Here is a 57,671-nt window from a genome sequence, read left to right as displayed (position 1 = left end):
TGCCATGGTACGTAAGACCATGAACCCAAGACTAAAGAACCAGACATATATAAATTAGTAAATTATGGAACAACGATATGAAATTGGATGTTATTGTGAGTAAAATGTCGTAACTAAATCGAAAGACCTACTTATCATGTCTAACCAAGTCGTCGTGCGACCTTGATTGTAACATTCGTCCTATGTATCTTCATGCCGAAAGGCATACTGACGCGGTCGGAAAATTGAGAAGTAAGATGGATTCTAGGAATAATATTCCAACGCTTATGATGAGATCATCGAATCAGCGAACGTAACGCTCTGCTGAGTCTCGATAAAGGCAAAGCCGGTGAAAATCGGTGACGCAAAGCTACAGGGGCTAAGACGCGCAAGCGTTATTGCCAGCCAGCTGCCGAAAGATGAAGGGGAGCTTCTTTTTTGACCCTCCTTTCGGGAAAAGGTGGGTTTTTTCACATTCCTGGGGGGTGATCCTGTCGAATGAAGCTGTTCATTGAAGAGAGCGGACAACTGCTGGGACATCAGGTCGTCAAGGCATATTCATTCCTAAGGCGACTAAGAGGGCTGATGTTCACAGCTGCGCTGTCGGAGGGACACGGCTTACACATTCGACCGTGCCGATCGGTACATTCTTTCTTTATGAAGTATTCGATTGACGTGCTTCATCTAGACGAGACGAACCAAATCGTCGGCATCGAACACAGCTTGAAACCCGGAACGATCGGTAAGAACTTCCAGGGTACACGTTCGGTTGTTGAGCTTCCTGCAGGTACGCTGGAGCCGGCAGGGGTTCGGATCGGACAAACAGCAGTGCTAGAACACTCGTAACAACAAAACCAAAACCAAAAATATTAGGAGGAATTACAAATGGTAAACAAATTCAAAGCTCTTTTGAAAGATGAAAAAGGTCAAGGTATGACTGAATACGGTCTCGTTCTCGGTTTGATCGCAGTTGCTGTTGTTGGCGCATTGATCGCATTGCGCGGTTATATTGTGGAGCTATTTAAAGGTGTAGAAACTACGGTTAAGACCGGCGTCGATGGAATGAGCCCGACCGCATCCTGATCGTTTGCGCTTGCTGAGAGGGTCGTACGTTGATTCAACGTACGGCCTTCTTTCATCCCCAGTTTGAAAATGGAGGAACCCGTTGTGTTGGCAAATATGATTTTGCTAATTGTCCTAGCTATATCTGTCATAACGGACCTGAGAAGCCGAACGATCTATAACATTGTCATTTTTCCTGCGTTGGCAGCGGGATTCGTCATTCAAGCCGTGACTAATGGTTGGGCAGGATTGGGAGATGCTTTGTTAGGTTTTACCCTTGGATTGTCCATTCTAATCATCCTTATCTGCTGGGTGGGATGGGCGGCGGGGACGTTAAGCTGCTGGCATTGGTAGGCGCACTAAAAGGCGCCTGGTTTGTTTTCGCGGCATCGGTGTACATGGCGCTGATCGGCGGTGTAATCGCATTGGCGATTATCTTATTCAAAGATGGTATCCGCGAACGTATGCGTTTTATCGGATATATTCTATTTTGCTTACGATTCAGATTTAAACCGGATTTACGGGGTCACTGGACAGGCGGAGCTACCCATATGGTGTTGCGATCGCGGGCGGCGCTGCACTTTGTTTGTGTCTGAAAGGATGGGGAGCGGCATGATCAAAGAACAGAAGGGGCAGTCACTGGTTGAATTCGCGCTGCTGGTTCCGCTTCTGCTGCTTCTTATTTGCGGCATCTTCGATCTTGGGCGGTTGTTGTTTGCATACAGCAGCCTCAATATGACAACCCAGGAAGCGGTACGGCTAGGAGGCTTAGGTAGAAGTGATGCGGAGATCATGGCCTATGCCAAAAATCATGTGCGGGTCGGAGATTCTTCGGGCTTGAACGTAACGATCACACCATGGGAATGGGAACCGACGAGGAAACCCGGGCAGGACGTGACAGTTACAATAGCCTACTCCCTTCCGCTCATTACTCCGGTGATGAAGCAAATCATACCGGCCCCGGTTCTTTCAGCGAATTCTACCATCCGGATGGAATAGGAGGGGTTCATGATGCAGTTTGGACGAAAACTGATCCAAGAACAGCGGGGAAGTACGATCGTTCTTGTGGGGTTATCACTGCTGCTTCTGCTTACCGTGGCCGGTCTGGTCATTGACGGTGGCACGATGTATGCGGCCAAGAGCCATCTTCAGAAAACTGCGAACGCCGCGGCATTATCAGGAGCCCAAGAGTTGACCGGCAACGAATCGGACGTTCAGGCGATCGTCAATGATATTCTCACTCACCATGGGGAACAAGCAAGTTTGACGGGGACGGACATCAACATGAAGTCCACGGTTCGAGTTCATTTAAGCAAAAAAAATTCCGCTCGGGTTCGGCCGGCTGTTCGGCAAGAAAGACGTAACGGTGGCAGTGAAAGCCGCCGCCCGTATTCTGCCGATGAGTGCAGCGAAAGGAGCGGTACCTCTAGGCATCGACAGCAGGATTGCGCTTAATTATAACCAGCCCTACAGGTTGAAAGTCGATATGGAAGGCTCGGATACCGGCTTTTTCGGCATACTTGCGCTAGGCGGGCCTGGCGCCAAAACATACGAGCAGAATTTGAAGAACGGATATTCATATGAAATAAAAGTCGGCGATATCATCGAGACGGAAACCGGTAAGGTAGAGGGGAAGACACGGGATGGGGTCAATTTTCGAATCGATTCGGACCCCTATCCGGAGGGGGATTACAATCACCGTGATTCAACGCGTGTAATTCTGATACCCGTATACGAACCTTATGAGCAAACCTCGAACCAGATGAAGCGCATCAAGGTGGTTGGCTTCGCTTATTTCTACATTTTAGAGCCCATGTCACATCAAGATTCTGAGATTAACGGCTACTTCATTGAAAGAGCAGACACAGCATTTGCCTCACCGGGTACGCCCGACACAGGCGCTTACGCGATCAAACTGGTTGAATAGCCACTAACTATTTATCGTGAAAGGTGACATCGATGAGATCAAAGATCATTTTGGTTGCTGCATTGCTAATGGGGATTGTAACGACGGTCCTGTTCTTCAACTATATGAAACAATACAAGGAAGCTCCGGCTGCGACCGACATGGTGAAGGTAGTAGCCGTCAAGCAGGAAGTGAGAGAGAATACGAAGCTGTCAGCCGGAATGCTTCAGTTGGTTCAGGTTCCAACCACGAGTGCACATGCTCATGCCCTTACGGACCCGAAGCAAGCGGAAGGCAAAGTGTCGGCATCTGATTTGGCAGTCGGCGAGGTGCTGCTCTCCAACCATTTGAAAGACCAAAAAGAGGAGGCTCAGTTCGTCTCCAAGAAAGTGCGGGACGGTTATCGCGCGGTTTCGATCGGCTTGAACATCGTGCAGTCGGTATCGAACCTCATAGAGCCGGGAGATTATGTGGATGTTATTGTTTCAAAGCGGGATAAAGCGACTGAGACATTGAATTCCAGCATTCTTTTAGAAAATGTTCATGTGCTTGCAATCGGCAGGAGAATGGTAGAGGCCGATGTGGATACCCAATATGCGGAATATGCTCAAGTAACATTCGAACTGCAGCCTAGTGATGCCGTCAAGGCAATTAATGCGGATGAAGATTCGGAAAGCATTGTGAGCTTGATGCTGAAGAGCCGGATTGTACAAGACGCTAAGAAACAACAGTAACAGGGAATCGGCTACGGGAGGAACCAGCAATGAACCACGCGGAAATGATGAATGAAGGACAGCCGGGCGGAAAGCGAGGCGAAATGATCGTCGTCTGCAGCGCCAAGGGCGGTATAGGGCGAACCATCATGGCAGTCAATCTGGCTGTTGCACTCACCAAGAAAAACATTCAAATCAGCTTGCTCGACGGTAATTTTCAGTTCGGCGACATCGCGCTGGCCCTCGACCTGCATCCCACGTTCTCCATCAAGGATGTCGCCGAGGGTATTGAGGCGATGGACCGCTATACGCTTGCCAGCTTCCTCATTCATCATAACAGCGGGGTGAAGGTGCTTGCCGCACCGGAGAGGCCCGAATTCGCCGATTTGATCACGCCGGCTGTAATCGACCGTGTATGCGATTTGCTGCTGTCCCATCACGATTACCTTCTTGTCGATACGGGAGTCGGCTTGCAGGAGAAGACGCTGCAATTCATCGAAAAAGCCGACCAGATCTTCGTGCTGACGACGCTGGAGATGACGGCGATCAAAAGCACCAAGCTGATGCTGGAGACGCTGGATGTGCTGGGTTACCGGGATAAAGTGCAGCTGGTGATCAACCGGGCCACGATGGACAGTGTGATCAAGGCGACGGACGTGCCGGATATCTTGGGAGTAGAAACCAATATCTACATCCCGAACGATTTCCAACTTGCATCCCAGTCGCTTAATATCGGCATTCCGTTTGTGCTTAATCAGGCCAAGAGCGATATTGCGAAGGCGGTTTTCAAACGGCGGAGCAGCTTATCTCGCGAAGGGAAATTTCCCTGTTCCAGCCTAAGCAGGGCTCGTTCATCCAGCAGTTATTCCATAAAACATCGAAAAACATTACCTCGTTGTTCTGAGGAGGCCCGCATAATGAGTCTATTAAACAAAATCCAAGCCAAAACGGTTGAGGCCGAGTCGGAAGCTGCTGTTGACGGGCAGTCGGCGGAAGCCGTACAGCTGCCCAAAGCTCCGAAAAATGATTTGCTGACGACTTTCCGACAGATTCGCGGCACCGATCCGCGGCCTAAAGAAAATCCAGCGCAAATCTCTAAGCATCAGGAGCTTAAGAATAAGCTGCATAAGCAGATTCTCAATGAGATCAAGGATGAAGAAGTAGAATCCATTATCCCCAAGATCGATGCCATGGCTGTACAATTGATTATGGAGGACGAAACTTTGCGGGGCAAAGTCGACCGCAAAAAAGTGGTCGATGAGCTGATCCATGATCTGACCGGCTTCGGCCCGATTAATCCGCTGCTTCTGGATCCTGAAATCAGTGAAGTGATGGTCAACGGACCCAATCAAGTGTATGTCGAGCGGAGCGGAAGAATAGAGCTGTCCTATGTACAGTTCCGTGACGATGAGCATGTGATGCACATTATTGAGAAAATCGTGTCTCCGATCGGACGGCGCGTAGACGAAAGCAGTCCTATGGTGGATGCACGTCTGCCTGACGGATCGCGTGTGAACGTCATTATACCGCCGCTTTCCTTAATAGGACCAACGATCACAATCCGAAAATTTTCCAAGGATCCCTTTACGATCGAAAATTTGATTGAATTCGGAACGCTTACCCGCGATATGGCGATATTCCTGGAAGCATGCGTTAAGGCTCGCTTGAACATTTTCGTCAGCGGGGGTACGGGTTCCGGTAAGACAACGACGCTGAATGTGCTTTCCTCGTTCATCCCGAGCGACGAGCGCATCGTGACGATTGAAGACGCAGCAGAACTGCAGCTGGGACAAGACCATGTCGTCTCTCTGGAATCACGGCCGGCTAACATTGAAGGCAAAGGCGCCATAACGATCCGCGATCTCGTCCGTAACTCCTTGAGGATGCGGCCGGAGCGTATCGTCATCGGGGAGGTCCGAGGCGGCGAGGCGCTGGATATGCTTCAGGCGATGAATACAGGACATGACGGCTCGCTTGCGACAGGTCACTCCAACAGTCCCCGCGATATGATTGCGCGTCTCGAAACGATGGTGCTGATGGGCGGCATAGAACTGCCGATCAAAGCGATCAGGGAACAAATTTCAGGCGCTGTTGATATCATCATCCAGCAATCCAGGTTAAAGGACGGATCGCGTAGAATTACCAACATTACCGAAGTGCTGGGCATGGAGGGAGATGTGATCGTGCTTCAGGATATCTTTGCCTTCCGGCAGACAGGCGTGGATGAACTAGGGAAAATTACAGGCAAACTGGCACCTACAGGGGTTCGTCCCAAATTTTACGAGCGGTTGGAGACTTCGGGCATCCACATACCGGCATCCGTCTTCATCGAAGAGGAGTGAGGCCATGATCTGGATCATCATCGGCATGTTCGCTTTCAGCAGCTTTCTGTTATTTGTCGCGATTCTGCAGCTCTTATTCATGTCGAACAAGCGCATGAACAAACGTATGAAGCGTTTCCTGGAGTTGAACGACAAAAAGCAGCTGGGCCGAAAAAAGTTCAACCTGCTTGTTCAGCTTCAAACATACAAAAGCTCGGTTCGCGATCAGGTAATGAGGAAAAAGCGGGGCAAGCGGATCGAGACGATGCTCAGCATGGCCGGCGTGCCGCTTAAGCCCGAAGAATACGTGATGTTTCAGTGGTTGAGCACGGCCCTCAGCGCCGGTCTTCTATACTTGCTGTCGAATCAACCGTTGCTGCTGGCAGCAGGGGCAGTGATCGGTTTTATGCTTCCGGGCTGGTGGATCGGACGAAAGCGCCGGAAACGTGTCGCGGAGTTCAATGACAGCCTGCTCGATATGCTTACCACTATCATTGGCTCCTTACGCGCAGGTTTTAGCTTCACGCAAGCGCTCAAAACCGTTGTTGACGAGACGGACGGGCCGATTCACGATGAAGCGGAAATTGTGCTGAGAGAAATGCAGTATGGAAGCAGTATGGAGGACGCGCTTAACGATTGGAAGGATCGGATGCCAAGCGAGGATCTGGATCTGATGATCCAAGCGATTCTTATTCAGCGCCAAATCGGGGGTAACCTCGCGGTCATTCTTGAAACGATCGTTCAGACGATCCGCGACAGGAGCCGGATTCAGCGTCAAATCACCACGCTTACCGCACAAGGTCGTCTTTCGGGGATTGTTATTGGTGTACTGCCGTTTGTACTGGGTTTCATCCTCTATCTGATCGAGCCGACTTACATTGGCACCCTTTTTACGAATACAATCGGCATGATCTTGGTTGCAGCTGCTCTCATTTCAGGGATTATCGGATTTATCTTCATTCGTAAAATTACGACGATCGAGGTGTGACGGATGCTGTACGCCGCATTTTGCATGACGGTCACTCTGGCGATTTATTCGTTTTTTGTGCTCCGGGAAGAACGCCAAAAACTGCTTAAACGAAGACTGGCTCATATTACAGGCGCCGTTCAGGACAATGCTCTGGGATCGGAGTCGGATTTGGAGAAAGACCCCTCGCTACTCAGCAGATTGATGTTGCCGGTGTGGAGGGAGTTTCGCCGGGGTTTCAGCCGCACGCTGGAACAGCGCAAAGTAGCGAGAATTGAACTCAAGCTGCTGCAGGCCGGACAGCCGTTCGGCATGTCCCCTGTCGATTACCGCATCGCGCAGCTAACGCTGCTCATCTTGTTTCCTGGATTAGCTGCTGCCTATGGATACGTGCTGAAGACAGGCACCGGCGGGATGATACTGATGGGCTTGGTCGGACTGGTGATCGCGCTGGTACTTCCCGGATATTATTTGAAATTGAAGACGAAAAGCCGTAGCAAGCTGGCCCTGCGGGAGCTGCCTGATGTATTGGATCTCATGACCGTCAGCCTTGAAGCCGGACTTGGTTTCGATGCCGCTCTGAGCAAATTGATTTCTAAAAAAGAAGGTGTTCTGGCGGGGGAGTTCCGCCGCTGCCTTGAGGAAATCAGGCTTGGCAAGACAAGGCGCGAGGCGTTGACCGGGGTGAAAGAAAGACTGGATGTCGAAGAACTGAAGGTGCTGATCAGCAGTATTCTGCAAGCGGAGAAGCTGGGGATCGGAATGGTGCAAGTGCTTCGTGTCCAATCGCAGGAAGTTCGTGAGCAGCGCAAGCAGCGTGCCGAAGAGGAAGCCATGAAGGCGCCGATCAAGATGCTGTTTCCGTTGGTACTTTTCATTTTTCCAAGCTTGTTCATCGTCCTTCTCGGTCCTGCAATCATTCAGTTTATCCAAACCTTTTCCGGCATGGAATAAAGGCTGTAAGGGGAATCGACTCAACCAGAACAATGCACATAGCCCTCGTCCTTCCTTGCGGGAATTTCGAGGGCATTGTTATCTCTCCCACCCGTTATCGCCGCCCTGACTTTTTGATCTTACCGGTCAATTGCTCTAATGAACTTTCCAACTTGTCAATCTTTTCACCCATCGTGTCGAGCACATAGCGAAGCAGAATAAGGCATACCACAGCGGGAAATCCGACGTTCATAATCAAAGAAATCCAGTCCTTAATGGTCAGGTCCATTTCATTCACCTCCCTTCTAATCTCCCGTATACCAAATAAGTAATATAACAGAGGTTTTTACTACCTGCAGCGATGAGAAAATGAACAGAACACATGCTCTCATTGAGTTGTAAATAGGAAGCTTATTTTGCCCTACAATATACAACGATTATAGCAAGGGGGGTGATTCTATTGAATCCACAATCCATCATTGATCGTTATCGCAAGGAAATCTATCGTCTCGGCTGGAGGGTGCAGTACAAATCCAGAGTGACTCACAAGCGTGAAGTGCCGATCATCTCGGAATCCTTTAGCGTGACTGACTTCACAGCCCAGTCCGACAGCCAGCTTTTTACAAGACAATTAATTAACTCACTGCCTTCCGACATCGAAAAAACCATACTCTATGAGCTTTATATAAATGACCGAACCGAGGCTCAAGTTGCCCGGCAATTACAAATGAGCCAACAGGCGGTGAGCAAATGGAAGAGAAAAGCACTCCAATACCTCTCACAGACAGCGAATTTATAACTCTGCTTCATTCGGCCCGGCAAGGGGATCAAGAGGCCCTCCTCAAGCTAATCCGTTTCTTCCAAGAAGACGTCTCGCGGCTCATCCGTTTCATCCGCCTCCCCAAAGAAGACGCTGAACAAAGCATGATCACCGAGATGATCGAATTATTTAAAAAACGCGAATTATGAAATCCGGTTGTAAAAATAAGTGCGTAATTACCTTCTTAGTGGAGTGCAGTATACAGAGGGAGATGTGAAGAAGCTTGGGATCATTAAATAACCGATAAAAAAGGGACTCCGCTGCGTAGGAGCCCCTTTTTGATGATCTTATGTTAGAATTTGCTATAAGATCGGAGGGTGAGCAGATGATCCTGAATGAACAAATAAAAGCTTCGGAGGTGAAGCTGCAAGGAATCGGAGGAGAGGATCTGGGCGTCGTTTCACGTGATGAAGCGTTGGCAATGGCCCGCAAGCTGAAGGTGGATCTTATCTGTACCTCCCTGTTCAGCAGTCCGCCGCCGTGCAAGCTGATGGCACGAGGTTCCGCTAAACAGGAAGCGGCCAAGGAGAAGCAAGACGCACGGAAGAACGAGCAGCCGGCCAAGGTGAAGGAGATCAGGCTCTCCGCGAATATTGAAAATCACGATTACGAGACGAAGCAGCGCCAGGCTGAGAAACTGCTTGCCGCGGGAAGCGCGGTTCAGCTGGTAGTGCGAATTCAGGGCAAGGAAGGGCCGAAAGCCAAGGAGCTGCTGGAACGCCTGCTCAAGGACCTTGCCGCCAGCGGCAAGAAGGAAACGGGTGTTCAATTGAGCGGAAAACAGGCGGCCGTTAAGGTGATTCCTTGTTAAATCTTTCGGATCGCCTTGTTCATGAAGTCAGAGAAAATGCCGCGGGGATTGAAAGCGCAGGCAGTCTATCACCGGGGATTCTGGATTACATATATGAAGCAAAGTTGTTCAAGCTTTTTGTGCCTGAGGCATTGGAAGGACTGGGCGCCGGTCTCCCGGAAGCGCTGCGCGTATTTGACCAAGCGGCTTGGGTGGAGGGAAGCTTCGGCTGGCTGGTTACGATCGGAGCAGGCGGAGGCTTCTTTGCCGCCACACTGCCTTCGGAACAATCACGCAAGCTGTTCGGCGGGCGTAAGGCTGTCGTTGCAGGGAGCGGCCATGCCAACGGCATCGCAACACCGGTTGACGGAGGATATAGAGTAAGCGGTCAATGGAAGTACTGCAGCGGGTCGACATATGCCAGTATGTTTACCGCTAATTGCAAGATCGACAGGGGATTAGGCGGGGATGCGGAGATACGGTCATTCGTGTTTATGCCCGAGCAGGTTAAGATTATCCGCGATTGGAAATCATTCGGGCTTAAAGCGACCGACAGCCATTCCATTGCTGTGGAAGATGCTTATGTACCGGCCGAAAGGACTTTCGATATTTTTAGCACACCGCATTATGACGATCCGATTTTCCGCTACCCGTTTGTGCCGTTTGCCCAGACCTCCTTTGCAGCAGTATGCATTGGACTATGCCGTCATTTTCTGGAGGAAGCACGATCGTTTGCCGCCGCTCGGCAGGCCGATTGGGGAACAACTCAGCCAGCGCGGCTTACGGCGTTGACGAGAATGCTAGACGATAAAGAGCGGGCATATCAGCAGGCGGCCGAACGGTTTTATGACACAGTGGATCGAACATGGGCCGGACGCTGCAGCCGACAAGCGGCACGTGTGTCACTGGAGTGTGCGCACGCGATTTTTCCGCTGCTCGGAATGGCGGCTTTAATGGAAGATCACGTGCTGAACCGGATTTATCGCGATTTACACACAGTCACCCAGCATACGATGCTTTCTTCGGTAAACCCGTAAGAGCTTAATGCTGGGAATACAGGCGAATAAGAGAATAAGAGCAAAAGTACACTTATTTTTTGCTGTTTGCATGCGGAGAAACAAAATAAAAACGATTTACACTTATTTCATCTCAGTAAAGCGATTCGGCGGTATTTTAAGAGTAATAAGTGTACTTTTGCACCTATTTCGAGCAATAGACCAAATTCGGAGAAATTAGGTGTATTTTTGCACTTATTTCCATAAAACAGCAGCTATGGGCTGCGTGTGGAACAACAGACGGGGAGGAGTTACTTAAATGAATGGACAGACAATCGCCGACAAGTTGACAGCTTTAGGAATCGTATTGCCTGATGCAAGCGAGCCGGCGGGTAAGTATGCGAATTGCGTAAGAGTGAACGATTTATTGTTTGTCTCCGGGAAAGGACCGGCAGGGAAACCAAGAGGAAAACTCGGCAAAGATTTTACCGCTGAAGAAGGATACGAGTTCGCCCGGCAGGCCGGCATTGAAATTCTTGCTGTGCTTAAGTCTGCACTGGGATCATTGGACAAGATTCAAAGGGTCGTAAAGCTTCAGGGGTTCGTTAATTCGGAACCTCACTTCGATGAACATGCCAAAGTGCTGAACGGGTGTTCCGATCTGATGTTTGAGGTTTTCGGCGAAAAAGGCGTGCATGCACGTTCGGTTTTTGGTGCTGTTTCCGTCAGGGAGAATTTGCCGATCGTCATTGACTCGATATTTCAAGTCTACGAGTAAGGCGGTACGCTGTCTGGCATGCCTTTCCACATGAGTGAAGCGCGGAATCTCGGGTAAATCTCTTATAACATAAGTGTTTCCGGGTAATTAATTACTCAGGATGATGTTATCAGGGGGGAGATATCATGCAATGGAAAGGAAGAAGAGGCAGCTCGAACGTTGAGGACCGTAGAGGAATGGGCGGCGGCAGAGGTCTAGTCGGGGGCGGTATCGGCGGCATCATCATCGTACTGCTCGTTACTTTGCTTGGAGGTAATCCGGGAGACCTGTTGGATAGTATGACGGGTGCGGTCTCAAATCAGACAGTCCCTTACGAGGAATCGCAGCAGGAGCAGGAGCTGTCACAGTTTGTTTCCGTCGTTCTTGCAGATACAGAGGAAGTATGGACGGAAATCTTCAGGCAGCAAGGGTTGGAATACGAAAAGCCCACTCTCGTATTGTATAAAGGCAGCGTCCAATCCGCCTGCGGAGCAGCCGGTTCATCGGCGGGGCCGTTTTATTGTCCGGGTGACCGCAAGCTGTACATTGATTTAAGCTTCTACGAAGATCTGCAGCAAAAATTTAATGCGCCCGGGGACTTCGCCATGGCCTATGTAATCGCTCATGAAGTGGGGCACCATGTGCAGACCCTTCTGGGCACAACCGATAAGATCATGCCGCTTCGCCAAAAACTCAGTGAAACGGAATTTAATAAATATCTTGTCCGTTTTGAATTGCAGGCCGATTATCTGGCCGGTGTGTGGGCTCATCATGCTCAGGGAATGGGTGTGCTTGAAGAGGGTGATATCGGCGAAGCGTTGACCGCAGCAAGCGCTGTCGGTGATGACACCCTGCAAAAACAAGCCCAGGGGCATGTTGTGCCGGAAAGCTTCACGCACGGCACCTCCGAGCAGAGGAAGCGTTGGTTCGATAAAGGCTTTCAATCCGGAACGATTGAGGGTGGAGATACCTTCAGCACAAACAACCCGTAAGGTTATAAGAATCGAGCCTGTGTGTTTCGGGAACCTTACTCCGGTCGGAGGTGGGGAACCATTGGAAATGGAGACGATTAAACCTGATCTGTCGCCGGTGCCGATCTGGAGATGCGTGAACAAAGAATGCAAGGTATGGGTCCGCGAGGAGATGGCTTCCTCCGGTTCGCCGGAGTGTCCGATGTGCAAAGGGAGTATGATTCGAGGCGTTAAACATTTGCCGAAACTGATCAAGAAGCATAAAGCAGTACGCAAGAAAAATGAGGCCGATCAGTGGCTTCATTAATTCCGCTGGAGCCGTCCTCAATAGGACGGCTTTTTTGTCAAAACTTTTCCTTTTCGGTTACGTCTATCTTTTTAAAAGATCATGAAATGCCTTACGAATAGGGGGTTTCATCATGCGGTTAAACAGTAAGCCATTATTCTCTAAAACCCGGTTCTATACACTGTGGATTGTACTGTTTGCTCTAATTATGATCATGATATTCTCCCATTACTACGTGTTTCATGGCATGTCAGTAAATCCGGATGTTATTGTAATCAATACCTCAAAGCCGGAAAATGGCGGATTTGTTTTAAATGGTGACACGACATCCAGTGCGGCCGGCTTCAGCGGCTATTCGTACGAAGTGGACAACGGGAATTTATTGCTTAATGTCAGATATATTCCGCTTGCAAATCGTTGGCATCCGTTCGGAGATTTCCGTATTCAGCTGTCAAAGCAAGAGATGGCCGATGTAAGCCAGATCTATCTGTCTAGTGAGGACGGCCGTAAAAAGCTGGTTTGGACTAAAACAGCGTAGTAGTTAAAAACGAAAAGGCAGGCTGCTCAAGCAGCCTGCCTTTCTCAGTTACGCTAAACCTTCTCGATATCTACACGTGTGGAGAAGAAAGTTGCACCGCCGCCCATATCCGCCAAGCGCTGAGAGGTAAGGCTGTTCACGGACTGGATGCCCTCGCTGCCGTTTTCCCACCATAACCCTTGGCAGACCAACACTCCCGGCAATACATTATCGGCGACCTTAACCGTGATCCGGCATTCGCCGCGATCGTTCCAAATCCGTACCCGGTTCCCGTCCTCAAGCCCGCGCTCCGCTGCGTCGTCAGCATGCATATCCAGCACCGGCTGCTTTTCCAGCTTCTTTAACCGCTCCTGATTGCCGAACGTGGAATTGATGAAGCTGTGATTAGGACCCGTGACCAATAAGAAAGGCAGATCCTCTTTTTCACGAAGAGGAATATATTCAGGAACAGGGGGGAGACCCGCCCGTCTCATCGTCTCCGAATAGAACTCGATTTTACCGGAAGGTGTCGGAGTACGGTCCGGATACAAGGGCGGGCGCGCTGTGTTCAGCTTTAACCACCCGAATTCCTGCAGCTTCTCGTAAGTAATCCCTTCCAGATACGGGTTGTTGTAGTCCAACGCCTGCCGGATCATCTGCTCTTCCGTAATGTCGAACAGCTCCGATTCAAAGCCCATACGCAAGCCCAGCTCTTTAAAAAGAGTGAAGTTGGATTTGCATTCGCCCATCGGTTCGATGATCGGCTCGTGAAGCTGCATATATAAGTGCCAATAAGAAGCGAAAAGATCCGGATTCTCAAAATGGCTGGTTGCCGGAAGGACCAAGTCCGCATATCGGCAAGTGTCGGTGAGGAACAAATCATGCACAACCGTAAACAGATCGTCCCGCATCAGTCCTTGACGCACCTGATTCTGATCGGGCGCCACGACTGCAGGATTGCTGTTGTATACGAACAACATTTGCACCGCAGGCCGGGCAGACACGAGCGCTTCCCCAAGCCGGTTCATATTGATGGTCCGGACATCCCGATTCGGCAGCAAATCCGGACGCTCGAGCGCAAAGCTGTTCACTGAGCCGTACCAGCCGTTGCCCTTCAGCGCACCCCCGCCTTGTATACCCCACTGTCCCGTGAGAGCGGGCAGGCATGCGATGGCACGTACGGCCATTCCGCCGTTGTCATGGTGCTGCAGTCCGTTGCCGATGCGGATGAAGGAAGGAGAAGTGCTGCCATACAGACGTGCCAATGATACGATTTCCTCGGCCGGGATCCCGGTAATCCCGGACACGACCTCAGGCGGATATTCCTCCGCTTTGGCGATAAGCTCCTCATAACCCGTCGTATATTTCCCGATAAAGTCGCTGTCTGTCAAATTTTCTTTTATCAGTACATGTATAAGTCCGAGGGCGAGCGCGACATCCGTGCCTGGTTGAATAGCGATGAAGCGATCGGCCCATTTCGAAGTCCGGTTGCGATGTACGTCGATATGGATAATCGTTGCGCCTCTTTTGCGGGCTTCGTTCAGGTACATGACCTGGTGCATATTGGTGGACACGAGGTTGCAGCCCCAGATGAGAATGAGCTTGGAATGCACGGTATCCTCCGGATCGATGCCGGCGGATGCGCCCATCGTGTATTTAAAGCCTTGAGAGCCGGCGGCATTACAAATTGTTCTGTCCAGCCTGCTGGCTCCCAGCCGGTGGAAAAACCGGCGGTCCATTCCTTCGGCGTTCAGAATGCCCATATTTCCATAGAAACTGTACGGCAAAATCGCTTCCGCGCCTTGATCGCGTATGGTCCGGTGGAATCGGCTCGTAATCTCGTCTACGGCTTCATCCCAGCTGATGCGTTCGAATTGACCGCTTCCCTTAGGTCCCACTCTGCGCATCGGATACATGAGCCGGTCCGGATGATAGACCCGCTCGTTCAGATGCCGCACCTTGTTGCAGATAGCGCCCTGGGTAACCGGGTGATCCGGGTTGCCGTCAATGGAGACGATGCGATCATTGTCCATCGTGACATGTAAACTGCAAGTGTCGGGGCAATCGAAAGGACAGACCGACCGCACGACACGATTTCCTAATTGCTGCATGAATTTGCTCACACTCCATCTTGCAGAATCCGTAAAAACTTTGCTAATTAGAAGTATACATCATTGAGAAGAGATTGAGCACCCGGTAACGCTGGAATGACAACGCTTAAGAACGAGTGTCCCCTCCGCTACATACACTGTACGACTTACACTGTGCGAGAGGATGATCCCAAGTGGAAGTTCAATTGACTCCGCTGCATTGGGTGTATCTTGCGTTTATCGTCTTTATAATGGGACTGCTGATTCGGCGCCGTGACACCACCATGATCTGTATAGTGGGTATTTTTACGCTCGGCTTCATCGCGACGGAAAGCTTGAGCGGTTCGGTCTCAGGCATATTTAACAGCTTTATTTATGCGACAAAGGAACTGCTGGGCACGATTTTCATCATCTCAATTATCGTGGCAATGAGCAGGGTGTTAATTATTACGGGCGTTAATGAAATGATGGTTGCTCCTTTAATGAGGTTTCTAAGAACACCGGCATTGGCATTCTGGGGGATCGGCTTAATTATGCTGGTCACATCGTTGTTCTTCTGGCCTTCGCCGGGTGTCGCTCTGATCGGAGCCGTGCTGCTGCCGGTTGCTATTCGAGTCGGACTGCCTGCACTTGGGGCGGCTATGGCCATGAACCTGTTCGGCCATGGCATCGCGTTGTCCGGTGACTATATCATTCAAGGTGCGCCGAAGTTGACTGCAGACGCCGCGGGACTGCCCGTGTCGGAAGTGATGGCAGCCAGTGTGCCGCTTGTTGTAATCATGGGGCTGGTTACAACGGCTGCAGCTTATTGGATGATGCGAAGGGATATGAAAAATGGAACTTGGCGGGACGGCGAAATTGCGGGGGGCGCGGCGGGCAGCGCTGCAGAGCTTGGGGGTCCTTCCGCAGCTAAAGTAACCCTGCCGGACAGCGTTAAAAAATGGTTTGCGGCAGCGGTTTCACTGCTGTTTGCGGCGGATGTCGCTGCCATGTTTGCCCTGAATCTGCAGGGCGGCGATGCGACAGCCTTGGTCGGCGGTACTGCTCTTATTATTTTAATTGGAGGAGCTTTGCTCGCCCACCGTAACCGCGGCTTGGAAGAAACGACAACTTATTTAATTCAGGGATTGCAATTCGGCTTTCGTGTCTTCGGACCCGTCATCCCGATTGCCGCATTTTTCTACCTCGGCGATGCAGCGTTCGGTGAACTGTTCGGCGACCGGCTGCAGGAAGGATCACACGGTATTGTCAATGACCTTGGTGTAGCGCTGGCCGGCAGCGTTCCCCTTAACGAAGCTGTTGCCTCTATTACACTGACGGTAACGGGCGCCATAACAGGCTTGGACGGCTCAGGCTTTTCCGGCATATCTTTAGTCGGCTCTATCGCGCAGATGTTTTCCATAGCGATCGGCACTGGGATAGCTACACTTACTGCGCTAGGCCAAGTAGCGGCGATCTGGGTTGGCGGCGGAACATTGATTCCGTGGGCGCTGCTTCCTGCAGCAGCCATTTGCGGCGTCAGTCCGTTCGAGCTAGCCCGCCGCAATCTGAAACCGGTGCTCATCGGTCTCGCAGTTACGACGATCGCGGCGATGTTTCTCGTTTAAAAGTTTGAAGCATAAATTGCGCGGGTATACCATATAATAGATAGTGCCTCAATTCCGGTCACTCTTCAGGATCATTTTGGAAAGCTATTATCCTTACGCAGTCTGCTCTTGGAAACACGGGTTGCTCAAGACTTTCCGATTAAAACCAAGAAAAGCCTTTGGTGGGATTTGCTTTTTAGTTTGGAACCTGTTATGATGAAAACTATCGAAATCGTGACCTGAATTCACAAAATGGAAAGGGTTATTATTTTGGATCATAACCCTTTGCAAGTTGTGGATTTTTTATTCGTTCGAATAAAAAAGTTCATGAGGCAATTGAAGTTGGAGGTGAATTTTCATGCAAACAGGTACAGTTAAATGGTTCAATGCAGACAAAGGCTTCGGCTTTATCGAAGTTGAAGGCGGTAACGACGTATTCGTGCACTTCAGCGCGATCACGGGTGAAGGCTTCAAAACTTTGGACGAAGGCCAACGCGTTCAATTCAATGTGGTACAAGGCAACCGCGGACCACAAGCGGAGAACGTTGTTAAGCTGTAATTGACGAAAAATGCCCTTAACTGTCGTTAAGGGCATTTTTTTTTGGTTATGCTATAAGAAAAAAAAGGGAGGCTCGTCCATGTACTCACGGAAGAAATCTTTTGAGGAGATCCCTGAAGAAATGACGGCGATCTGGTCCTGTACGAATGACGAATGCATTGGTTGGATGAGGGATAACTTTGCGTTTGAGACTGTGCCGACTTGCGTGTTGTGCCACTCTCCCATGAAAAGCGATACCAAGATGCTGCCGCAGCTTGTCAACAGCAACAGAGATCAGAAGCATCTGGCCAAAGGCGTGCCCATCGGTTGACCGACACTATGCTTGAGAGTACCGCAAGAGGTACTCTCTTTCTTTTTGCCCTGGCCGCCGTACGCAGCAGCTACTCCCGGAGTGAAACGATATGAATTAATTGCGAGTTGGCCGTTACCTTGATCACGCTATGGCCGGCATCGTACACCGCGCTTCCGTAACCCACCTCTGCCGACGTCTCCGAACCGAGCACATAGAACAAGTCATCCGCAAGGGTTCGTATACATATTTCTTTTTCCTCATCGGCAAGGCTTCCCCACTCATCGTCATTCATTTCGAACGCTTCGTGAAATTGCGGAACGGTCGCCAATGCCCGGGACAGATCATCCAGAATATGATCGTAAGATCTCGTGTAAGCGATAGCCATGTTCTTGCCCCTTTCGCGTTTGCTACATTATACGCGACCGCCACAGAATAGCCAAACTTTAGCCAACCTTTAGGTACCCTTCCGGGCGAATTCCCTTTAACACTGAGTTTACATTCGCTATAATAGTTAGGGTTACGGAGGTGAAAATTGCGGTGCCTAAAGTCCGGCTGGGAGTGTGGCTTTCCAAGCCTTTTATTTTTTTTCTCGATATTTATGGTGTTCAAAATATATTTGGCCAAAATCGTCATCTTCGACGGCGGTTCGCTATGGCTGCATCTGGCAACGGGGATCCCGTCGGTGTGGGTGTTTTTCTGCCTGATCGAATGGTTTGCGCCGCGTAGAAAGCTAGGTGTGTACCTCGCCGTCAACCTGCTTCTCACCTCAATATTTTTTGCCGTCATTATGTACTACAAGTACTTCGGGGTCATTGTTACTTACCATGCGTTGCAGCAGGTCAATCAGGTGACGGAAGTCAAGGGCAGTGTGTTTTCGTTGCTTCACCCGTACTTTTTGTTCATCTATACCGATGTTGTCGCTTTTCTTCTGCTCATGATGAACCGGCGGTTCCGCGCATGGGGCAAAACTCTGGCCGTTCGGGAGTCAAAGGTATTGGTCGCGGTGATCTTCACGATCTCACTCGCGGTCAGCGCGGCGAATGTCTGGTTCCATCGGGACAGCATCAATGAGTTGAAGCAAGCGGAGAACATGGGGATTATCAACTACGAAGCGTATGCCATTATTGAAACCGCAACGGAACAAACCGAGGATCCGCATCTTGTGACTCCGGAGGCGATCGCTGAGCTTAAAGCCGTTGAGAAGCCCACCGCACCGCAGTACTGGGGTCAAGCGAAAGGGAAGAACGTCGTCATCATCCAATTGGAGGCGTTCCAGAACTTCCTGCTCGATAAGCAGGTCGGCGGACATGAAATTACGCCTGCGATGAACCGGCTGAAGAAGGACAGCTTGTATTTCTCCCGCTTCTATCAGCAGGTCGGCCAGGGGAATACGGCGGATGCCGAATTTGTTGTGAATACATCTTTTTACATTCCGCCTCATGGCGCAGCTTCGCAGGTTTACGGTAAGAAGGAGCTCCCAAGTTTACCTAAGCTATTGAAGGAAAATGGTTACCAGACGGCCACCTTCCATACGAACGATGTGAAGTTCTGGAATCGCAAGGCATTGTATGAGGCGCTTGGTTTTGACCGTTATTACGATACCGAGTTTTTCGGCGATGAGGATACGGTGTTCTTCGGCGCTTCCGATGAGGTGCTGTATGACAAGACCGCGGACGAACTATTGAATATGAGTAAGTCAGGCAGGCCGTTCTACGCGCAAATTATCTCGATGTCCGCGCACCATCCTTTTGATATACCTGAACATAAAATCCGGTTCAACCTTCCGGAGCGGTATCAGGATACGCTGGTCGGCGATTACCTTCAAGCTCAGAACTACGCCGATTATGCGCTCGGGCTCTTCATCGACAAGTTGAAGAAGAACGGCTTATGGGAGAACACGGTATTCATGATTTACGGCGATCATATGGGGTTGCCGATCTATTCTTTGAATGATCATGAAAAAGATCTAATGAAAGAATTGTATGATCGTACGTATCAGTTCCCTGAGATGCTGAATATTCCTTTAATAGTCGCCGTGCCGGGCATGGCGGAATCCAAGGTATTTACTCAAACCGGAGGGCAAGCGGATTTGTTCCCGACCTTGGCTAATCTCCTCGGGATCCCGTTAGAGGGGCACATTGTTTTCGGTCAGGATATACTCAATCAGCCGCATAACCTGCTGCCGCAGCGCTATTATCTTCCTTCGGGTTCTTTTATCAACGATAAAGGCATTTACGTGCCCGGCCATCATTACGCAGACGGTATACTGTATGCCTTCGACGGAGCGAGTGCGGGAGCAGCGGATTCTTCGGAAGAACAATTTAACCGGGCATTGAAATTGTTGGCGTTGTCGGATAGTTATGTGCGCAACCTTCCGGATCACAAATGAGTCTTGTATATATAGAGAGAGAAATATAGGAGGGGAAAGAAATTGAACTTGGGGAAAATCGAATGGAGGAAATACGCGCCGCTGACGCTCATGTTAGTTTTTCCATTCTTGGGAATGATCTATGCATGGACGAATCGCCCCGATCAGGAAGTGTACCGGCTGATCACGGCGGCGGATGAGGCGCTGCCTTTCGTCAAACTGTTCGCCGTACCTTATTCCATATGGATATTCTACATTTATGTCTGCTTGTTTTACTTCTTTAAAAAAGACTTGACCGTGTATTATCGATCCTTATTGACGTATATCGTTTGCGCGCTTCTTTGTTATTTGATTTATTCCGTATTCCAAACGACAGTGCCCCGGCCTGCGGTAATCGGAACCGATCCTCTGTCGGAACTGATGCGGTACATCTACAACCGGGATCAGCCGTTCAACTGTTTTCCGAGCATCCATTGCTTTTCCAGCTATATGGTGATGAGGATGATTTGGACCAGCTCTTTCCGCAGCAAATGGAATTTAACGCTCATTTTAGGCATGTCAAGCCTGATCATCGTGTCCACGCTTCTCGTGAAACAACACGTCATTATGGACGTTCTCGGCGCCATTCTTCTGGTGGAGATCGTGGTTCCGCTCATTATTATGCTGGAACGTGTTCTTGGAGTCGCCCGCGAGCGCGAGAACAGTACTTTCCGCGCTTGATGATTCATTGAAAAAGGCTGTCTCTCCCGGCAGAACGCGGCATCTGCATGGGGGAAACAGCCTTTTCGTTTCGGGTCAATGTTATGGTGAGGCAAGGCGCAAATTTGCCGGTACTGCTCTTTCATTTGCTCCTTCGTATATCCTTTTTCCTGTTTGATCTGAAAGTAACCGACAGGCGCCATCGCGCAAATGATTCCATGAGCTGCAACCTCCGCGTCTATCGGTGTGGCGGGGTTCGGCCCGAGCATTTCCGTTACGAGCTGTGAAAGCTTATTCCTGAAAAATTGATACATAGGCGAATGGAAGAAATTCCGCCGCGGATCTTCGCAATTGGTGTTGGCTTCCATCGTGACGATCAACTCGGACTTTTCCTCGATGGCATCGACCCAATGATCCAGAATGCCGGCCAATCGCTCTGAAGGCGGGCTCTCTTTATGATCTTCCAGATAAGCCGTTATATGATCCGTCAATTGCTCGCTGTAATCTTGAATGAGGTCGATGCATAACTCGCCTTTGTGAGCATAACGGCGGTATAAAGTAGCTTGTCCGACGCCGGCCGTCTTCGCAATCTGATGCATGCTCACGGTATGCACGCCGTGTTGGTTGAATAAATTCTCCGCGGTTTCCAGGATGACGCGGCGGTGCTCCGCAGCGTCCTTGCGTTCCCGGCGAGCTGTCACATGCCTCACCTCATTTTACCTAAATTTAACATACAATGCGTTGACAACCGGACAATTGTCCGGTAACATCAAAATTAAACGGACAATTGTCCGGTATAGTTGCGGATGTTCCTTGTAGGGTCCATATGTCCTTATTTTACCGTCAAGCGCTTTGTCGGTCAAATGGATAAGAGAGACTGCGCGGGAACGTCCCTGAATCAGGATAGGGGGATATCCATGTCTGCAAAGTCAACACCGGCTTCACAGGAAAGTACCGTATCTTTACGCAGCCTGATCGGTCCGCTGGTTGCGATCATCATCGGTATTTTCATGGTCATCTTGGACGGTACTGCGGTTAACGTAGCGCTTCCCAAGCTGCAAGAGGAATTCAAATTACCGAATATGTCTCTCGTTCAATGGACGGTAATCGGGTATGCGCTGGCTCAAGCCGCGGTTATTCCGTTAGCCGGGTGGCTGTCCGACCGCTTTGGCGCAAAGAGGGTGTTCTTAATCTCGATCGGTTTGTTTACAGCCGGATCGGCCCTTTGCGCATTCGCCAATTCGGTTGATATGCTCATCGCTTTTCGTATTGTGCAAGGAATCGGCGGCGGGGTCGTTGTTCCGATCGCCATGGCGTTTATTTACCGTTTAGCTCCGCCGGATAAAGTCGGAGCGGTGATGGGTATGATGGGTATTCCGATTCTTCTTGCGCCGGCTCTTGGACCCGTGCTTGGCGGATGGTTTGTTGAATATTACAGCTGGGAATGGATTTTCCTGGTCAACCTGCCTATCGGGGTAATCGGTATCGTGCTCGGCATACGCATGCTGCCTAACATTGCCCGCCAAACGGTCGCTTCATTCGATATTCTCGGGATGATTCTCGGACCTTTGGCTTTTGCGGCATTGGTATACGGTGTGTCGGAAGGCGGAATCGATCCGGCAACGGGCGAATCCACTTGGACCGATACGAATACGCTGGCGGGCCTGATCATCGGCGGTGTGGCTTTGATTCTGTTTATTATTGTGGAACTCAACCGTAAGAATCCGTTGCTGGAGCTTCGTGTATTCGGATCGGGCAGCTTCACTAAAGGTATTATCGTGCAATGGGTGTCCCAGATCGGCCTGTTCGGCACGATGTTCATGGTTCCGTTGTTCTTGCAGCAAGCCAAAGGGTATTCGGCTTTCGAAACCGGCTTGATCATGCTTCCGCAGGCCGTTTTGTCCGGTCTCTTCATGCCGATCGGAGGCAAGCTCTCCGACCGTTTCGGAGCACGTCCGCTTGTTCTCGCCGGGATGCTCATTGCTACCGTATCCGCCTATATGTTATCTAACATTTCCGCGAGTGATGGCATTCTCTCGGTTATGCTGCCGCTGGCCATGCTCGGCGCGGGCATGGGTTTGTTCATGATGCCGCTCAATACGCATTTAATGCAGTCCGCACCGCAAAACCTGGTTGGCCGCGTCACATCGTTAACCAACGCAACTCAGCAAGTGGTCATGTCTTTCGCGATTGCCGTATTAACGACAATTATGTTGACCCGCATGCAGGATTTAGCGATCGCACAGCAAAAGCCCCGGCCTGATTTGGGTATCTACGCCGATGCGTTCGGGCACACCTTCTATATTCTGACGTTCATCTCGATCGCCGGCGGCCTGCTTGGCATCATACTCCGCAAGCCGAAGAAGCCGGAAGGCTCGCAGAACGAGGCGGATCTTCATATGATGGTCGGCTGATTACTCTTACAAATACATCAAGCTGTATCCGACGTAGACGATGTCTGCAGCGGTACAGCCTTTTTATTTTGTCGTTATAAATTGGACGACCCCCGCGCAGTAAACTGCCGGGGGTCTAGTATCGAAGCGCAACCGCGCGATTCTTCCTGAATTCACTTACACGAAAACAACGAAAGCCCTGCCTCTCAATCATTCTTGCGGCTCCTATGGCCGCGCCAGTGAGAATTCGTGTTCCTTCCAGCAGCCGATTTGATTAATAAGGAAATGTGTGTGTAGGGAATGGAGGAATATTGTATTACCCTAAAGAGGAAAAACCTGAGGGGTTACTACTTCTACATCACATTATTATATATGTTTTCCTGCCCAGTGTCAAATCCAACGCTGGGACGCCAATTCTGCAGGTTTCGTTTTCTGTGCGTCCTTTTGCATAAATATGGCGGCTGTGTGAATTTGAACGAATGTTCGAATTTTATTGAAACATAAACCCTTTAACTTCCGTAACAAGTGATGATATAATCGGTGCGCATGGAATAAACGATTATTCATACCGATTGACCGATCGTTCAAATTTAAGGTTCCGAGGAGTGGAATAATGCGAAACATAATTGGTTTTTCGCTTAACAACAAATTTGCTTTATGGATGATCACATTGATTGTCATTGTCGCAGGACTATATTCGGGCACAACGATGAAGCAGGAGAGTCTGCCGAACTTGAGCCTGCCGTTCTTAAGCGTGACGACCGTCTATCCGGGCGCTGCGCCGGAGGGTGTCGTAGACAGTGTCACTGAACCGCTGGAGAAGCGGCTTCAGAGCATTGAGTCCGTCAAAAACATAACTTCCACGTCTATGGAGAATGTATCGTCTATTTTCGTGGAATTCGAATTCGGGCAAGACATGGATAAGGCGGTAAGCGAGCTGAGGGAAGCTGCCGCCGACGTCAAGCTTCCCGACGGTGCCCAGGCGCCGGACATTTCGAAGTTCTCTTTTAACTCGTTCCCGGTAATATCTCTAAGCGTCTCCGGGCAAGGGAGCCTTGAGAATTTGACGAAGACGGTCAGCAATGATGTTCAGCCGGTGCTGGAGGGCATTCAAGGTGTAGCCTCCGTGCAAGTGGCGGGACAGTTCGTTAAAGAAGTAACCCTTGATTTCAACAAAGAGAAGATGGCCGAGCTGGGACTAAGTGAAGAAACCGTCAAGGCGATCATCCAGGGATCCGCCGTCAAGGCGCCTCTCGGATTGTTCCAGCTGGACGATACGGAAAAGGCAGTTGTTGTTGACGGCCGCGTAACGACCCTCGATGATTTGAAGCGTCTGTCGATTCCTGTGATGCCGGCGATGAGCGGTCCGCAAGGCCAGGCGCCGGGCGGTGCATCTTCGTTGCCGCCAAGTACGGCTCCACAAGCGCCTGCGGTTCAAAGCCCGCCTGCGGCGGATTTGTCCGGCGGCATGCCGACGGTCCGTTTGGCTGACATCGCCGATATTACACTGTCGGGGCAAGCCGAATCCATTTCAAGAACGAATGGTGAGGAATCAATCGGTATTCAGATCGTGAAGGCGAATGATGCCAATACCGTAGATGTCGTGAACGCCGTTAAGGACGAAGTGGAAAACCTTCAGCAGAAATATTCGGACATGAAGCTCGTGGTGCTCGTGGACCAAGGCAAGCCGATTGAAGATTCGGTCGCCACCATGCTGAACAAAGCTTTATTCGGTGCATTATTTGCGGTGCTGATCATACTGTTGTTCCTGCGGAACCTTCGCACGACGATCATCGCCATCGTATCGATTCCGCTATCGCTTATTATCGCAGTGCTGCTGCTGCAGCAATTCGATATCACACTGAATATCATGACGCTTGGAGCGATGACCGTTGCAATCGGCCGCGTCGTAGACGATTCAATCGTTGTCATCGAGAATATTTACCGCCGTATGGCATTGAAGGGCGAGAAGCTGAAGGGCAAAGAGCTGGTTCGAGAGGCGACCCGCGAAATGTTCCTGCCCATCATGTCTTCCACGATCGTGACTGTCGCGGTGTTCCTGCCTCTCGGTCTCGTAAGCGGAATGGTCGGCCAGTTGTTCTTGCCTTTTGCTTTAACCATTGTATTCTCTCTATTGGCCTCTCTCTTGGTGGCCGTTACAGTAGTGCCGATGCTGGCGCATCAGATGTTCGGCAGAGGTGTGAAGCCAGGTAAAAGTCATGAAGAGAAGCCGAGCGTTCTGGCAAACGGCTACCGCCGCGTGCTTGCATCCGCATTGAACCATAAAATTATTACCTTCTCGATCGCCGTCCTCCTGCTTGTCGGCAGCATCGCACTGACTCCGTTGATCGGAACAAGCTTTTTGCCGGATCAAGAGGACAAATACGCTCTGTTCACTTATACGCCCGAGCCCGGCGACCGAATTGAAGATGTAGAACAGCGTGCGCTGCAGGCAGAGAAGCTCATACTAGCGAATACGGACATCGACAAGCTGCAATATTCGGTCGGGGGAGAAAATCCGCTGCAGCCGGGACCTTCGAAATCAGGCTTGTTCTACATGCAGTACAAGAGCGACACGAAGCAATTCGCAGATAAGAAAAAACAACTGCTTGAGGAGCTGCAACAAGCCGTGCCGGCCGGCAAATGGTCCGAAATGGATCAGGGCGGCGGAATCGGCGGCAGCCAGTTCAGTCTGAGCGTGTATGGGAACAGTCTTGAGCAGATCAAACCGGTTGTCGACCAAATCACAAGCTTAATGAACAAAGATAAGTCATTCGAAAAAGTGGATACGAGCTTGTCCAAAACATATGAGCAATACAGCATTGTGGCGGATCAAGAGAAATTAAGCGGTTATGGGATGACGGCCGGCCAGATCGCGATGAAATTAATGCCTGTCAGACAGCAGCCGGTGCTCACCACCATTGAAGAGGATGGCAACACTTATAATGTTCATGTAAGTGTCGACAAAGCTGAATACAACACGATCAACGATATACTGGATACGAAGCTGGCAACCCCGCTGGGAGTGGAAGTCGCGATCCGGGATGTCGCCACGGTTGAAAGAGGCACTTCACCGAACTCGATCGCACGCGACGACGGCAAAATGGTCGTAAATGTAACTGCTGATATCACTTCCAAGGACGTAGCCGCGGCTTCAAGCAATCTGCAGAGCCAGGTGGATAAAATAGAGAAGCCTGCTGCGGTGGAAGTGAAATTCGGCGGAGTGACGGAACAAATCAATGAAACATTCACACAGCTTGGACTCGCCATGTTGGCGGCCATAGCCATCGTGTACTTGGTTCTCGTACTGACCTTCGGCGGTGCTCTTGCTCCGTTTGCGATCATGTTCTCTCTTCCGTTCGCGGTAATAGGCGGATTGGCCGCATTGTGGGTGACTGGCGAAACACTGAGCGTATCTGCGCTTATGGGAGCCTGATGTTAATCGGAATCGTCGTGACGAACGCGATCGTGCTCGTTGACCGGGTGCTGCATAAGGAGCGGGAGGGACTGTCGACCAGAGATGCGCTGCTTGAGGCGGCAGGTACTCGCCTTCGTCCGATTCTCATGACCGCGCTGGCAACGATCGGTGCTCTGCTGCCTTTGGCCTTCGGCTATGAAGGAGCGGGGATTATCTCCCGCGGCTTGGGTGTTACCGTTATAGGCGGGCTGATCAGCTCGACGCTTCTTACGCTGCTCATCGTGCCGATCGTATATGAAACATTGATGAAGCTGCGCCGGAAGAAGAAAACGGTCGAGGCTTAATGCGTTCAAGGAAGGAGGCCTTTGCGCCATGCAGGACAAGAAAAAACAGATTCTCGAAGCAGCCATACGCTGTTTTGCAAGGAAAGGGTTCCACGCCGCGTCCATCCAGGAAATCGCCGATGAACTAGGCATGGCCAAAGGCTCCATCTACTTTTACTTTAAATCGAAAGATGATTTGCTGATTTCGGTATTCGAGTACTATGTCGAGATGCTGTTCGACCGGATGGAGGGACTGCCTGAAGAAAAAGGGCTGCCTCCGCGGGAACGGTTAATGGTGCAGCTGGAGCGCCAGTTTGCATTTTTCAGGGATCACCTCGATTTTATGCGGATGCTGATGAAAGAGCCTGTCACAGGACTTCACCCGGAAATCCGGGAGCTTATGCTCCGTTTTCGTTCACGCATTAAAGTGTGGAACATTTCGCATATCATTGCGATATACGGGGATAGGGCGGAGGATTTCTCCGGGGATGCCTCGATTTTGCTCAGCGGTATTGTCGGTCAGTATTTTGAGGCGATTCTTTTGGAGGAAGTAAAGCTTGACGACCGCCGGTTAAGCCGGTTCATCGTTAAGCGACTGGATGATCTCATGCATGGAATCCAGCTTGCAGACGAAGCGCCGATTATGCCGAAGCCGAATCTCAATAAGCTCCGGGAGCTGGCCGGTTTGCCGGTGGAGACGATGGACGGTAAAAAAGCGCTGCTGCAGGAATTGCGGCACAGTTTGACTGCGTCGGATACAAGTTCGGCGGATGAAAAAGAGGACCTGCTGTCGATATTACGGCAGTTGGAGGACGAGGTAGATAAGCCTGCCCCTAAACGGCTCTTTGTCCGCGGTATGCTCGCATTGTTGAAACAAAACGCTCCGTCAGCTTGGCATACGAATCTGGAAAGGCTTGAGGAACAGCTCAAGCGCTCTTAACGCACAATCGCAAGCAGCCCGCTGATCTCACGCAGAGACAGCGGGCTGTTTGTGTTATTCCGGGGCAGTGGCGGGTTAGAGGGCGGGAACTGCTCCGAGTGGTTTGCTGTAAGGCGGGTTGGTCGCCTTACAGAGTGGGAGAGCGAGCGAATAGTTTGCTGTAAGGCGGTTCAGCCGCCTTACAGAGTGGGAAACGCACGAATACTTTGCTGTAAGGCGGTTCAGCCGCCTTACAGGATTATCTTAAAGAGACGCGAAGTGAGATTTCGCTGAGCTCGTCGATTTCCTCTTGGGTCAGACGAAAGGTCATCGCCTGCACGTTGTCCTTGGCGTGATGCAGCTTGGAAGCTCCGGGTATGGCGAATACGGAGTCTCCATGTGCGTGGATAATCCAGTTTAAAGCCACTTGAGAAGCAGAGCCTTCATATTTCACCGCCAGCCGCTGAAGAACATCAATCAGCGGTTTCGTATGCTTCAATCCATGCGGCTTGAAGCCTTTCATCAGCCTCCTCGGACCGGATGCTTTACGGACACCTTTCGGACCTTCATGGAACTTGCCGGTGAGCAGTCCTTGCTCCAACGGAGAATACGCCACGATCGCCGTGCCCAGCTCCTGCGCTGTCTCCATAATCCCGTTCCGCTCAATCCGACGGTCGAGCAGACTGTATTTTACTTGATTGCAGGCCAGCCGCATGCCATGCCGGCTTAACACCTGGTCAGCCTCCCGCATTTGGCGGGCGGTGAAGTTGCTTACTCCGATGTGGCGGATTTTTCCCCGTTCCGCCAGCTTTGCCATTTCGCGCATTTCAGTCGCCACAGAGGAATAAGAAAACGGCTGATGAATCATATACAAATCAATCGGGTAGCCTCCGAGCCGCCGGAGCCGCTCGTCAATGGTACGGGGGATATTGCTCGCCGAGCGGAACAGGGGCCACCATTTGGTCGCGATATGTACGTTCCCCGCCATGCTGCCCGCGGCTTGAAGCGACCGCGAGGATTTGCTCGGATTCGCCTCCGCCGTAAATTTCAGCCGTATCAAACCAGTTAATGCCGCCTTCAAGGCTCACCCTTACGATTTCCGCAACGAGACTATTTTCCAACGAAGGCCAGAAGGCGCCTACTAAGCCTCGGCCTTTGCTGAATTGCCAGCAACCGAGCCCGAGCGGCGATAATCGTAAATCCGTTTCACCGAACTTCCGCAGTTCAGCCCCGCCGCGAACGCCCACCGCATTTTCCCCCTTAGTCAACATTTACTTTCGAACAAGAGATCTGGAAATCCGCCTTCAAAGTGTCACCGGGCGCAACCATGATCAGCCCTTCCTTGCGGTTTAGGGCGGCATTCAATGCTGTCCAGGGCTCCACGCAAACAAAAGGCTTGCCTTCAACCGACCAAAGCACGATGTAGCGGAAATGCTCGCTGTAGCTCAGTTTGACCCGGCAATCCTCGTCCAACCGGAACTCGATTTCCTTTTTCTCCGCATCCAAAAGAGCGATTGATTCGACTAAGCCGCCCAAATTCACGGAGCCCTCGAAGGGCTTCTCCTGATTGTCGTTATAATCCAGCATACGTGTTGCGTCTGTTTCGTAAGCGAGATTTTTATGGTTGGTTGCGAAATAGGGATGGAATCCGGCGATCATCGGCATTCGCTGCTGCGAATGGTTGATGTACTGCTGCTCAATAGACACAGCTCCATTCTTCAGCCGATAAGTGAAACGAAGCTCGAACTCGAACGGATAAGCTTCCAGAGTCTTCTCATTGCTGCGCAGAACGAGAGTGATCCAGGCCGAACCGTCGCTGCCTTGAGCGGCAACTTCCCAGGGAAGAACACGGGCAACCCCGTGATTTTTCATTGTGTAGGTTACGCCATCCCACTCATAACGACCGCCCTCCAACTGCCCGCAAATCGGGAACAACACCGGATTTCCGCCTCGTATGTTCGCCTCGGGATTAAGGAATGTTTCTGTATCCATGTAGAACAGTTCTCTATCATGCAGCCTGCATCCGGTCATAATGCCTCCGCGTTCCGGGCAGATCACAATTCGCGAGTCCGTTGCGCTGTCGCTCAACTCGTACATCATATATGTATCGGTAAAAGATGTTACCCCGTAGCCGTTTTCGGTAGTCATCAGCCTTGCCTCCTTGAATGGATTTCGCGTATTCGTATATTATAACAATCCGAACGGCACAGAACCAAAGACGATCCGCTCGGTTGAAGGACTGCAGAAAAGGGATTATATTGGAGTCAGCAAAGATGGCCAAGGAGGCGGCACCAGGATGAACGAGTCAGTTGTAATACGGCGTGCCGTAACCCGATACAGCGATGGCGAGGTACTAAGCGGGGAAGATGACGTCGTTACCGAATACCCGCTGACCATTATGCTGAACGGCGAAGAATTTGCCACTCTCGTCTGCTCCCCAGATCATGTGGAGGACTTGTCCATCGGTTTTCTGGCGTCCGAAGGGCTGCTCACCGATTATCGAAGCTTGACGGATTTGAGCTACGATGACCGCACGGGCCATGTCTACGCGGAAGTCGAGGACGTGGATGAGTGGCTGAAGGAGAGCGGCTCCAAACGTTACTTCACCTCCTGCTGCGGAAAGAGCCGGCAAGGCTTTGTATTTTACAATGACGCCAGAACGGCGAAGCCGCTCCAGTCACACACGGTAGGATTGACATATGAAGATTGTATAAGCATGATGAGCGCAATGCAGCAGGCATCCGGGTTGTTCAAGGTGACCGGCGGCGTACATAATGCAGCGCTGTTCGAGCAGGACGGCACGCTGCTTCTCTCCCGATCCGACATCGGACGCCATAACGCATTGGACAAAATCTACGGACATATTCTGCGCAGCGAGCTGTTAATGGACGGCAAAGCGCTGGCTTTCAGCGGGCGGGTGTCCTCGGAGGTGCTGCTGAAGGCGGCGAAAATGGGCTGCGAGGTTCTATTGTCCAAATCCGCTGCGACCGACCTGGCCATTCAACTGGCGGAAGACTTGGGAATCACCATAGCAGGCTTTATCCGCAACGGTTCCCTGAATGTATATACCCATCCGGAGCGCATAACGAAGGGCGATAACAACTTCTAACCAAGGAGATGACCCAATGGGCAAGTCTAAGCATCCCGGTCCGCAGAGGCTGCCGGTAATTCCGGATCCCAAGCTATGGGTAAGCGTCGTTCCTTTCGGTCTCGGAAAGGTGAAACCGAAGCATATCCGGGATACGATGAGAACGCTTTGGTTGAATCGAGACAATCTGCCTTATGCCGCCCGCATTCTGACACAGGGAGTATGTGACGGCTGCGCGCTGGGTGTGTCGGGCTTATACGACCAGACGTTAACCGGTCCTCATATTTGTACGACGCGGTTAAATGTCCTGCGCCTGAACACCATGCCTGCAATGAAATCGGGCACGGTACATGCGGACATAGAAGAGTTAAGGAAGATGTCCAGCGCGGAGCTCCGGGAGCTCGGGAGAATTCCGTACCCGTTAATCCTGCGCCCGGGCGATACAAGCTTCAGCCGTTTGTCTTGGGACGAGGCGCTGGATTTCATCGCGGCGAAGTTCCGCGCGGTCGAACCGGAGCAGACCGGCTTCTATTTAACGGCTCGCGGCATTACGAATGAATCTTACTACGCCGCCGCGAAGACGGCGCGTTTTCTGGGTACGAATAATATCGATAATGCGTCGAGAATCTGTCACTCCCCATCCAAAACGGCATTGAAAAGATCGCTCGGCATCGGCGCTTCCAGCTGCAGCTACCGCGATTGGATCGGTACGGATGTGCTGGTGTTCTGGGGCAGTGTAGCGGCGAACAATCAGCCTGTATCTACAAAATATATGTACGCCGCAAAGCGGAAAGGCACGAAGATCATCGTCATAAATCCGTACCGGGAGCCGGCGATGGACGGGTACTGGGTCCCGTCTATCGCGGATTCGGCTCTATTCGGCACCAAGTTGGCCGACGATTTCTACCAGGTGAACATAGGCGGCGATATCGCGCTTATGCATGGAGTCATGAAGCATTGGTTCGATATGGAGGAACGGCAGCCCGGCTCTGCAGTGGACCATTCATTCGTGCAGCGGCATGTTAACGGCTACGAGGAGCTTCGGCTCAAAGTGCTGGAACAAAAGTGGGAGGAGCTCGAGGCTTCCTCCGGAATTTCGCGGGACAGAATGGCGGAGCTTGCCGGGCTGCTCGCCAAATCCAAATCAGCTGTATTCGTATGGTCGATGGGGCTGACGCAGCACAGGCATGCGACGGATAACATTTCGCAGGTGGCTAATCTTGCGCTGCTACGCGGTTTCATAGGCCGCGAGCATTGCGGTCTCATGCCGATCCGCGGCCACTCCGGCGTACAAAGCGCGGGGGAGATGGGGGCGGACCCTTTCTCTCTTCCAGGCAGCGACTTCGATGAACACAACCTGTCCCGTCTGGAAAAGCTGTGGGGATTCACGCTGCCGCGCTGGCAGGGGGATATTGTCGGATTGTCGCTGGAGAATGCGCTGCTGCCTGCCGGCCATCCGCGCAGAATGAAGCTGTATTACTTGTCGGGCGGCAATTTTCTGGAGACGATGCCTGATCCTGAATTTGTCCGGGAGGCGCTCGAAGCTCTGGAGGTTCGTGTGCACCAGGATATCATTTTCAACACCTCCACACTGCTGGATGCCAAGGAAGCGGTTGTCGTGCTGCCCGCCATGACGCGTTACGAGCAGCCCGGAGGAGGCACTTCCACCTCGACGGAGCGCATGATCTACTTCAGCCCGGAGATCCGAGGTCCACGCATCGCGGAAGCCAGAGCCGAGTGGGGAATTTACGGCGATTTGGCCGCCAGGGTCAAACCCGAGCAGAAGCACCTTATTGCGTTTCCGAGCGCCCAGGCGATTCGCGAAGAGATCGCCAAAGCTGCGCCGGATTATGACGGCATTCAGTATTTGAAGAACAAAGGCGATGTGTTCCAGCGGGGCGGCGCTTGGCTCTGTGAAGACGGCGTTTGCCCGACAACGGACGGTAAAGCCAGATTGATAGCGGTAGATGTGCCGATACGCGGCAGCGCAGAGGGGCAATTCTATGTCACGACGCGCCGGGGCAAGCAGTTCAACTCGATGGTGTACGGCGAAAAAGATGCATTTAACGGAGGGCTCCGCCACGATGTGCTGCTTCATTCCACAGACGCGGCAGCTTTAAACGTCACGGATGGCGAGGCGATTGTTCTTCATAATACGAACGGCACGTTTCACGGCCGAGCCAAGTTTGCAGAGATTCTGCCGGGAAACTTGGCGGTCCATTTTCCCGAAGGGAACGTCCTGTTTCCAATGGGAGTGTATGAGACAGCGGCGGGCATACCGGAATACAATATTTCGGTAACGCTGGAGAAAGCCATTCATTTCATCCAGCGCAAAGACCGGATTTACAGCAAACGAGGCGCATTGGAAGCGTAGCTCTCGCAAACCTAGGAACGTCCCTGATCTGCCGGCGGCAGATCAGGGACGTTTTTCGTCATTTCCGGGGAAATGATGTCGAAAGTATACTACATTTGTCTTTTTCGCAACTTGCTGCGGATTTCGGTCGTATAATGGATGTACAAAAAAGGACAAGGAGCGTGACCGCCATCCCGGCAATTTCCACCCAGACGGCATCAACGGCGTCAAATTCAACGGCACGTCGACGTGCAGCAGCATCTAAAAAACGAAGGCTCGGTTTTTGGAGGGCAATTAAATCATTATTCATATTCGGCTTTATAAGTAGCCTGTTATTTGCGGGATGGTTTTATTTCACCCCTTCGGGGCACGAATTTCGCTTTATGCTTGCGGACTCATTAATTACAACCCAGCATAGGCACTGGGCAAAATATATTATCGGCGAGTCGGCGTTGAAGGAAAGGGTCACCGCCTATTCCAACCGGTTCGAGCAAATGGGAGAAGAACGCGATACGCATACGATTCCCGCGGCAGCAGTGCAGCCGGATGCGCCGGAAGCAGCCGAGGAACAGCCGCTCACGTCGATTGAAACTGTGGACGGAAAAGGGTTCCATGGTTATCTGCTGACCGTGAGGGATCCGCAAAAAATTCGTCTAGTCGTGCCTAACAAACACGGGCGCGGAGAGAAAGTTTCGAGCATGGTGAAACGGACGGGCGCTCTGGCGGGCGTGAATGCAGGCGGATTTGCCGACCCGAATTGGAAGGGGAACGGATTCAAGCCGATGGGACTCGTCATCAGCGGGGGGAAAATTTTCTACAACGGACTTGGCGGTAAAGAGAGCGTTCAAATCGTAGGCATCGACAAGAAGGGCAAAATGATCGCCGGCAAATACTCCATTCAGGAGCTGATGGATCTAGGCATATCGGAAGCGGTCAGCTTTTCTCCACGCATTATCGTCAACGGCAAAGGGTTGATTGCCAACCGTGAACAAGGCTGGGGAGTGGCTCCGCGTTCCGTCATGGCTCAGCGTGAGGACGGAGCGATCATGTTCCTGCTTATAGACGGGCGGCAGCCGGGTTATAGTCTCGGGGCCACCTTGTACGACGCGCAAGAAGTTCTTCTTGCGCATGGCGCGGTCATCGCCGCCAACCTGGACGGAGGCTCTTCCACGGTGCTTGTCACGGAAGGCGGCGAAGTCGTCAACAGGCCTGCCTCAACACATGGCGAACGATATTTGCCGACCGGGTTTCTCGTATTTAACGACCCGGATTCGGTTGAAGTGCCGAATATATGGGCGGGACTTAAACCCGGAGACATTGATGCAGGCAAATGGTAACACAAAGGATTACCGGAAGGGAGACCCGATATAAGGGGTCTCCCTTATTTTCATTCGCCGGTGAAAGCAGACCTACTAATTATGCTTAGTCTATCTCTATAAGCCTATGTCCTTGGACCTGCGGTACCCATATTCATTTGTGTTACAATTGTGAATATATTTGCAAACGCACAATATGCTTTCCTCCCAGGGAGAGATGTTATGGAGATTCTCAAGGTCTTTCTGATTAATATCTGTATCCTGATCACTTTCGCTTATTTGATCAATTTGGTGTACAAGCTTCTATCGCCGCATTTATCCAAATCGTCGAGATATGGTTTTGCCGTCATTATATTCATTCTCGCAGGCTGGCTGACGATGATTTTCAGCATAGAAATCGGTCAATCTTCGAGGTTCGACTTGCGTATCGTTCCGCTTATATTCGCAGTGCTGGTATTATCCCGACCCGTGCCGTTGTTCATTATCGCGCTCAGCATCGGTCTCCTCAGGCTGACTTTGGGTACAACGCCGAACGCTTGGGCTGCACTGCTGAACTTAACCTTGCTGGGGCTTGTTGCAGCTGCGCTTTCTGTTTGGTTTAACCGGAGGCCACATCTTTCTTACGCTAAGAAAGCAAGCATCGCTATTCTAATCATAAATGGATTCTATACGCTCCATATCTCTGTGCTTGGCGCCATACCCACTGCAACGTATCTCTCTGAAATCGCCCCAATTACATTTCCGGCAGGTGTCATATTAAGCTTTGTTTTCCTCGTCATGGTTCGAGATTTCGAGATGAACCAAAAACGGATGGAAGAGCTCAACCGAGCGAACCGTTTGCTCAGAATCCGCAGTCACGATCTTCAACAAGCGAAGACCGAGCTGGAGCAGAAAGCCGAGCAGCTCGAGATGGTATCCCGTTATAAGTCTGAATTTCTGGCGAATATGTCGCATGAACTGAAAACCCCGCTAAACAGCGTGCTGATCCTCTCCCAAATGCAGAGCGAAGAGGGTACGACTAATGAAGACGGATTCGGTACGCGAAAATGATACATCAGTCGGGAGGCGACCTTCTCGGCTTGGTAAATGACATATTGGATCTGTCCAAGGTAGAGGCCGGTAAGCTGGATATTGTGTCAGAGCCTGTTTCTCTTGAAGAGGTACTGCGATTGATGGAGGAGCAGTTCCAACCTCTAGCCTCAAGCAAGTCGCTTGCTTTCGATACTGAATTGATCGGAGAGCGGTCACAGTGGATTCTGTCGGATCCGATGCGGTTAAATCAGATTCTCCGCAATTTGCTTGGCAATGCTTTTAAGTTCACGGAAACCGGCAAAATTGAATTGAAAATATTCACCAAAACAGTTGACGAAGGAAAAGCGGAGGCGGTGTTTCGAGTTGTCGACACCGGTGTCGGAATCGATCCGGCGCAGCAAGAACTAATATTTGAGGCGTTCCGTCAGGAAGACGGTTCAATCAGCCGCAAATACGGCGGTTCAGGTCTGGGTCTGGCGATCAGCCGTCAATTGGCGGAACTTCTTGGAGGAAAGCTGGAGCTGCAAAGCGAGAAAGGGAAGGGCAGCTGCTTTACGCTGACCCTTCCGGCTGAATTGTCAATGAGCTAAAATATTAACCCCATTAACGGGGTTTTTTATATACGGTTAAAAGAGTGTCAGCTGAACCGGGGCACAAGATTCGGCGGCCGGTTGCTGCTGATTATACCGGGACGGCTTGGTGTCCGGCTGAATATCTTTTGCCGAGAGGCCGTAGTCAGCCAGCTGTTTGACGATTTGGGACTTTAACGGTTTGCGGTAGGACTCCGGAGCGGAGGAGGAACGCCAGTACAGACGTCCGTACGCCTCGGTCAATTCCGGGTAATTCCGCTCAAGAACAGAGAAAAACCACGACTTGACTTCAGGTGTGGACAGCCTCAAAGGAGAAAACATGACGAATTGGGCGTTTGCTTCTCTACACTCGGCAATCACGCTTTCCGTAGACTCGGGACTGTCTGTTAAATAAGGTAAAATCGGAGCGATAAAAACCCCGGCAGATACCCCTGCCTCGTTCAGCTTGCGCAAGGTGTCCATTCGCCGCCGCGGGGATGGAGTAGACGGTTCGAACTCCCGCCATATTCGGGAATCCATCGTGTGGCAGCTGAAATTTACGAAGGATGCGGGGTTGCTTTGCAGCAGATCCAGATCGCGCAGGATAAGAGGGGAGCGGGTTGTCACACCGACCGGAATGTTGAATTCATTCAGAACTTCCAAACATCCGCGGGTAAGCTTCTCTTTGCCCTCTAATTGTTGGTAAGGATCTGTCGCTGTGCCTATCGTGACATGCCGCGGAAGCCGGCCCTTCATTCGTTTCAGTTGATCGCGAAGAACCTCCGGTGCATCTTCTTTCCAATATATATGTTTCTGGAACGCGTCGTCTGCCGTCTCTCCAACATAGGAATGTGTGCTGCGGGCATAACAAAAGCTGCAGCCGTGCTGGCACCCTCTGTACGGATTAATGGACCAGTCAAAGGGCATGGACGGAGAGCGTACCGGATTCAATACGGTCTTCGGTCGGAGCGGTTCATATCGGGTATGATTCATCATGACCTCCCTGAAAATTAACAAGAACATTTGTTCCTATATATTCAGTATACCGGAGGTAGGAGATGAGAGCAACCAGGGTGCTCGCGATCCCGTAAGCTTAATCTTTAATCACGAGGACGGGGCAGCGGGCATGACGAATGACATGCTGGCTGACGCTTCCTACCATGAGCTGCTCCAAGCGGTTCAGGCCCCTATGTCCGACAACGATCAGATCGGATTTCAGTCGATTGGCATGTTCCACGATTGATGGACCGGGCAGCCCTTCCAATAATGTGGTCAGCGGATGATTGCCTGCTTCAAGCAGATCGCGGGCTTCTTCAAGCTTCATCAGCGCTTCGCGCCGGATGCTCTGTTCGGTGCTCGCTGAAGCGGGAATGACGACTTCAACGGTTACGACCGGTTTCGGCAGCTCAATGACATGAACCGCTTCCAGATTAGACCGAAAACGAATGGCGAGTTCCCGCGCGGCAGCAGCCGCTTTCTTGGAACAGTCAGATCCATCATAAGCCACAACGATCGAATGGAACATTTCAGGAGCCCTCCTCTTTGTTTCACTCCTTTTACCCGCAAAACAGACAAAAAAACCAGCTTCCGCAGCCTTGACTTTTCACGTGAAAATCTCTATTCTTATAAGGTATTTGCTGATGTAGCTCAGCTGGTAGAGCAACGCATTCGTAATGCGTAGGTCGGGGGTTCGAATCCCTTCATCAGCACCATAAAAAAGCCAACAACGGCGCGATCTCCGAGATTTCGGGGGTCGCGCTTTTTTTGTTGGCCGCAATGCAGGTCGTTTACGATTCATGTACGCTTATCAGATGAAGAAGAACGTCTCAAAACCACTACATTACTTCGCAAAGTGATAATTCGAAATTCGTTTCTTAACAGACATCGTAAGGCGGGGCCCACACGCGCCCCGACTTCCAAGAATCTCTCACAAGGAGCACCGCTCCCTATTATAGAGAATCCGGTAATTCTATCGTCTACAAATCTAATCGTCACAATATCAGGATTACGCTCAAGGCTCATTTTAATCACCTCCTCGGTATTACAGGAGATTCAACATGGATGGAATGCGTAACGGACAGGTATGGACACGGCCTAAAATTGGCAGGCCGATCCATTGACGATGCTTGCAAAACCCTGTTATACTATCCCTCGACGCATTCGTAACGCGCGGGTCGGGGGTTCAGATCCCTTCATCAGCACCATACATATTCCGGCGTGCCGCTGTAGCTCAACTGGTAGAGCAACTGACTTGTAATCAGTAGGTTGGGGGTTCAAGTCCTCTCGGCGGCACCATCAACGATTCATCAACGCTTCGTTCGGCCGTCGGACGGGGCTTACAACGAAAAAACGCGATCCCTGGAGGGGTCGCGTTTTTTTAAGGCTATATGTCTCAATCCTCAGGCGTCCGGTCAAAATACGCGTTCGTTACTTCTGTGGTATCGCCTTGCTGCCTGTCTTGTGTGGATGCAGGCTTGCGAAGCCGGTCATCCGTATCCAATCCCGGAGCAATTGTCGGCTCATCGGCGTTGTTACGGGAATTATTGATGCCGCAAGACCCAGGGTGGCCGTCATTCTCTATTTGCTGCTGCAGGTTGGAACGCATCGCTTCATCCCCAGGCACGTCCGCAACGACTCTTGCCGTTTGTCCGGCCGGAGGCTCAAAGTTGTTATTTTCCGCCACTATAACCAACTCCTTTGCAGTATCCGTCATTTACCTATCGTTCGTAAAATGATTTTTAATTATGCAAATAGTTAATGCCGCAAAGTTATCCACAGGTTGATTGTGGAAAAGCATAGGTTTCTGTGTGTAATTTAAATTTATTCAATAGTTCATTGTGTTCATCTTTGAAAGTTCTCGTTCTTTTGGTCTGATGTGTCACGTAAATGGGTAAGGTTATTCGGAAAGGGAGGGAAGCTGGATGGAGTACAGGAAATTGGGAAATACCGGTTTGAAGGTTAGCGAAATCAGCTTAGGCAGCTGGCTCACTTATGGGGGCTATGTGGAAAATGGCCAAGCGGTTTCAACATTGCATCGGGCGTACGAGCTGGGAGTCAATTTTTTTGACACCGCCAACGTTTATCGCCAGGGGGAAGCCGAGCAGGTTGTCGGTGAAGCTCTGGCCAAGTATCCCCGCTCATCTTATGTATTGGCGACCAAAGTGCGCGGTCCGATGGGTGAACTCCCCAATGATCAGGGTTTGTCGCGCAAACACATTATGGAACAATGCGATGCCAGCCTGAGACGGCTCGGGATGGATTACATCGATTTGTATTACGCTCATTACCCGGATCCGGACACCTCGATGGATGAAACATTGCGGGCTATGGACGATTTGGTGCGGCAGGGAAAAGTACTGTATACCGGTATCAGCAACATGTCTGCAGCGCAGATTGCGCAAGCAGTCTCGGTCGTGGACAAATACGGGCTTCATCCGATTGCAGCGAATCAGCCTCTGTACAACATGTTCGCTCCGCAGATCGAGCCGGAGGTTTTCCCGCTGTGCGAACGCAGCGGCATCGGCCAAGTCGTCTATTCTCCGCTCGCCCAAGGCGTTCTCTCGGGCAAATATCAATATGTTTCCGATATTCCGCCGGCCAGCCGGGCATCCGACAAAGACGGAAATCAAGCGGTGCAGTCGTGGCTTAAAGAAGAGTTTCTGGCCAAGGCAAGAAAGCTGCAAACGCTGGCAACCGATTACGGTTTGACGATGTCCCAGTTGGCGCTGGCATGGATTTTGCGTTATCCGAACGTATCGAGCGCAATTATCGGGGCGAGCCGTCCGGAACAAGTGGAAGAGAACGTCAAGGGATCGGGAGTCCGCCTTGAGCCGGAGCAATGGGCTCGGGTGCAAGCTATTTTACAGGAGTAAATTTCATCGACCACATGAAGAAGAGCCTCGTCATTGACGGGCTCTTTGTACGAGATCGCGTAAAAAACGGCAAACCGCCATGTAATACCCGTAATCTCTGGACACGAAGGAGCGGACAGTAACGGCCAATTCGGAGCGGCTCAGCCGGCCGTCGTGTATTTCTACGCCTGCCGCGTTCAGCGAACTGATCCTGCCTTCCATCAACGCAATCAGCTCGTCCGCATCCGCCTCATACAGCCCGGCGACTTCCTCCTCTTGCAGACGAAAATCCTCCAAACCCAGTGAAGTGACGCAGCAAAATACATGACTGACCTCGCGATCGATGTACCGTTTGCCACCTGCCTGACCGGAAGCCTCTTCCCGGATGATTCCGAACGGGACGAGCTCATCGAATGAAACCCGTATGCCCAATTCCTCTTCCAATTCACGGACCGCGGCTTCAGGCGTTTCCCCTGCGGACAGATGTCCGGCTGCGGTAATATCGAGACTTCCCGGGTTAGTATCTTTGTCATCCGATCTTTTTTGAAACAGAATGCGTGCTTCTCCATTCCGCCCTGGGCGCGCAAGCCAGCAATGGATCGTGTGATGCCACAAGCCTTGTTCATGCACTTTATTGCGATCCGCCGTTCCCAGCCAATTGCCTCTTTCATCATAGATGTCGAATAACTCCTGCATTCGTTCAATAGCCTCCAATTAAATGCAATTATTAGAAAGGAATTTGTTTATAACCGTCGAATCTTATTACACAAAAGTGAAAGAAGTCAGTCAATTCCGGGGGAAAATCATGAACGGTACCGGAGCGATCTGGCCGGCAATCTTCTTGTTGATGGCCCTGCTAATCAGCATACTGGCAAGCCATATCATGTTCAACTTTATCGGCAATCTCAAAAGAACGAGCGGACGGTTTCGCCAGTTTTGGCTGGCAGGCGGGACGTTCGTATTCGGCGTCGGTTTGTGGGCGAAACACTTCGTTACAGTAATCGCGCTTAACCAGCCGTTCATGTTTACATGGATGATGGCCGTGGGACTCTTTTTCATCATTTTCTTTTCGCTTATGTCGTTTATTATGATGACTTTCCATGGGGTTCTGAAATATCGGCTGCTGTTCGGCAGTCTCATCCTTGCGTTCGGCATTGCGCTCATGAGTTACTTCAGCATGCTGGGACAACCTATTCAAGAGCTGAGCATTCATCCGACCTATTTCACACTATCGCTTGCCGTTCTTGTTACGGGGACATATATCTCCTTTTTTCTATCGGAGAACGACAGGGGCAAAAGAGGGCTGGCCAGTGTTACACTCGGCGTCTCGGTTATGCTTGTACAGCTCATCGGCGCCAAGGCGCTTGAAATTGAATATTTCCCGTTATATTCGTCACAGAGGCTTATTCAGGATATCAATCAGCTTGCCATCATTGTCGGCGTCGGAGCGCTGCTCATTCTGGTATCCACCATGGTGATCTGGTACATAGACAAACGCCTCGACCAGATGGACGAGCGGTACCGCCTGCTTGTAGAAAATTCACTGGATACGATTGCGATTCTAAAAGGCGATCATTGGGGTTATGTGAATGCGGCGGGTCTCCGGATGTTTGAGGCGGAACACCCGAACGATCTGCTGGGTAAATCGATCTATTCCTTGTTGCCTGGCACGGACCATACCACAGTGCGGGAGCGGCTGAAAAATTTAGTTTTCACAGGGGGCAGGAAGCCGCTCGAACAGCAATGGTTCACCCTTAAAGGCAAGCTGCTGCATACGGAAGTTGTGGAGACGAATACGACGGTGGATAATAAGCCGGCCGTACAAGTCATCATTCGAGATATTTCGGAACGGAAAAAGAACGAAGAGCTCATCGTCAACTCCGAGAAATTATATGTGGCGGGACAGCTGGCTGCGGGTATCGCTCATGAAATCCGCAATCCGCTGACATCGCTGAAAGGCTTTTTGCATCTGATCGCCAGAGGGAAACAAAATAACAACGAGGCTTATTTCGATATTATGAACTCCGAACTCGATCGTATAGAAGGTATTGTGAGCGAGCTGCTGATGCTCTCGAAGCCTCAGGTGTATGAGCTTAATTATCAGGACGTGCGCGTCATGATGAGGGACACGGTTACCCTGCTCGAAACCCAGGCGATTCTGCACAACATCGCGATTGAGGCAGAGTACGGTACGGATCCTCTGTGGATTTACGGTGTTGAGAATCAGGTGAAGCAGGTGTTCATCAACATCATAAAGAATGCCATCGAAGCTATGATTGACGGAGGTGCCATCCGCATCAGGCTGTTCCGGGAACAGGATGCCGTCTATGTGCGCATTCACGACGAAGGTCCGGGCATCGGTGACGATCAATTGGCCAAAATGGGGCAGCCGTTCTACACGACCAAAGAGAAGGGTACAGGGCTCGGTCTGATGGTCAGCTACAAAATTATCGATAATCACCAGGGCAAGATCGTCGTCAACAGCAAACTCGGCAACGGCACTTTATTCGAAATCATGCTGCCTTTCCGTTATCCGGAACCCAATGCCAAAATGACAAGCTGACGGGAACGGACCGCTGCGCTGACCGGCGTCCGTCCAACAGGCTCGCCGTCACCGTAAGCAAGCCAGACGTTCGGGGTTTCAATCCGGATCTGCTCCCCTGACAGCAGAGTTACATAAGGTAAATTCACATGCGAGCCGCTCAGCAGCGTCGGGAACACCATCAGCAACCGCCACATGCTGCAGCCGTGCACGATGCACGCGTGGAGCTTCCCATCGTCAGCCCGGGCGTCCGGACAAATCTTTAAGCCGCCCCCGTAGCTTGGAACATTGGCAACAGCCGCGAGCCAGCTCCGCTGAAATTGATGCGGTGTGCCGTCGACCGTCACGGTAATCGGCTTCGGCGCAAAAGCGGCGAGAGCTCGAAATAATCCGATGATATAGGCCAAAGATCCGATGCCCAGACGGTTGCACCACTGCTTGTACTTCGAACCGTTCACATCGGCCGCCACTGCCGCATCCAACCCGACGGCTACCGCTGTTAGAGTCAGCTCATGCTCGTTGCAGCCGAAGCTTGTGTCCACCACATCCGCCAGACGTGTCCGTCCTGCGAGGACGATGTCCAGCGCTTTGATCGGATCCCGGGGAATGCCGAAAGACCGGGCGGTATCGTTGCCTGATCCGCAAGGAATGACGCCGCAAGGAATTCCGGTGCCCGCGAGCAGCGGCAGCAGGCTGTGTACCGATCCGTCGCCGCCAACCGCAACAACTGCCTTCACGTTTCCTCGCTTCAATATTGCGGCAGCCGCTTCAACCGCCTCGTTTTGCGTGTCGAATGCGATTTTCATGTATTTCGTGTCCCGCCTGAGCAATTCCGCCTCGACCTTTTTCCAAACCTTCGCGCCGCGGCCATTACCGGAACCTTCGTTAACGACGAATAGAACCACCCGGTTCAGCCCTCCCTGATGACTGCATATTAATCTCATTATGCTGAAATCTTGAAACCTTTCAAGAAAAATTTACGTCATTGGAACAAAAGATCCGAATTTGCGCGGGAGGGTTTCATATGACCAAATCTACTAAGCGGATTGCTATTATTACGGCTAAAGGACGGGAAACTTTCACTGAAGATCAGGCGAAGCGATTGGAGTCGGTGGCCGCTGTCAGCTACAGCTGTGCTTTGGAGGCTCTGACATCGGATGAATTGGCAGCAAGGCTGGCAGGCGCGGATTACGCGGGACTTACGCCGCGTTCCGTACCGATCATTGACGGAAGCTGGATCGATCGGCTGCCTCGGCTTCGGGGCATCGCGGTATTCGCCACCGGAGTCGATTATATCGACACGGAATATCTGGATCGTAAAGGAATAGCTCTCAGCCATTTGCCCGATTACTCCATGGAGTCGGTGGCCGAGCACACGATCGGTCTTCTATTGACGATGGCGCGCAGAATTCATTTAAGCCAAGACAGAGTACGCGGGCGCGTACCGTCCGGGACCTCGGTTCTCGGTTGGGAATTACGCGGCCGTACGATCGGGCTGATCGGTCTCGGCCGGATCGGCAGCCGGGTGGCGGAATTGGCCCGCGTGTTCGGCATGCGCGTGCTTGGCTGTGACGTGAACCGCAGCATAGAAGGGATTCCATCGGTGGATATGGCGGAGCTTCTGTCGTCCAGCGATGTTGTCAGTTTGCATTTGCCCGCGAAATGGCAGGGAGAACCGGTAATCGGGCGTGAGCAGCTCGCCGTAATGAAGCCGGGAGCGACGCTGATTAACGTATCCCGCTGCGCTCTGGTAGACCCGGCTGCTGTCGTGGACGCCATTGACGCCGGCACGCTTAAAGGCTATGCGGTCGATGACTTTTTCCCTCTGGGGGAGCGTGACGAGCGCGCAATGCGTCAGATTGCCGAAGGGCGTATTTTGCAGACCGGCCATACGGCCTGGTATTCGCAAGAGGTTATCCGGCGAGGCTATGACACTTGGATTGATAACTTGATCGCATTTGCTTCGGAAAAGCCGCAAAATCTGATAAGCCCTAAGATGCTGCCGGCATAGAAGCACGAGGGTTTCAGAGGAGGATTCATGAATGGGACAAGAGAGTGGCCGGCAGGCGGAGCGCCTGCTGCTTTTTGCGGTATGGGCAGGGACGGCGGTGTTCGGCATCGCAATGGTGGCGGCCGGATGGCCGCAATATTGGCGTTATGTTGCTTCGGAAACCGCTCCCCTTGCATGGTTTGAGACGGTGCTGCTGGTCCTCATTTCATTTATAGCCGCACTGATGGCGTTTGTGCGGGTTCTGACCGGGAATTGCCGGCGTGTCATATGGGGCTGGACAGCGGTTGCGGGCGGTTTCATTGCACTTGCTTTGGATGAACGTTTTGCGCTGCATGAGCGAATTCGCGATCGGCTGCTGAAGCCGACCGGAATCAGGCTTCTCCCATGGATGGAAGCGGGGGATTGGATCATTCCGATTTACACGCTGTGCGGTTTGGCGGCAGCGTGGGGAATTTGGCGGCTTCTCGACATCGGCAAAGCCGCTCGGACATTCTTTATTGCCGCTTTACTGTTGTCGGCCTGCGCGGCAGGTATGGACACCATCGACGTGCGAAGCTTGGACCAAGGGATGGAACGGCTGCTGCAGTCGATCGAAGAAGGGTTGGAAACTGCCGCGATGACCTGCTTCCTGTCTGCCTTTTTGTCTGCTTTCACCGCCACTTTGCGCTCCCTTGCCTCAGGAGCGGCTCAAGTGAGGGATGCAGACCGACAAGAAGAGCGGCGTTCGGACATGTTATAATAAGCGAAAGTAGAAATGGGCAGCGGCAGGAGGCAGCATTGTGGCTGAGGCGCGGAAAGACATGTATCATGAAACGTTTTTGAGAGAATTCGCCGTTAAGGTGAAGCAAGAATACCCGCTGTTCGATATTGAAGGTTTTGTTTCGGCAGTGCTCGGTCAAGGCTGGGAGCAGCTCGAGCTGAAAGGCCGAATACGCAGAGTTACGACGAGCCTCGGCCACACGCTGCCGGCCGATTTCGAGCAAGCTGTCAACATCCTGGATGGCATAGCAGAAGATTGTTATGGATTTCCTTATGTGTTTTTCCTTGATTACATAGAAGTGTACGGTTTAGACCATTGGGAGCTTTCCATGCGGGCGCTGGAGAGGTTTACCCGTATGTCCACGGCGGAGTTTGCGGTAAGGCCGTTCCTTAAGCGGAATCAAGAACGAATGATGGCGCAAATGCTGGAGTGGACTTCTCATCCGGACGAACATGTCCGCCGGCTTGCCAGTGAAGGATGTCGGCCCAGACTGCCTTGGGCGGATGCGCTTCCTGCTCTGAAGAAGGATCCGGCTCCGATTCTGCCTATCCTGCAGCAATTGAAGGCGGACCCATCCGAATACGTCCGTCGCAGCGTTGCCAACAATCTGAATGATATTTCCAAAGATCATCCTGAGCTGGTTCTTGCGACAGCCCGGGAGTGGAAAGGCTCAAACGAGCGGACGGACTGGGTAATCAGGCATGCTTGCCGCGGTCTTATTCGGGCGGCCAACACTAAAGCCATGGAGTTGTTCGGCCTCACTGCTCAACCGGACATCCGCGTAGAACAGTGGACGATAACTCCGGATCAAATTCCGATGGGTGAATCGGTCGAGTTTCGTTATGCGCTGCGCGTACCTGAGGGGCAGCCTATGAAGCTGCGCATTGAACTGGCTGTTTCGTTTCCCCGCCAGGCGGGCCGCTATTATCGTAAGCTGTTCAAGCTAAGCGAAAAGGAAGTGCCCGGGGGTAAGCTGCTGACGGGCGGGCGGCGGTTTTCTTTTGCCGATCTGTCCACCCGCCGGCACTACCCCGGTGCTCACCGGCTTGCGCTTATTGTGAATGGGCAGGAGCTGGCTCAGACAGAGGTACTCCTCGTCCAAGAAGAGCGGCGGCATAAACGGATAGCGGAAGGCGGCACCGGGCCATGACGATCGGAGCAAGGGTAATCAAAACCGGCCTTGCGGTTGCCGTGTCGCTATGGGTCGGGGTTCTAATCGGCTTGGACGCGCCGCTGATCGCTGCAATAGCCGCTATTTTCACCATCCAGCCTTCCATATACCGCTCCTGGAAACAGGTGCTGGAGCAGGTTCAGAGCAACCTGCTCGGCGCTGCGGTCGCAATTGCGGCGGTCACTTTCATCGGCAAATCACCGCTGGCGGTCGGTCTTGTTTGCATCGGCGTCATCATGCTGTGCATCCGGCTGAAAGCGGAAGAAACGATCGGATTGACGCTTGTAACGGTCGTCGTGATTATGGAGACGCAGGGACAAGGCTGGCTTGTCGCTGCAGACCGGCTCGGTGGAATTCTGACGGGGATGGTATCCGCATTTGTCGTCAACGTGCTCATCGCTCCGCCGAAGCATCGGCAGCGGTTTGTCAAGCACATTCAAGAAGCGCAGGAGCTGCTCTCCCGTTTACTGCGGACGGCCGTGTCCAATGAACTGAAAGAAAACGTGTTCCGGGATGAAGAGAAACGGCTTAAGGGAATGCTGCGCCAGATCGATGAATTTTATGATTTGTTCGCTGAAGAACGGGTATGGAGGCGGAATGCCAGAACCCGGCGAATACGGCTGCTTGTTGTTTATAAGGGCATGCTGTCCGCGCTCGACCGGGGAGTAGGGCTGATCGAGGCGGTGGAGGAGCACTATTTTGCCGTCTCGTCTGCGGAAGCATGGAACCGGCTGATTGACAGGCAAATCGAATCGCTGTGCGGATACCACGAGCTGCTCCTCTGGAAGTGGGGAGACAAGATGAAACCCGGTGCGACCGCGGCCGCGCCGCCCCTGGAAGCTTCCATGCTGTTGTCGGAGTTAATCTTGGATCGCACGGAGGACGATTCCACGGCGCGGGCGCGTCTGCTCGTCATCACGTCGGCGGTATACAACTATGACGAGAGTCTGAGGCGTCTGGACAAGTTAATGCAGAAATGGCTGGAGCGGGAAGAAAGCGGAGACCGCGCAGAGCAAGGCGCTTAGCAACATTTGCCCAGGACGAAAAAGACCAATCGCCGAGAAATGCGATTGGTCTTTTCCACAGAAGTCATTCCTCCGAGCTGCCGTCTACGGTATACTCCTTGATCGCCCATTGCGATCGGCCGAGATAGGGATCGGCGGGCACGTCATTCCGGCCTTCGAGCTCAGGCGCCGGCTCCGACTGACTTCCGTATCCCTGTATTTCAATATCCACATCGGTATAAGGCTCAATGCCTCGGTTATCTTCGCTCATACCGCCGCAAACCTCACCTTCGCCATAATGGCATAGGTTTCCACCCGGTGAAAGCCTTTATTCCTAGCTGAAACGCGCCTCCAGCTTGCGTCCTCCGAACCAGAGAAGCAAGAGGATCCCAACAGCCAGCACTATGCGCCAAGGCTGCTCGATCAATGCCGGAATATCGTGGCCGAGGAAAGAAAGCGTAAAGATCATGACCCCTTTTCCCAATAATATGGCGGTCAGGAAGGTATGCAGCGGGACATTGGACAAGCCGGATGCAATGTTCACGATTACGGACGGCGAGAAAGGAAAGCAAGCCAACAAGAATATCGGTGTAAAGCCCTTTCTCTCCACCCAGTCAAAAAACTTTTCCATTTTCGGAAACCGCCGCCGGATCCGATCCCCGTAACGGTAACCCAGCCGCCTCGCCAATAGAAACACGAGAAAGGAGCCGAGACATACGCCGATCCAGGAATAGAAGAAACCCGCCCACATTCCGTAAGCGGATGCGTTGGCGACAACGAATACGACCAAAGGAAGGATCGGCAGAAAGGCCTCCAATAACGGCAGCAGTATCCCCGGCAGAGGTCCGAGGTCTGAGTAGCGTGTGAGCAGTTCCTTTATATCTTCGAGGGACAAACTTTTAAAGAACGACGACCAATCCTGCCATTGCTCGGACAGCGCCGAAAAAAACAACCATTTGAACATGAATTCAAGCTCCAATCATTTCTGCTTCATCCCGCCTGGAGCTGGGCTCTCGCCCCGGAATATGCGGAACGGGAACAACACATAGAACAGGCTGATCGTAAAGAACATAATTCCGGCCAGCCCGACTACGGAAGATTCGCTGTATCGCGTCGCCAAAAGACCGCCTATATAAGGTCCGATCATACCGCCGATTCCTTCGACCGTCGAGAACACACCCCAGCCGAGCCCCTGCTGCCCGGGCGGCACATAAGCCGCTAACAAGGCATTCCATGCAGGCAATACCGCAGCATACGAAAGTCCGAGCACGAACGCCCAGAAATACGCTACCGCAAGCGGCGGCTGATAGGTAAGCGCGAACAGAACGATGCCGAAGATGAGAAAACCGATGACAAGAAACCACTTTTTGCCGAATGAATCCGAAAGCCGGCCCATCGGAATTAACCCGAGCACCGTGCAGCCTCCGCCAATAATCAGCAGAACGGAATAATGCGAATGAGTCATTCCGAGAGCGTTCGTTGCAAAGCTTGGCAAAATGGGCAGGAGCATTCCGGCTCCCAGCGTCTGAAGCACCATACCCGGCAGCAATAAGCGCATTTCCCGCAGCCGAGAGCCAAGGATCGAGAGCTGCTTACGGAATGGAACAACTTCCAGATGTACGGTCTTGCCGCCGGCGATCATGAAGGACAGCATCCAAGCGGCGGCAGAGACGCCGACCATAAGCCAATAGGTCAGATTCATATTGACGTCCAACAACACATTGGTCACCACGGGTCCGAGTCCAAGTCCGATCAGCCAGATCGAGTACAAGAACCCCATCTGCGCGCCCCGGCGCTCCTCCTGCACTCTGGTGAGACACACGATCCAGATCGGCGAGATGCCCGCTCCGTAAATGGCGGCTGCAGTAATAAACAGCCATGGAACATTGGCAAACTGCATCAAGGCCATCCCGACAAGCGAACAGAGCAGGCCGATATTTACGATTCTTCTGATCGACAAGCGGTCCAGCAAATAGCCGATGGCCAGCTTGAGCCCCGTATCGGTCACATAATGCGCGGTAATTGCCGCGCCGATGACGTCTAAATCCAAACCCAGCGCCTTTTGCCCATAGATCGGCAGAAAGCTGACCAAAGCTGCGCCGCGCACGAAATCAACCAGAAATAAAATGACGATATATAACAGCATGTCCGACTGAAAAAAAGATTTCATGGAAGCAGTTTTCACGTGGGCTCTCCTTTGGAAAGTTCCTGATGCGAAACTCAGATGCGGAACCACTTCCATTATATGCAATCGGGGAGCAATATCCAAGGAGAAGGCGTGCCTCACTGATCATCCGGCAAGCTTGCGCAGTTACACACTCTGCGTCAAAATCAGATCAGCAGGTTAAACAACAGAGGGTCTTTGTTCAGCTCATGAAATTGAAAGCCTTTGGCCTGCATTCTGGCAATGAGAGAATCGTAATCCTCCCGGATTTTAAGCTCGATGCCCACAAGCGCCGGACCGTTCTCTTTGTTATGTTTTTTCGTATATTCAAACTGGACGATATCATCGTTCGGACCCAGAACATCGTCGATAAATTCTCTGAGGGCACCGGCACGCTGCGGAAAGTTGATCATAAAATAATGCTTCAGTCCTTCATAGATCAGCGAGCGCTCCTTGATCTCCTGCATCCGGTCGATGTCATTGTTTCCTCCGCTGATGATGCAGACGACATTCTTGCCGCGCAGAAACTCCGGATCCAGCGTGGATAGCGCTGCCACAGGCAACGCTCCGGCAGGCTCGGCGACAATCGCATGCTCGTTATACAACTCGAGTATGGTAGTGCAAATCCGGCCTTCCGGAACCAGCATAACCTGGTCCAGCAGCCTGCGGCACAGATCGAACGTCAGCTCGCCGACCCGTTTGACGGCTGCGCCGTCCACGAATTTGTCCATCTCGTCGAGCGTAACTACTGTGTTCTCTTGGAGTGAACAATACATAGAGGGGGCGCCTTCCGGCTCTACTCCAAGAATGAAAGTGGAAGGGCTGACCGCCTTCACATAACTCGACAGGCCTGCCGCCAATCCGCCTCCCCCGACGCTGACAATGATAAGATCTATCGGAGCTGCGGCGTTCTGCATAATCTCCTTGCCCAGTGTCCCATTGCCCGCAATAATGTGGGGATCGTCGAACGGATGAACGAAAGGCAAGCCTTCCTGGCGGCTAAACCGGATGGCTTCGGCGTAAGCGTCGTCGAACGTATCGCCGATCAGACGGACTTCAACGTTGTTACCGCCGAACAGCTTGACTTGGTTAATTTTTTGGCGGGGTGCCGTGGCCGGCATATAGATAATTCCGGGAATGCCGAGCTTCTGGCAGGAATACGCCACGCCCTGGGCGTGATTGCCGGCACTGGCGCAGATCACTCCGCGGCTCCGCTCTTCCTCGGACAGCGAACTGACGAGATTGTAGGCTCCGCGTATTTTGAAGGAGCGGACGACCTGCAGATCTTCTCTTTTCAAATACACATTGCATCCGAATTTAGCGGATAAACTGCGATTATGCTGAAGCGGAGTAGGGATGATAACATCTTGCAGTACATGGTCTGCGTTGACGATGTCGGATAAAGGCACGGTAAACCCGGATTGTGGATTGGACACTGCTGCTCATCCTTTCGTGTATACTCATGATTATACCTTAGAGAAGGGGGATTCTCTTGCGTAAATTTTTCATCACATTGTTCGTGCTCCTTATACTGGGCTGTATTGCCGCAATAGGCGGCTTATATTACATCAAGCCCGATCAACAGCTGGATTTATCTTATAATAGAGTTCCCATAGACAAAAGGGCAGTCGATATGGTGAGCCGCATGTCCGTTGCCATGATCCTTAACGAGGAGGATGTCAACAATCTTCTTAAAGCGTCACTGTCCAGAAATCCGCAGGTGCAACAGGACGTGAAAGTGATCGGAGCCAAATTTTCCGTCGACGGCAACCTTCTGACTTCGGACTTGAACGTGCTGTGGAAAGACCAGATCCAGGCCGCATTACAGCTGACGTACCGGTTACAGTGGGAGAATCCGAACGTGGTGGCTACAATCGTCGACGCTCAAATGAAGGCGATACCGCTGCCGACGGAGGCCTTTTCGGATTTGGTCATCCCGCTTGGCGAGGAGCTGCCTGAACTGCTGAAGATTAAAGATATAGAGTGGGGCGGCAAGGAAATTAAAGTGGTATTCGAAAAACCGAACCTTCAGGATATAAAGGATTTACTGGGTTAACCAATTTAAACACGTCAGGGCTTAACGTCTCCGGCGTGTTTTTAATATTCAGGATTGAAATCCGGATGCCGGATGTAATAGATTAAGAGAAATGGAACTTACATAAATTTGGAAGATGGTGCGTCACTTGAAGCGGATCTTATTCATCCTGATCAGCATTCTGCTTGCCTTATCTCTGGCAGGAACTTCTGCGGCAGCCGGCAAACGTCAGACGGTGAAAGTTGTGGTTGACGGCAAGGCCGCTATTTTGGAGGATCATCCGGTTACGTTCAAAGGAAAAATGTACGTAGAGTTCCGCTCCATGCTGAACGGGCTGGGCTATACGGTCGATTTCGACGAAGTGACGGACACCATCCGCGCTGCCGGGGATTTTACGAGGCTGGAAATGTCCGTCGGCGGAGACGTGGCATTCGTCAATGGCAGAGCGGTCGAGAGTACAGGGCAGGTGATTAAGCTGAACGGCGGCACATGGATCGGGCTTCGGTTCCTGGCCGAGCTTGCCGGTTACAAGGTCGTGTGGAACGGAGCGGCAAGCAGCGTTTCACTCACGTATCAAGGTCCCGGTAAAGAGGAGCTTTCCGCGGTTTACGCAGTTTTCGATAAAATGCTGCTTCTGGAGGCTGCCGGAGACTATGCCGGGTTGGCCGGTTTGTTCGCGGAGAACACGGCCCTGGACGTAAGCGGTATACAGGAGCAGTGGAAAAAAACGCGCACCAAGTCCAGCATCAAAGACAAGTTTATCCAATCGTACACGGGTGCAGAAGCTGTAGTCAGCGTCATTGACGAAACGGTCAAGCTCAGCGGAGGTTTTTTCCCGGACAATAAGGCGCAGACATTATATACCTTGCATAGAGATGCTGACGGCCAATGGAAGATCTTCGATATTGAAACCGTCGGTGTGGAGTTTACGAACGTGCCGGCATTGTTCGATCAGGGCGTTACGATCGGCGAATCGGATAAAGCAGACATTGAGAAAGTATTGAATGACCAGTTGAAAGCGGCCAATGACGAGAACTTGGACAGCTACATGGCCACTTTGGTGGATTTTCCGCAAAAGGCTGAAGCGAAAGCGGCTGTCGAGGAACTGTTCAGAACAACGGAAATGACATCAAGTTTGGACAAGTGGACAATAGTAGCGTATGACGGGGCCGGCAAAGCGACACTGCTGATTGCGGTGAACACCGAAGTTCGGGCTGAAGGAACAGTGAGCAGAATCGGGAGCGTATACACGAATGAAGCAGAGAAAGCGGAGGGCAAGTGGCTGCTTCGTCCGGAAATGAGCGGCTTGCAGCAGGAGACGCTGTAAGGCGGAGGTGCAAGGCTGCCGCCTGATTCAGGCCGCAGCCTTAAATGTCTGTCCTTTTTTACCGATATAAGAATATGAGCCTTGGGTTTCGGAATAATTTAGAGTAAACGCACAGCTTAATTTTGCTTAAAATTTACGGGGAGTTCATTGTCGGCAAACGCCATTTTAGCTATACTGTATCCAAGAAGACGAAGAAACGGGTTTCTTTTTTGCAGAGAAAGGAAAGCGTTTACAATAAAGGGCCGGCACGTTGAAATGGGGTGAGGATTTGAAGGATCGGGTACACAGACGGATTGAAGGGAGGGGTCGTTTAACGCAAGGGCGCGGCATTCCATTCCGAGCAGCCGCCGTGAAAGCGGCGTGCATCGCTGCGTTTTGTTGTATGGCAGCCGGAGTTTTTCCATTGAACGCTTCCGCCCGAGGTTCGATCGCAACCTCCTCGGCACAAGTGGAAGTAGGGACTCTGCCGTTATTGGCGGCGCTTGGTATAGGCATCGTCGTCGCGGTAGGCGCTGTCATTGCCTTCTTGCAATTGACGCTCAGAACCAGAGGCGCCGGCGATCCGGCCCTGCTGTCCGCGGAAGAGAACGAAAGTTATGAAGCCGGCCCGGCCTATGATTGGAATGCCCGGGATACGGTGACAGACGAAAGCTCCGAACAGCACACATTAGCCGATTACACGATTCCAATCACACGGATCTTAGAGGAACCCATTGAAGTCCAGCAAGCGGCAGAAGACGAACCCCGTTTGTGCGGCATCGCAGGTGAACATGCCGGGATATGTTATCGCGTAGTGAACCGCCGCTTATCTATTGGGCGGGATCCGGCGCAATGTGCGGTCGTTTTCCCCTATGCGGCCGGCGAGGTCAGCCGCAAACATTGTACGCTGAGATATTCGGAGGATTCCGGCCTGTTCTTTCTTGAGGACCACGGTTCTTCCAACGGTACGTTCTTATGGAACGGCGAACGTCTGGAGCCCGGCAAAACCTATGAGCTGCGGGCCGGCGACCGCTTCAGCTTATCAGGTACGGAGCACTGCTTTGAAGTACGGGGTTAACAGCCAATCATAGGGCTTTCTAGAACGGTTGTCGAATGTTAATTACAGGTAAATGCTTTATCCCCCGTCCGTATAATGGTATAATCAGAAAAAGCAGGATATGCTAAGGTCTGCCGCACATGAGCGGCGGAGCAATCCAAGCTTGCAGGAAGAACCGTGTTACAGGTTCTCCGGGTGGCAAATGGCCGCCTCCGTTCCGGTAACCTCTGCCGTGGGCGGAATCCATTCTCCTGGGAGGGAATATCATGGCCAAACGCAGCCACAATGAAGTTCAAGAAAGTTTGCAAGAACTGACTAGAATTTTCCGCCCGAAGGACCCGCGCAAGTTTGTCAAAGATTACATTCGCAAATACCGGATTACCGGTGGATATGAAGATGAGTTAACGACGCTCGTTGAACGCGAGCTGGTTAAATTAAATTCCCCCGCCTCGTAACGCGGGAGAAATGAACCGACAAGGCTGAACGGCACACCGCCGAGCGCCTTGCCGGTTCTTTTTTTTGTGCGGATGAATATCTATAAGAAGAAAGGGGAGGTAGGCATATGGCGCGTAAGGCAGAAATTCCGATCCGCAGCAAGGAAGAGATTGAATATATCGCTCAGGCAGGACGACTGGCGGCCCAACTCCGGCGGGAACTAGGGAAAAGAGTGGCCGCGGGCGTAACAACCCGCCAGCTGGATCAGTTTGCGGAAACGTTTATGAACGAGCACGGAGCCAAGCCGGCGCAAAAAGGATTTCACGGCTACCCTTACGCGATCTGTGCCGCAGTTAATGACTGCGTATGCCACGGTATGCCGGACGAACGAGCGCTGGAGCGTGGAGATATCGTGACACTGGATTTTGTAGTGGATCTGGACGGGTGGCTCGCGGACACGGCTTGGACGTTTGCGGTCGGAGAAACCTCTCCGGAAGCGAGCCGCTTGCGCAGCGCCGCCTATCAGGCCATGGCCAAAGGGATTGAGCAGGCATGGCCGGGCAAGAGAATCGGCGATATCGCGCATGCCGTGCAGCAAGCGGCTCATGCCGGCAGCTATGGTGTTGTTGCTCAATTCGGCGGACATGGGATCGGCAGGAATTTGCACGAACCTCCCGAGGTGTCGTTCGTCGGACGGCCGGGCAGAGGCGTTCGCCTTGAAGAAGGGATGGTCATTACAATCGAACCGATGATTACAATCGGTTCCCCTGAGGTAATCATCTCACAGGACGGTTGGACCGTGCTTACATTAGAGGGAGGCTTGGCGGCGCAGTTCGAGCATACCGTTGCGGTGACGGCCGAAGGCCCGCTTATTTTAACTAAATAACGGCTTCGTACAAGGGAATGAATGCGCATTCTCTTGTACGAAGAAGGATCGGACAAGCCCGATAACGGGCGCTTTCATCGAAACCTGCATGCTGTCGAAACAGTGTCGAAAAGGGCGCTCAAAGCCATGCGCAAGAGGTGGATTAACGGGAGGGCTCAACTCACGAGATGCTTAGAACGGCGGGCATTTATGACAGTTTTAAGAACAATTTGTGAACTGTTCTGTGAACATTGACAAACCGACAGGTCAATCTTTATATTTAGTAGAGTGTGTGAAGGACGTTAATTGTACGGGTCCAACATCAGCGAAGAGGTAGAATGAGCTTGCTGACATAGCAACGGACATTCTATAAAACGTAAAATTGGGGTTGATATGATGAATCGACGGCGCGTAACGAAGCGGCTGCTTCCGCTGCTCGCAGGATTTGCCCTGCTGCTGTCCGCGTGCGGACGGGAAGACCTCTCGACACTGAACCCGCAGGGGCCGGTGGCTGAGACGCAATTTGATTTAATGAAGCTGTCCATTGGCATCATGGCATTGGTTGTTGTGGTCGTATTCGCCATTTGCATTTATGTGCTGATCAGATTCCGCCGTCGTCCCGGCGATACCAGCATCCCGAAGCAAGTGGAAGGCAACCACAAGCTTGAAATTATCTGGACCGTTATACCTCTCGCTCTTTTGCTGGTTCTAGGCGTTCCGACCATTCAGCACGTATTCGGACTTGCCAAGGACTACTCGAAAGATAAGGAAGCGCTGCAAGTCAAAGTCACTGCGCATCAATATTGGTGGGAGTTTGAATACAAGGACCTGGGCATTACAACGGCGCAAGAGCTGATCGTGCCGACCGGCAAGAAGATCATGTTCGAGATGACCGGCGCCGATGTCAAACACTCCTTCTGGATTCCGTCGATCGGCGGCAAGATGGATACGAACCCGGGTACCACCAACAAGATGTATCTGGAGTTTCCGAAGGAAGGCGTGTTCCGCGGCAAATGCGCGGAGCTGTGCGGACCTTCCCATGCTTACATGGATTTCAAAGCGAAAGCCGTAAGCGCCGATTCGTTCGAACGTTGGGTTTCGGCCATGAAAGCTCCGGCCAAAATGCCCGAAGATGTAGAGATCGCCAAGGCATTCGAAGCGAAATGCTTGCTCTGTCATGCCATCGGCCAGGAAAATCAGGGCAGTGCTCCGAACTTGACAGGTATCGGCGATCGCCAGACAATCGGCGGAATTCTGTACAACTCCGATGTTGTAGCTGATCCGCAGCCTGGCGACAAGCCGGCAGCACAGAACCTGCACGATTGGATCAAGGATCCGCAGCAGTACAAACCTGACAATAAAATGCCGAACGCTGCTGAGAACGGATTAACGGAAGAAGAACTTACAGCTATAGCCAAGTATTTGGCGGATTACAAGCTGGATTATCAATCAAGCGGGAAATAAAAGGGGGTACGCGGCCTTGGCTGCACACGCGCATACAGTCAAGCGTTACAAGGGCTTGATGGATTGGCTGACGACCGTCGACCACAAGAAGATAGGTATTCTATATTTAATCGCAGGCTTTTTCTTTTTCCTCATCGGCGGATTGGAAGCCATCCTGATTCGCATTCAATTGGCGAGGCCGATGCAGAACGTGGTTGGGGAAGAAACCTTCAACCAATTACTTACCATGCATGGAACGACCATGATTTTCTTGGCCGCCATGCCGATGCTGTTCGCTCTTATGAATGCCGTTATACCGCTTCAGATCGGTGCACGCGACGTTGCGTTCCCGTTCCTGAACTCACTGGGCTTCTGGACATTTTTCTTCGGCGGCGTATTGCTTAACTTGAGCTGGTTCGCAGGCGCGGTGCCGGATGCTGGATGGACAGCATACGCAACGTTGTCAGGTCCGACATACAACCCCGGACACGGAATCGACTATTATGTCATCGGTCTTCAGATTGCGGGGATCGGGACGCTGCTCGGCGGTATTAACTTCATGGCAACAATTATTAACATGCGTGCACCCGGTTTGTCTTTTATGCGGCTTCCGATGTTCACATGGGCTATTTTCATTACATCTGCACTTATCGTTTTCGCGTTTCCTGTACTGACGGTCGGCCTCGTGGCTTTGATGTTCGATCGCTTGTTTCAAGCTAACTTCTTCGAACCAGGCACCGGCGGTAACTCCGTTTTATGGGAACACATCTTCTGGGTGTTCGGTCACCCTGAAGTTTACATTCTGATCCTGCCGGCCTTCGGAGTGATCTCCGATGTTGTCAGCACTTTCTCCCGCAAGCGCTTGTTCGGTTACAGCTCCATGGTGTTCGCTACCGTCCTGATCGCTTTCCTCGGGTTCATGGTATGGGCTCACCACATGTTCACGACCGGTCTTGGCCCCGTGGCGAACGGGTTGTTCTCCATCGCAACAATGCTTATCGCGGT

The 57,671-nt window shown here is 51.8% G+C and carries 54 protein-coding genes, 2 tRNA genes, 5 pseudogenes and 1 riboswitch (1 of these 62 running past the window's edge); of the genes and pseudogenes, 46 read left to right on the top strand and 15 right to left on the bottom strand.

Annotated features, from left to right (window positions below):
* The first annotated feature begins 308 nt into the window (after positions 1-308).
* A riboswitch (cyclic di-GMP riboswitch) is annotated at positions 309-396 on the top strand.
* A gap of 81 nt (positions 397-477) precedes the next feature.
* From SD71_RS02740 to SD71_RS02700, 11 genes and pseudogenes are all read left to right on the top strand, one after another.
* Complete coding sequence (locus tag SD71_RS02740; protein WP_041059124.1) at positions 478-825, top strand: DUF192 domain-containing protein; 348 nt, start codon at positions 478-480, stop codon at positions 823-825.
* A gap of 39 nt (positions 826-864) precedes the next feature.
* Entirely contained in the window at positions 865-1,062 is a 198-nt protein-coding gene (locus SD71_RS02735) for a Flp family type IVb pilin (protein WP_041059121.1), read from the top strand.
* Between the two features lie 69 nt (positions 1,063-1,131).
* A pseudogene (locus SD71_RS26120) lies at positions 1,132-1,637 on the top strand (A24 family peptidase).
* Positions 1,638-1,653: 16 nt separating this feature from the next.
* The gene (locus SD71_RS02725; RefSeq protein WP_041059119.1) at positions 1,654-2,040 is read left to right on the top strand and encodes a TadE/TadG family type IV pilus assembly protein; all 387 of its coding nucleotides are present in this window, start codon (positions 1,654-1,656) and stop codon (positions 2,038-2,040) included.
* A 9-nt stretch (positions 2,041-2,049) separates the two neighbouring features.
* The gene (locus tag SD71_RS24620; RefSeq protein ID WP_235426959.1) at positions 2,050-2,496 is read left to right on the top strand and encodes a Tad domain-containing protein; all 447 of its coding nucleotides are present in this window, start codon (positions 2,050-2,052) and stop codon (positions 2,494-2,496) included.
* A complete protein-coding gene (locus SD71_RS24615; protein ID WP_235426958.1) occupies positions 2,408-2,968 on the top strand; it encodes a hypothetical protein in 561 nt (186 codons plus the stop codon). The genes SD71_RS24620 and SD71_RS24615 overlap by 89 nt, the downstream gene beginning before the upstream one ends.
* Positions 2,969-3,000: 32 nt before the next feature.
* On the top strand, positions 3,001-3,681 hold the full coding sequence (gene cpaB / locus SD71_RS02715) for a Flp pilus assembly protein CpaB (protein WP_041059117.1): 681 nt from the start codon (positions 3,001-3,003) through the stop codon (positions 3,679-3,681).
* Between the two features lie 29 nt (positions 3,682-3,710).
* Positions 3,711-4,187, top strand: a pseudogene (locus SD71_RS24610) (AAA family ATPase); the annotation flags it as partial.
* A gap of 390 nt (positions 4,188-4,577) precedes the next feature.
* Positions 4,578-6,002, top strand: a complete 1,425-nt coding sequence (locus tag SD71_RS24605; RefSeq protein WP_041059764.1) for a CpaF family protein — start codon at positions 4,578-4,580, stop codon at positions 6,000-6,002.
* Positions 6,003-6,006: 4 nt separating this feature from the next.
* Entirely contained in the window at positions 6,007-6,969 is a 963-nt protein-coding gene (locus tag SD71_RS02705; RefSeq protein ID WP_041059115.1) for a type II secretion system F family protein, read from the top strand.
* A gap of 3 nt (positions 6,970-6,972) precedes the next feature.
* A complete protein-coding gene (locus tag SD71_RS02700) occupies positions 6,973-7,902 on the top strand; it encodes a type II secretion system F family protein (RefSeq protein WP_041059113.1) in 930 nt (309 codons plus the stop codon).
* Positions 7,903-7,996: 94 nt separating this feature from the next.
* Here the strand turns inward: SD71_RS02700 and SD71_RS24140 are convergent, their stop codons facing one another.
* The gene (locus tag SD71_RS24140) at positions 7,997-8,170 is read right to left on the bottom strand and encodes a hypothetical protein (RefSeq protein ID WP_165418305.1); all 174 of its coding nucleotides are present in this window, start codon (positions 8,168-8,170) and stop codon (positions 7,997-7,999) included.
* Between the two features lie 171 nt (positions 8,171-8,341).
* On the opposite strand from SD71_RS24140, the gene SD71_RS22805 reads away from it, so the two are divergent.
* The 7 genes from SD71_RS22805 to SD71_RS02665 all read left to right on the top strand — a co-directional run bounded on the left by SD71_RS22805 (position 8,342) and on the right by SD71_RS02665 (position 13,038).
* Positions 8,342-8,680 carry a sigma factor-like helix-turn-helix DNA-binding protein gene (locus SD71_RS22805; RefSeq protein ID WP_235426957.1) on the top strand — a complete coding sequence of 113 codons (339 nt, stop codon included), beginning with the start codon at positions 8,342-8,344 and terminating at the stop codon, positions 8,678-8,680.
* Positions 8,681-9,026: 346 nt separating this feature from the next.
* The gene (gene infC / locus SD71_RS02690) at positions 9,027-9,512 is read left to right on the top strand and encodes a translation initiation factor IF-3 (protein WP_041059111.1); all 486 of its coding nucleotides are present in this window, start codon (positions 9,027-9,029) and stop codon (positions 9,510-9,512) included.
* On the top strand, positions 9,506-10,528 hold the full coding sequence (locus SD71_RS02685; protein WP_041059109.1) for an acyl-CoA dehydrogenase family protein: 1,023 nt from the start codon (positions 9,506-9,508) through the stop codon (positions 10,526-10,528). Before infC ends, SD71_RS02685 begins: the two co-directional genes overlap by 7 nt.
* A gap of 277 nt (positions 10,529-10,805) precedes the next feature.
* Positions 10,806-11,264 (top strand): RidA family protein, encoded by a 459-nt coding sequence (locus SD71_RS02680; RefSeq protein WP_041059107.1) that lies wholly within the window; start codon positions 10,806-10,808, stop codon positions 11,262-11,264.
* A gap of 125 nt (positions 11,265-11,389) precedes the next feature.
* Positions 11,390-12,235 (top strand): KPN_02809 family neutral zinc metallopeptidase, encoded by an 846-nt coding sequence (ypfJ, locus tag SD71_RS02675; RefSeq protein ID WP_041059104.1) that lies wholly within the window; start codon positions 11,390-11,392, stop codon positions 12,233-12,235.
* 67 nt (positions 12,236-12,302) lie between these two features.
* Positions 12,303-12,521 carry a cold-inducible protein YdjO-related protein gene (locus SD71_RS02670; RefSeq protein WP_041059761.1) on the top strand — a complete coding sequence of 73 codons (219 nt, stop codon included), beginning with the start codon at positions 12,303-12,305 and terminating at the stop codon, positions 12,519-12,521.
* Positions 12,522-12,633: 112 nt separating this feature from the next.
* Positions 12,634-13,038, top strand: coding sequence for a hypothetical protein (locus tag SD71_RS02665; RefSeq protein WP_041059102.1), 405 nt, complete (start codon positions 12,634-12,636; stop codon positions 13,036-13,038).
* A 53-nt stretch (positions 13,039-13,091) separates the two neighbouring features.
* On the opposite strand, the gene SD71_RS02660 is transcribed toward SD71_RS02665, so the two are convergent.
* Positions 13,092-15,128 carry a molybdopterin-containing oxidoreductase family protein gene (locus SD71_RS02660; protein WP_041059101.1) on the bottom strand — a complete coding sequence of 679 codons (2,037 nt, stop codon included), beginning with the start codon at positions 15,126-15,128 and terminating at the stop codon, positions 13,092-13,094.
* 173 nt (positions 15,129-15,301) lie between these two features.
* On the opposite strand from SD71_RS02660, the gene SD71_RS02655 reads away from it, so the two are divergent.
* The 3 genes from SD71_RS02655 (at position 15,302) to SD71_RS02645 (ending at position 17,562) form a co-directional block, all read left to right on the top strand.
* On the top strand, positions 15,302-16,714 hold the full coding sequence (locus tag SD71_RS02655) for a hypothetical protein (protein WP_041059100.1): 1,413 nt from the start codon (positions 15,302-15,304) through the stop codon (positions 16,712-16,714).
* 337 nt (positions 16,715-17,051) lie between these two features.
* On the top strand, positions 17,052-17,252 hold the full coding sequence (locus SD71_RS02650; protein ID WP_041059099.1) for a cold-shock protein: 201 nt from the start codon (positions 17,052-17,054) through the stop codon (positions 17,250-17,252).
* A gap of 79 nt (positions 17,253-17,331) precedes the next feature.
* The gene (locus tag SD71_RS02645) at positions 17,332-17,562 is read left to right on the top strand and encodes a cold-shock protein (RefSeq protein ID WP_041059097.1); all 231 of its coding nucleotides are present in this window, start codon (positions 17,332-17,334) and stop codon (positions 17,560-17,562) included.
* 70 nt (positions 17,563-17,632) lie between these two features.
* On the opposite strand, the gene SD71_RS02640 is transcribed toward SD71_RS02645, so the two are convergent.
* The gene (locus SD71_RS02640; protein ID WP_041059095.1) at positions 17,633-17,929 is read right to left on the bottom strand and encodes a hypothetical protein; all 297 of its coding nucleotides are present in this window, start codon (positions 17,927-17,929) and stop codon (positions 17,633-17,635) included.
* Between the two features lie 231 nt (positions 17,930-18,160).
* On the opposite strand from SD71_RS02640, the gene SD71_RS02635 reads away from it, so the two are divergent.
* Together SD71_RS02635 and SD71_RS26115 are read left to right on the top strand one after the other, a co-directional pair.
* Positions 18,161-19,933 carry an LTA synthase family protein gene (locus SD71_RS02635; RefSeq protein WP_326998682.1) on the top strand — a complete coding sequence of 591 codons (1,773 nt, stop codon included), beginning with the start codon at positions 18,161-18,163 and terminating at the stop codon, positions 19,931-19,933.
* Between the two features lie 90 nt (positions 19,934-20,023).
* Positions 20,024-20,500 (top strand): annotated as a pseudogene (locus SD71_RS26115) (phosphatase PAP2 family protein); the annotation flags it as partial.
* On the opposite strand, the gene SD71_RS21870 reads toward SD71_RS26115, so the two are convergent.
* Positions 20,398-21,312, bottom strand: coding sequence for a TetR/AcrR family transcriptional regulator (locus SD71_RS21870; RefSeq protein ID WP_052475875.1), 915 nt, complete (start codon positions 21,310-21,312; stop codon positions 20,398-20,400). The pseudogene SD71_RS26115 and the gene SD71_RS21870 sit on opposite strands and share 103 nt — an antisense overlap.
* Positions 21,313-21,528: 216 nt before the next feature.
* Between SD71_RS21870 and SD71_RS02625 the strand changes: the two genes are divergently transcribed.
* The 3 genes and pseudogenes from SD71_RS02625 (at position 21,529) to SD71_RS02615 (ending at position 27,685) form a co-directional block, all read left to right on the top strand.
* Positions 21,529-23,025, top strand: coding sequence for an MDR family MFS transporter (locus SD71_RS02625; RefSeq protein ID WP_041059093.1), 1,497 nt, complete (start codon positions 21,529-21,531; stop codon positions 23,023-23,025).
* 592 nt (positions 23,026-23,617) lie between these two features.
* Positions 23,618-26,766 (top strand): annotated as a pseudogene (locus tag SD71_RS02620) (efflux RND transporter permease subunit).
* A 28-nt stretch (positions 26,767-26,794) separates the two neighbouring features.
* Positions 26,795-27,685, top strand: a complete 891-nt coding sequence (locus SD71_RS02615; protein WP_041059091.1) for a TetR/AcrR family transcriptional regulator — start codon at positions 26,795-26,797, stop codon at positions 27,683-27,685.
* A gap of 238 nt (positions 27,686-27,923) precedes the next feature.
* Here SD71_RS02615 and SD71_RS02610 read toward each other — a convergent pair.
* Both SD71_RS02610 and SD71_RS02605 read right to left on the bottom strand, forming a co-directional pair.
* Positions 27,924-28,935 (bottom strand): annotated as a pseudogene (locus tag SD71_RS02610) (aldo/keto reductase).
* Positions 28,925-29,812 carry an aldose epimerase family protein gene (locus tag SD71_RS02605; RefSeq protein ID WP_041059090.1) on the bottom strand — a complete coding sequence of 296 codons (888 nt, stop codon included), beginning with the start codon at positions 29,810-29,812 and terminating at the stop codon, positions 28,925-28,927. The pseudogene SD71_RS02610 and the gene SD71_RS02605 overlap by 11 nt, the downstream one beginning before the upstream one ends.
* Before the next feature lie 148 nt (positions 29,813-29,960).
* Between SD71_RS02605 and fdhD the strand changes: the two genes are divergently transcribed.
* The 5 genes from fdhD to SD71_RS21860 all read left to right on the top strand — a co-directional run bounded on the left by fdhD (position 29,961) and on the right by SD71_RS21860 (position 36,043).
* Positions 29,961-30,773, top strand: a complete 813-nt coding sequence (gene fdhD / locus SD71_RS02600) for a formate dehydrogenase accessory sulfurtransferase FdhD (RefSeq protein ID WP_041059754.1) — start codon at positions 29,961-29,963, stop codon at positions 30,771-30,773.
* Positions 30,774-30,789: 16 nt separating this feature from the next.
* Positions 30,790-33,126 carry an FdhF/YdeP family oxidoreductase gene (locus tag SD71_RS02595; protein ID WP_041059089.1) on the top strand — a complete coding sequence of 779 codons (2,337 nt, stop codon included), beginning with the start codon at positions 30,790-30,792 and terminating at the stop codon, positions 33,124-33,126.
* A 134-nt stretch (positions 33,127-33,260) separates the two neighbouring features.
* Entirely contained in the window at positions 33,261-34,442 is a 1,182-nt protein-coding gene (locus SD71_RS02590) for a phosphodiester glycosidase family protein (protein WP_082034017.1), read from the top strand.
* Positions 34,443-34,643: 201 nt separating this feature from the next.
* On the top strand, positions 34,644-35,471 hold the full coding sequence (locus SD71_RS21865; RefSeq protein WP_052475874.1) for a histidine kinase dimerization/phospho-acceptor domain-containing protein: 828 nt from the start codon (positions 34,644-34,646) through the stop codon (positions 35,469-35,471).
* Positions 35,472-35,500: 29 nt separating this feature from the next.
* Positions 35,501-36,043: a sensor histidine kinase gene (locus SD71_RS21860; RefSeq protein ID WP_161793321.1), complete on the top strand. Its 543-nt coding sequence runs from the start codon at positions 35,501-35,503 to the stop codon at positions 36,041-36,043.
* 36 nt (positions 36,044-36,079) lie between these two features.
* Here SD71_RS21860 and SD71_RS02580 read toward each other — a convergent pair whose 3' ends face one another.
* Positions 36,080-37,018, bottom strand: coding sequence for an SPL family radical SAM protein (locus SD71_RS02580; RefSeq protein ID WP_052475872.1), 939 nt, complete (start codon positions 37,016-37,018; stop codon positions 36,080-36,082).
* Positions 37,019-37,115: 97 nt separating this feature from the next.
* Positions 37,116-37,547 carry a universal stress protein gene (locus SD71_RS02575; RefSeq protein WP_041059084.1) on the bottom strand — a complete coding sequence of 144 codons (432 nt, stop codon included), beginning with the start codon at positions 37,545-37,547 and terminating at the stop codon, positions 37,116-37,118.
* Positions 37,548-37,658: 111 nt separating this feature from the next.
* Here SD71_RS02575 and SD71_RS02570 point away from each other — a divergent pair.
* Together SD71_RS02570 and SD71_RS02565 are read left to right on the top strand one after the other, a co-directional pair.
* Positions 37,659-37,734, top strand: a tRNA-Thr gene (locus SD71_RS02570).
* Between the two features lie 507 nt (positions 37,735-38,241).
* A tRNA-Thr gene (locus SD71_RS02565) sits at positions 38,242-38,317 on the top strand.
* 97 nt (positions 38,318-38,414) lie between these two features.
* Here the strand turns inward: SD71_RS02565 and SD71_RS24135 are convergent.
* Positions 38,415-38,705, bottom strand: a complete 291-nt coding sequence (locus SD71_RS24135; protein ID WP_041059082.1) for a hypothetical protein — start codon at positions 38,703-38,705, stop codon at positions 38,415-38,417.
* Positions 38,706-38,943: 238 nt separating this feature from the next.
* On the opposite strand from SD71_RS24135, the gene SD71_RS02555 reads away from it, so the two are divergent.
* On the top strand, positions 38,944-39,894 hold the full coding sequence (locus SD71_RS02555) for an aldo/keto reductase family protein (protein ID WP_041059080.1): 951 nt from the start codon (positions 38,944-38,946) through the stop codon (positions 39,892-39,894).
* Between the two features lie 30 nt (positions 39,895-39,924).
* Here the strand turns inward: SD71_RS02555 and SD71_RS02550 are convergent, their stop codons facing one another.
* On the bottom strand, positions 39,925-40,569 hold the full coding sequence (locus tag SD71_RS02550) for an NUDIX hydrolase (protein ID WP_041059078.1): 645 nt from the start codon (positions 40,567-40,569) through the stop codon (positions 39,925-39,927).
* 109 nt (positions 40,570-40,678) lie between these two features.
* Between SD71_RS02550 and SD71_RS21855 the strand changes: the two genes are divergently transcribed.
* A complete protein-coding gene (locus SD71_RS21855) occupies positions 40,679-42,436 on the top strand; it encodes an ATP-binding protein (RefSeq protein WP_052475871.1) in 1,758 nt (585 codons plus the stop codon).
* On the opposite strand, the gene SD71_RS02540 is transcribed toward SD71_RS21855, so the two are convergent.
* Positions 42,403-43,320 carry a diacylglycerol/lipid kinase family protein gene (locus tag SD71_RS02540; RefSeq protein ID WP_041059077.1) on the bottom strand — a complete coding sequence of 306 codons (918 nt, stop codon included), beginning with the start codon at positions 43,318-43,320 and terminating at the stop codon, positions 42,403-42,405. The genes SD71_RS21855 and SD71_RS02540 overlap by 34 nt on opposite strands.
* A 119-nt stretch (positions 43,321-43,439) precedes the next feature.
* Between SD71_RS02540 and SD71_RS21850 the strand changes: the two genes are divergently transcribed.
* Genes SD71_RS21850 through SD71_RS02520 form a run of 4 tightly spaced genes read left to right on the top strand, consistent with a single transcriptional unit; the run spans position 43,440 to position 47,382 of the window.
* Positions 43,440-44,426, top strand: a complete 987-nt coding sequence (locus tag SD71_RS21850; protein WP_052475870.1) for a 2-hydroxyacid dehydrogenase — start codon at positions 43,440-43,442, stop codon at positions 44,424-44,426.
* A 31-nt stretch (positions 44,427-44,457) separates the two neighbouring features.
* Positions 44,458-45,165: a hypothetical protein gene (locus SD71_RS02530; protein ID WP_041059076.1), complete on the top strand. Its 708-nt coding sequence runs from the start codon at positions 44,458-44,460 to the stop codon at positions 45,163-45,165.
* A 40-nt stretch (positions 45,166-45,205) separates the two neighbouring features.
* A complete protein-coding gene (locus tag SD71_RS02525) occupies positions 45,206-46,336 on the top strand; it encodes a DNA alkylation repair protein (RefSeq protein ID WP_052475869.1) in 1,131 nt (376 codons plus the stop codon).
* The gene (locus tag SD71_RS02520; protein WP_041059075.1) at positions 46,333-47,382 is read left to right on the top strand and encodes an FUSC family protein; all 1,050 of its coding nucleotides are present in this window, start codon (positions 46,333-46,335) and stop codon (positions 47,380-47,382) included. The genes SD71_RS02525 and SD71_RS02520 overlap by 4 nt, the downstream gene beginning before the upstream one ends.
* Before the next feature lie 64 nt (positions 47,383-47,446).
* On the opposite strand, the gene SD71_RS02515 is transcribed toward SD71_RS02520, so the two are convergent.
* The 4 genes from SD71_RS02515 to ilvA form a co-directional block, all read right to left on the bottom strand.
* Positions 47,447-47,632, bottom strand: coding sequence for a hypothetical protein (locus tag SD71_RS02515; protein WP_041059074.1), 186 nt, complete (start codon positions 47,630-47,632; stop codon positions 47,447-47,449).
* 63 nt (positions 47,633-47,695) lie between these two features.
* Complete coding sequence (locus tag SD71_RS02510) at positions 47,696-48,325, bottom strand: TVP38/TMEM64 family protein (RefSeq protein WP_041059738.1); 630 nt, start codon at positions 48,323-48,325, stop codon at positions 47,696-47,698.
* Positions 48,326-48,340: 15 nt separating this feature from the next.
* The gene (locus SD71_RS02505) at positions 48,341-49,546 is read right to left on the bottom strand and encodes an MFS transporter (protein WP_235426956.1); all 1,206 of its coding nucleotides are present in this window, start codon (positions 49,544-49,546) and stop codon (positions 48,341-48,343) included.
* A gap of 146 nt (positions 49,547-49,692) precedes the next feature.
* Positions 49,693-50,961 carry a threonine ammonia-lyase IlvA gene (ilvA, locus tag SD71_RS02500; RefSeq protein ID WP_041059072.1) on the bottom strand — a complete coding sequence of 423 codons (1,269 nt, stop codon included), beginning with the start codon at positions 50,959-50,961 and terminating at the stop codon, positions 49,693-49,695.
* Between the two features lie 56 nt (positions 50,962-51,017).
* Between ilvA and SD71_RS02495 the strand changes: the two genes are divergently transcribed.
* The 7 genes from SD71_RS02495 to ctaD all read left to right on the top strand — a co-directional run.
* On the top strand, positions 51,018-51,581 hold the full coding sequence (locus SD71_RS02495; RefSeq protein WP_041059070.1) for a hypothetical protein: 564 nt from the start codon (positions 51,018-51,020) through the stop codon (positions 51,579-51,581).
* A 127-nt stretch (positions 51,582-51,708) separates the two neighbouring features.
* A complete protein-coding gene (locus SD71_RS02490) occupies positions 51,709-52,887 on the top strand; it encodes a copper amine oxidase N-terminal domain-containing protein (protein ID WP_161793320.1) in 1,179 nt (392 codons plus the stop codon).
* Positions 52,888-53,137: 250 nt separating this feature from the next.
* On the top strand, positions 53,138-53,944 hold the full coding sequence (locus tag SD71_RS02485) for an FHA domain-containing protein (RefSeq protein ID WP_041059065.1): 807 nt from the start codon (positions 53,138-53,140) through the stop codon (positions 53,942-53,944).
* A gap of 245 nt (positions 53,945-54,189) precedes the next feature.
* A complete protein-coding gene (locus SD71_RS02480; protein WP_041059064.1) occupies positions 54,190-54,378 on the top strand; it encodes a hypothetical protein in 189 nt (62 codons plus the stop codon).
* Positions 54,379-54,485: 107 nt separating this feature from the next.
* Positions 54,486-55,244, top strand: a complete 759-nt coding sequence (map, locus tag SD71_RS02475; protein WP_041059063.1) for a type I methionyl aminopeptidase — start codon at positions 54,486-54,488, stop codon at positions 55,242-55,244.
* Positions 55,245-55,616: 372 nt separating this feature from the next.
* On the top strand, positions 55,617-56,687 hold the full coding sequence (coxB, locus tag SD71_RS02470) for a cytochrome c oxidase subunit II (protein ID WP_041059061.1): 1,071 nt from the start codon (positions 55,617-55,619) through the stop codon (positions 56,685-56,687).
* A gap of 58 nt (positions 56,688-56,745) precedes the next feature.
* Positions 56,746-57,671, top strand: the 5' portion of a protein-coding gene (gene ctaD, locus SD71_RS02465; protein ID WP_052475912.1) for a cytochrome c oxidase subunit I. 880 nt of this gene lie beyond the right edge of the window; only the first 926 of its 1,806 coding nucleotides appear in the window; the start codon lies at positions 56,746-56,748; the stop codon falls past the right edge of the window.

The organism is Cohnella kolymensis, assembly GCF_000829465.1.
GTDB lineage: Bacteria > Bacillota > Bacilli > Paenibacillales > Paenibacillaceae > Cohnella > Cohnella kolymensis.
This window is presented reverse-complemented; position numbering and strand designations above follow the sequence as displayed.

Bases quoted from the DNA above. Each gene is read 5' to 3' on its own strand.
- SD71_RS02740 (WP_041059124.1), top strand. From the start codon at position 478: ATGAAGCTGTTCATTGAAGAGAGCGGACAACTGCTGGGACATCAGGTC.
- SD71_RS02735 (WP_041059121.1), top strand. From the start codon at position 865: ATGGTAAACAAATTCAAAGCTCTTTTGAAAGATGAAAAAGGTCAAGGT.
- SD71_RS02725 (WP_041059119.1), top strand. From the start codon at position 1,654: ATGATCAAAGAACAGAAGGGGCAGTCACTGGTTGAATTCGCGCTGCTG.
- SD71_RS24620 (WP_235426959.1), top strand. From the start codon at position 2,050: ATGATGCAGTTTGGACGAAAACTGATCCAAGAACAGCGGGGAAGTACG.
- cpaB (WP_041059117.1), top strand. From the start codon at position 3,001: ATGAGATCAAAGATCATTTTGGTTGCTGCATTGCTAATGGGGATTGTA.
- SD71_RS24605 (WP_041059764.1), top strand. From the start codon at position 4,578: ATGAGTCTATTAAACAAAATCCAAGCCAAAACGGTTGAGGCCGAGTCG.
- SD71_RS02705 (WP_041059115.1), top strand. From the start codon at position 6,007: ATGATCTGGATCATCATCGGCATGTTCGCTTTCAGCAGCTTTCTGTTA.
- SD71_RS02700 (WP_041059113.1), top strand. From the start codon at position 6,973: ATGCTGTACGCCGCATTTTGCATGACGGTCACTCTGGCGATTTATTCG.
- SD71_RS24140 (WP_165418305.1), bottom strand. From the start codon at position 8,170: ATGGACCTGACCATTAAGGACTGGATTTCTTTGATTATGAACGTCGGA.
- infC (WP_041059111.1), top strand. From the start codon at position 9,027: ATGATCCTGAATGAACAAATAAAAGCTTCGGAGGTGAAGCTGCAAGGA.
- SD71_RS02680 (WP_041059107.1), top strand. From the start codon at position 10,806: ATGAATGGACAGACAATCGCCGACAAGTTGACAGCTTTAGGAATCGTA.
- ypfJ (WP_041059104.1), top strand. From the start codon at position 11,390: ATGCAATGGAAAGGAAGAAGAGGCAGCTCGAACGTTGAGGACCGTAGA.
- SD71_RS02670 (WP_041059761.1), top strand. From the start codon at position 12,303: ATGGAGACGATTAAACCTGATCTGTCGCCGGTGCCGATCTGGAGATGC.
- SD71_RS02665 (WP_041059102.1), top strand. From the start codon at position 12,634: ATGCGGTTAAACAGTAAGCCATTATTCTCTAAAACCCGGTTCTATACA.
- SD71_RS02660 (WP_041059101.1), bottom strand. From the start codon at position 15,128: ATGCAGCAATTAGGAAATCGTGTCGTGCGGTCGGTCTGTCCTTTCGAT.
- SD71_RS02650 (WP_041059099.1), top strand. From the start codon at position 17,052: ATGCAAACAGGTACAGTTAAATGGTTCAATGCAGACAAAGGCTTCGGC.
- SD71_RS02645 (WP_041059097.1), top strand. From the start codon at position 17,332: ATGTACTCACGGAAGAAATCTTTTGAGGAGATCCCTGAAGAAATGACG.
- SD71_RS02640 (WP_041059095.1), bottom strand. From the start codon at position 17,929: ATGGCTATCGCTTACACGAGATCTTACGATCATATTCTGGATGATCTG.
- SD71_RS02625 (WP_041059093.1), top strand. From the start codon at position 21,529: ATGTCTGCAAAGTCAACACCGGCTTCACAGGAAAGTACCGTATCTTTA.
- SD71_RS02615 (WP_041059091.1), top strand. From the start codon at position 26,795: ATGCAGGACAAGAAAAAACAGATTCTCGAAGCAGCCATACGCTGTTTT.
- SD71_RS02605 (WP_041059090.1), bottom strand. From the start codon at position 29,812: ATGACTACCGAAAACGGCTACGGGGTAACATCTTTTACCGATACATAT.
- fdhD (WP_041059754.1), top strand. From the start codon at position 29,961: ATGAACGAGTCAGTTGTAATACGGCGTGCCGTAACCCGATACAGCGAT.
- SD71_RS02595 (WP_041059089.1), top strand. From the start codon at position 30,790: ATGGGCAAGTCTAAGCATCCCGGTCCGCAGAGGCTGCCGGTAATTCCG.
- SD71_RS02590 (WP_082034017.1), top strand. From the start codon at position 33,261: ATGGATGTACAAAAAAGGACAAGGAGCGTGACCGCCATCCCGGCAATT.
- SD71_RS21865 (WP_052475874.1), top strand. From the start codon at position 34,644: ATGGAGATTCTCAAGGTCTTTCTGATTAATATCTGTATCCTGATCACT.
- SD71_RS02580 (WP_052475872.1), bottom strand. From the start codon at position 37,018: ATGATGAATCATACCCGATATGAACCGCTCCGACCGAAGACCGTATTG.
- SD71_RS02575 (WP_041059084.1), bottom strand. From the start codon at position 37,547: ATGTTCCATTCGATCGTTGTGGCTTATGATGGATCTGACTGTTCCAAG.
- SD71_RS02555 (WP_041059080.1), top strand. From the start codon at position 38,944: ATGGAGTACAGGAAATTGGGAAATACCGGTTTGAAGGTTAGCGAAATC.
- SD71_RS02550 (WP_041059078.1), bottom strand. From the start codon at position 40,569: ATGCAGGAGTTATTCGACATCTATGATGAAAGAGGCAATTGGCTGGGA.
- SD71_RS21855 (WP_052475871.1), top strand. From the start codon at position 40,679: ATGAACGGTACCGGAGCGATCTGGCCGGCAATCTTCTTGTTGATGGCC.
- SD71_RS21850 (WP_052475870.1), top strand. From the start codon at position 43,440: ATGACCAAATCTACTAAGCGGATTGCTATTATTACGGCTAAAGGACGG.
- SD71_RS02530 (WP_041059076.1), top strand. From the start codon at position 44,458: ATGGGACAAGAGAGTGGCCGGCAGGCGGAGCGCCTGCTGCTTTTTGCG.
- SD71_RS02520 (WP_041059075.1), top strand. From the start codon at position 46,333: ATGACGATCGGAGCAAGGGTAATCAAAACCGGCCTTGCGGTTGCCGTG.
- SD71_RS02515 (WP_041059074.1), bottom strand. From the start codon at position 47,632: ATGAGCGAAGATAACCGAGGCATTGAGCCTTATACCGATGTGGATATT.
- SD71_RS02510 (WP_041059738.1), bottom strand. From the start codon at position 48,325: ATGTTCAAATGGTTGTTTTTTTCGGCGCTGTCCGAGCAATGGCAGGAT.
- SD71_RS02480 (WP_041059064.1), top strand. From the start codon at position 54,190: ATGGCCAAACGCAGCCACAATGAAGTTCAAGAAAGTTTGCAAGAACTG.
- map (WP_041059063.1), top strand. From the start codon at position 54,486: ATGGCGCGTAAGGCAGAAATTCCGATCCGCAGCAAGGAAGAGATTGAA.
- coxB (WP_041059061.1), top strand. From the start codon at position 55,617: ATGATGAATCGACGGCGCGTAACGAAGCGGCTGCTTCCGCTGCTCGCA.